60 protein-coding genes, 1 tRNA gene and 1 pseudogene (2 of these 62 cut by a window edge) are annotated in these 57,671 nt (G+C 28.4%); 29 read left to right on the plus strand and 33 right to left on the minus strand.

Annotated features, from left to right (window positions below; all coding sequences use genetic code 11):
* Positions 1–81, minus strand: partial view of a 2,3-diphosphoglycerate-dependent phosphoglycerate mutase gene (gpmA, locus tag ACZ5OA_RS07075; RefSeq protein ID WP_464907167.1) — the 5' portion only. 612 nt of this gene lie to the left of the window's left edge; only the first 81 of its 693 coding nucleotides appear in the window; its start codon is at positions 79–81; its stop codon lies off the left edge, out of view.
* 73 nt (positions 82–154) lie between these two features.
* On the opposite strand from gpmA, the gene ACZ5OA_RS07080 reads away from it, so the two are divergent.
* The 5 genes from ACZ5OA_RS07080 to ACZ5OA_RS07100 all read left to right on the plus strand — a co-directional run bounded on the left by ACZ5OA_RS07080 (position 155) and on the right by ACZ5OA_RS07100 (position 4,771).
* Positions 155–1,141, plus strand: coding sequence for a DUF475 domain-containing protein (locus ACZ5OA_RS07080; protein WP_464907168.1), 987 nt, complete (start codon positions 155–157; stop codon positions 1,139–1,141).
* A complete protein-coding gene (locus tag ACZ5OA_RS07085) occupies positions 1,125–1,559 on the plus strand; it encodes a phosphoribosyltransferase (protein ID WP_464907169.1) in 435 nt (144 codons plus the stop codon). The genes ACZ5OA_RS07080 and ACZ5OA_RS07085 overlap by 17 nt, the downstream gene beginning before the upstream one ends.
* Positions 1,560–1,577: 18 nt before the next feature.
* Entirely contained in the window at positions 1,578–2,867 is a 1,290-nt protein-coding gene (locus ACZ5OA_RS07090; RefSeq protein WP_464907170.1) for an NCS2 family permease, read from the plus strand.
* A 28-nt stretch (positions 2,868–2,895) separates the two neighbouring features.
* The gene (locus ACZ5OA_RS07095; protein WP_464907171.1) at positions 2,896–4,098 is read left to right on the plus strand and encodes a saccharopine dehydrogenase family protein; all 1,203 of its coding nucleotides are present in this window, start codon (positions 2,896–2,898) and stop codon (positions 4,096–4,098) included.
* Positions 4,099–4,168: 70 nt separating this feature from the next.
* The gene (locus tag ACZ5OA_RS07100; RefSeq protein WP_464907172.1) at positions 4,169–4,771 is read left to right on the plus strand and encodes a hypothetical protein; all 603 of its coding nucleotides are present in this window, start codon (positions 4,169–4,171) and stop codon (positions 4,769–4,771) included.
* 139 nt (positions 4,772–4,910) lie between these two features.
* Here ACZ5OA_RS07100 and ACZ5OA_RS07105 read toward each other — a convergent pair whose 3' ends face one another.
* Both ACZ5OA_RS07105 and ACZ5OA_RS07110 read right to left on the minus strand, forming a co-directional pair.
* Entirely contained in the window at positions 4,911–6,239 is a 1,329-nt protein-coding gene (locus tag ACZ5OA_RS07105) for an SLC13 family permease (RefSeq protein ID WP_464907173.1), read from the minus strand.
* Positions 6,240–6,314: 75 nt separating this feature from the next.
* Positions 6,315–7,799, minus strand: coding sequence for a SulP family inorganic anion transporter (locus tag ACZ5OA_RS07110; protein ID WP_464907174.1), 1,485 nt, complete (start codon positions 7,797–7,799; stop codon positions 6,315–6,317).
* Positions 7,800–7,851: 52 nt separating this feature from the next.
* On the opposite strand from ACZ5OA_RS07110, the gene ACZ5OA_RS07115 reads away from it, so the two are divergent.
* The 6 genes from ACZ5OA_RS07115 to ACZ5OA_RS07140 all read left to right on the plus strand — a co-directional run bounded on the left by ACZ5OA_RS07115 (position 7,852) and on the right by ACZ5OA_RS07140 (position 11,998).
* The gene (locus ACZ5OA_RS07115) at positions 7,852–8,055 is read left to right on the plus strand and encodes a hypothetical protein (RefSeq protein ID WP_464907175.1); all 204 of its coding nucleotides are present in this window, start codon (positions 7,852–7,854) and stop codon (positions 8,053–8,055) included.
* Between the two features lie 110 nt (positions 8,056–8,165).
* Positions 8,166–8,303: a hypothetical protein gene (locus ACZ5OA_RS07120; RefSeq protein WP_464907176.1), complete on the plus strand. Its 138-nt coding sequence runs from the start codon at positions 8,166–8,168 to the stop codon at positions 8,301–8,303.
* Positions 8,304–8,305: 2 nt separating this feature from the next.
* Positions 8,306–9,484: an acetylornithine transaminase gene (locus ACZ5OA_RS07125; RefSeq protein ID WP_464907177.1), complete on the plus strand. Its 1,179-nt coding sequence runs from the start codon at positions 8,306–8,308 to the stop codon at positions 9,482–9,484.
* Positions 9,485–9,497: 13 nt separating this feature from the next.
* Positions 9,498–10,727: a protoporphyrinogen oxidase gene (gene hemG, locus ACZ5OA_RS07130; RefSeq protein ID WP_464907178.1), complete on the plus strand. Its 1,230-nt coding sequence runs from the start codon at positions 9,498–9,500 to the stop codon at positions 10,725–10,727.
* Complete coding sequence (locus tag ACZ5OA_RS07135) at positions 10,714–11,274, plus strand: YigZ family protein (protein WP_464907179.1); 561 nt, start codon at positions 10,714–10,716, stop codon at positions 11,272–11,274. Before hemG ends, ACZ5OA_RS07135 begins: the two co-directional genes overlap by 14 nt.
* Positions 11,255–11,998 (plus strand): DUF445 domain-containing protein, encoded by a 744-nt coding sequence (locus ACZ5OA_RS07140; RefSeq protein WP_464907180.1) that lies wholly within the window; start codon positions 11,255–11,257, stop codon positions 11,996–11,998. Before ACZ5OA_RS07135 ends, ACZ5OA_RS07140 begins: the two co-directional genes overlap by 20 nt.
* On the opposite strand, the gene ACZ5OA_RS07145 is transcribed toward ACZ5OA_RS07140, so the two are convergent.
* Positions 11,964–12,383 carry a thiamine-phosphate pyrophosphorylase gene (locus ACZ5OA_RS07145; RefSeq protein WP_464907181.1) on the minus strand — a complete coding sequence of 140 codons (420 nt, stop codon included), beginning with the start codon at positions 12,381–12,383 and terminating at the stop codon, positions 11,964–11,966. The genes ACZ5OA_RS07140 and ACZ5OA_RS07145 overlap by 35 nt on opposite strands.
* Positions 12,370–13,059 carry a Bax inhibitor-1/YccA family protein gene (locus ACZ5OA_RS07150; RefSeq protein WP_464907182.1) on the minus strand — a complete coding sequence of 230 codons (690 nt, stop codon included), beginning with the start codon at positions 13,057–13,059 and terminating at the stop codon, positions 12,370–12,372. Before ACZ5OA_RS07150 ends, ACZ5OA_RS07145 begins: the two co-directional genes overlap by 14 nt.
* 169 nt (positions 13,060–13,228) lie before the next feature.
* Here ACZ5OA_RS07150 and ACZ5OA_RS07155 point away from each other — a divergent pair.
* The 5 genes from ACZ5OA_RS07155 (at position 13,229) to ACZ5OA_RS07175 (ending at position 16,588) form a co-directional block, all read left to right on the plus strand.
* A tRNA-Asn gene (locus ACZ5OA_RS07155) sits at positions 13,229–13,303 on the plus strand.
* A 176-nt stretch (positions 13,304–13,479) separates the two neighbouring features.
* Positions 13,480–14,814 carry an adenylosuccinate lyase gene (purB, locus tag ACZ5OA_RS07160; RefSeq protein WP_464907183.1) on the plus strand — a complete coding sequence of 445 codons (1,335 nt, stop codon included), beginning with the start codon at positions 13,480–13,482 and terminating at the stop codon, positions 14,812–14,814.
* 88 nt (positions 14,815–14,902) lie between these two features.
* The gene (locus tag ACZ5OA_RS07165; protein ID WP_464907184.1) at positions 14,903–15,559 is read left to right on the plus strand and encodes a carbon-nitrogen hydrolase family protein; all 657 of its coding nucleotides are present in this window, start codon (positions 14,903–14,905) and stop codon (positions 15,557–15,559) included.
* Positions 15,552–16,181, plus strand: a complete 630-nt coding sequence (locus ACZ5OA_RS07170) for a protein-L-isoaspartate(D-aspartate) O-methyltransferase (protein WP_464907185.1) — start codon at positions 15,552–15,554, stop codon at positions 16,179–16,181. Before ACZ5OA_RS07165 ends, ACZ5OA_RS07170 begins: the two co-directional genes overlap by 8 nt.
* Positions 16,178–16,588: a low molecular weight protein-tyrosine-phosphatase gene (locus ACZ5OA_RS07175; protein WP_464907186.1), complete on the plus strand. Its 411-nt coding sequence runs from the start codon at positions 16,178–16,180 to the stop codon at positions 16,586–16,588. The genes ACZ5OA_RS07170 and ACZ5OA_RS07175 overlap by 4 nt, the downstream gene beginning before the upstream one ends.
* Here the strand turns inward: ACZ5OA_RS07175 and ACZ5OA_RS07180 are convergent.
* Positions 16,566–18,029, minus strand: a complete 1,464-nt coding sequence (locus tag ACZ5OA_RS07180) for a methyl-accepting chemotaxis protein (RefSeq protein WP_464907187.1) — start codon at positions 18,027–18,029, stop codon at positions 16,566–16,568. The genes ACZ5OA_RS07175 and ACZ5OA_RS07180 overlap by 23 nt on opposite strands.
* A gap of 4 nt (positions 18,030–18,033) precedes the next feature.
* Positions 18,034–18,525: a PAS domain-containing protein gene (locus ACZ5OA_RS07185; protein WP_464908335.1), complete on the minus strand. Its 492-nt coding sequence runs from the start codon at positions 18,523–18,525 to the stop codon at positions 18,034–18,036.
* Between the two features lie 248 nt (positions 18,526–18,773).
* Here ACZ5OA_RS07185 and rho point away from each other — a divergent pair, with 248 nt between their 5' ends.
* The 3 genes from rho to ACZ5OA_RS07200 are packed head-to-tail and all read left to right on the plus strand — an operon-like array spanning position 18,774 to position 22,292.
* Positions 18,774–20,084, plus strand: coding sequence for a transcription termination factor Rho (rho, locus tag ACZ5OA_RS07190; protein WP_464907188.1), 1,311 nt, complete (start codon positions 18,774–18,776; stop codon positions 20,082–20,084).
* Complete coding sequence (murI, locus tag ACZ5OA_RS07195) at positions 20,074–20,814, plus strand: glutamate racemase (protein ID WP_464907189.1); 741 nt, start codon at positions 20,074–20,076, stop codon at positions 20,812–20,814. Before rho ends, murI begins: the two co-directional genes overlap by 11 nt.
* Complete coding sequence (locus tag ACZ5OA_RS07200; protein WP_464907190.1) at positions 20,805–22,292, plus strand: DNA polymerase III subunit gamma/tau; 1,488 nt, start codon at positions 20,805–20,807, stop codon at positions 22,290–22,292. The genes murI and ACZ5OA_RS07200 overlap by 10 nt, the downstream gene beginning before the upstream one ends.
* Before the next feature lie 164 nt (positions 22,293–22,456).
* On the opposite strand, the gene ACZ5OA_RS07205 is transcribed toward ACZ5OA_RS07200, so the two are convergent.
* The 4 genes from ACZ5OA_RS07205 to ACZ5OA_RS07220 all read right to left on the minus strand — a co-directional run bounded on the left by ACZ5OA_RS07205 (position 22,457) and on the right by ACZ5OA_RS07220 (position 26,155).
* Positions 22,457–22,861, minus strand: coding sequence for a flavin reductase family protein (locus ACZ5OA_RS07205; protein ID WP_464907191.1), 405 nt, complete (start codon positions 22,859–22,861; stop codon positions 22,457–22,459).
* A gap of 160 nt (positions 22,862–23,021) precedes the next feature.
* Positions 23,022–23,966, minus strand: coding sequence for a UDP-3-O-(3-hydroxymyristoyl)glucosamine N-acyltransferase (lpxD, locus tag ACZ5OA_RS07210; RefSeq protein WP_464907192.1), 945 nt, complete (start codon positions 23,964–23,966; stop codon positions 23,022–23,024).
* Positions 23,967–23,975: 9 nt separating this feature from the next.
* Positions 23,976–24,437 carry an acetolactate synthase small subunit gene (ilvN, locus tag ACZ5OA_RS07215; RefSeq protein ID WP_464907193.1) on the minus strand — a complete coding sequence of 154 codons (462 nt, stop codon included), beginning with the start codon at positions 24,435–24,437 and terminating at the stop codon, positions 23,976–23,978.
* Complete coding sequence (locus ACZ5OA_RS07220; protein ID WP_464907194.1) at positions 24,434–26,155, minus strand: acetolactate synthase large subunit; 1,722 nt, start codon at positions 26,153–26,155, stop codon at positions 24,434–24,436. Before ACZ5OA_RS07220 ends, ilvN begins: the two co-directional genes overlap by 4 nt.
* A gap of 320 nt (positions 26,156–26,475) precedes the next feature.
* On the opposite strand from ACZ5OA_RS07220, the gene ACZ5OA_RS07225 reads away from it, so the two are divergent.
* From ACZ5OA_RS07225 to ACZ5OA_RS07235, 3 genes are all read left to right on the plus strand, one after another.
* Positions 26,476–26,760 (plus strand): 4-hydroxy-3-methylbut-2-en-1-yl diphosphate synthase, encoded by a 285-nt coding sequence (locus tag ACZ5OA_RS07225; RefSeq protein ID WP_464907195.1) that lies wholly within the window; start codon positions 26,476–26,478, stop codon positions 26,758–26,760.
* Positions 26,761–26,836: 76 nt separating this feature from the next.
* Positions 26,837–28,009, plus strand: a complete 1,173-nt coding sequence (locus tag ACZ5OA_RS07230) for a cysteine desulfurase family protein (protein WP_464907196.1) — start codon at positions 26,837–26,839, stop codon at positions 28,007–28,009.
* A gap of 16 nt (positions 28,010–28,025) precedes the next feature.
* On the plus strand, positions 28,026–29,000 hold the full coding sequence (locus tag ACZ5OA_RS07235; RefSeq protein ID WP_464907197.1) for an iron-sulfur cluster assembly scaffold protein: 975 nt from the start codon (positions 28,026–28,028) through the stop codon (positions 28,998–29,000).
* Positions 29,001–29,114: 114 nt separating this feature from the next.
* Here the strand turns inward: ACZ5OA_RS07235 and ACZ5OA_RS07240 are convergent, their stop codons facing one another.
* From ACZ5OA_RS07240 to ACZ5OA_RS07285, 10 genes and pseudogenes are all read right to left on the minus strand, one after another.
* A complete protein-coding gene (locus ACZ5OA_RS07240; protein WP_464907198.1) occupies positions 29,115–29,486 on the minus strand; it encodes a hypothetical protein in 372 nt (123 codons plus the stop codon).
* A gap of 2 nt (positions 29,487–29,488) precedes the next feature.
* On the minus strand, positions 29,489–29,782 hold the full coding sequence (locus ACZ5OA_RS07245) for a hypothetical protein (protein WP_464907199.1): 294 nt from the start codon (positions 29,780–29,782) through the stop codon (positions 29,489–29,491).
* Between the two features lie 75 nt (positions 29,783–29,857).
* Positions 29,858–30,202, minus strand: a complete 345-nt coding sequence (locus ACZ5OA_RS07250) for a chaperone NapD (protein WP_464907200.1) — start codon at positions 30,200–30,202, stop codon at positions 29,858–29,860.
* A gap of 26 nt (positions 30,203–30,228) precedes the next feature.
* Complete coding sequence (locus ACZ5OA_RS07255; protein WP_464907201.1) at positions 30,229–31,140, minus strand: WD40 repeat domain-containing protein; 912 nt, start codon at positions 31,138–31,140, stop codon at positions 30,229–30,231.
* A gap of 1 nt (position 31,141) precedes the next feature.
* Positions 31,142–31,615 carry a 4Fe-4S binding protein gene (locus ACZ5OA_RS07260; protein WP_464907202.1) on the minus strand — a complete coding sequence of 158 codons (474 nt, stop codon included), beginning with the start codon at positions 31,613–31,615 and terminating at the stop codon, positions 31,142–31,144.
* Positions 31,605–32,096, minus strand: coding sequence for a nitrate reductase cytochrome c-type subunit (locus ACZ5OA_RS07265; RefSeq protein WP_464907203.1), 492 nt, complete (start codon positions 32,094–32,096; stop codon positions 31,605–31,607). The genes ACZ5OA_RS07260 and ACZ5OA_RS07265 overlap by 11 nt, the downstream gene beginning before the upstream one ends.
* Positions 32,077–32,904 (minus strand): quinol dehydrogenase ferredoxin subunit NapH, encoded by an 828-nt coding sequence (napH, locus tag ACZ5OA_RS07270; protein WP_464907204.1) that lies wholly within the window; start codon positions 32,902–32,904, stop codon positions 32,077–32,079. Before napH ends, ACZ5OA_RS07265 begins: the two co-directional genes overlap by 20 nt.
* Entirely contained in the window at positions 32,904–33,719 is an 816-nt protein-coding gene (gene napG / locus ACZ5OA_RS07275) for a ferredoxin-type protein NapG (protein ID WP_464907205.1), read from the minus strand. The genes napH and napG overlap by 1 nt, the downstream gene beginning before the upstream one ends.
* 9 nt (positions 33,720–33,728) lie before the next feature.
* Positions 33,729–36,567, minus strand: a pseudogene (gene napA, locus ACZ5OA_RS07280) (nitrate reductase catalytic subunit NapA).
* Positions 36,568–36,735: 168 nt separating this feature from the next.
* Positions 36,736–37,731, minus strand: coding sequence for an NAD(P)-binding domain-containing protein (locus ACZ5OA_RS07285; RefSeq protein WP_464907206.1), 996 nt, complete (start codon positions 37,729–37,731; stop codon positions 36,736–36,738).
* A gap of 180 nt (positions 37,732–37,911) precedes the next feature.
* Between ACZ5OA_RS07285 and ACZ5OA_RS07290 the strand changes: the two genes are divergently transcribed.
* The 4 genes from ACZ5OA_RS07290 to ACZ5OA_RS07305 are packed head-to-tail and all read left to right on the plus strand — an operon-like array spanning position 37,912 to position 42,920.
* Positions 37,912–39,144: a glutamate-5-semialdehyde dehydrogenase gene (locus ACZ5OA_RS07290; protein WP_464907207.1), complete on the plus strand. Its 1,233-nt coding sequence runs from the start codon at positions 37,912–37,914 to the stop codon at positions 39,142–39,144.
* Complete coding sequence (locus ACZ5OA_RS07295; RefSeq protein ID WP_464907208.1) at positions 39,144–40,754, plus strand: cation:proton antiporter; 1,611 nt, start codon at positions 39,144–39,146, stop codon at positions 40,752–40,754. Before ACZ5OA_RS07290 ends, ACZ5OA_RS07295 begins: the two co-directional genes overlap by 1 nt.
* Positions 40,741–41,640 (plus strand): Ppx/GppA phosphatase family protein, encoded by a 900-nt coding sequence (locus tag ACZ5OA_RS07300; RefSeq protein ID WP_464907209.1) that lies wholly within the window; start codon positions 40,741–40,743, stop codon positions 41,638–41,640. The genes ACZ5OA_RS07295 and ACZ5OA_RS07300 overlap by 14 nt, the downstream gene beginning before the upstream one ends.
* Positions 41,641–41,699: 59 nt before the next feature.
* Positions 41,700–42,920, plus strand: a complete 1,221-nt coding sequence (locus ACZ5OA_RS07305; protein ID WP_464907210.1) for a molybdopterin molybdotransferase MoeA — start codon at positions 41,700–41,702, stop codon at positions 42,918–42,920.
* A gap of 15 nt (positions 42,921–42,935) precedes the next feature.
* Here the strand turns inward: ACZ5OA_RS07305 and ACZ5OA_RS07310 are convergent, their stop codons facing one another.
* From ACZ5OA_RS07310 to ACZ5OA_RS07360, 11 genes are all read right to left on the minus strand, one after another.
* Positions 42,936–44,123, minus strand: a complete 1,188-nt coding sequence (locus ACZ5OA_RS07310) for a molybdopterin molybdotransferase MoeA (protein ID WP_464907211.1) — start codon at positions 44,121–44,123, stop codon at positions 42,936–42,938.
* Positions 44,124–44,132: 9 nt separating this feature from the next.
* Positions 44,133–44,888 (minus strand): ABC transporter permease, encoded by a 756-nt coding sequence (locus tag ACZ5OA_RS07315; RefSeq protein WP_464907212.1) that lies wholly within the window; start codon positions 44,886–44,888, stop codon positions 44,133–44,135.
* A gap of 8 nt (positions 44,889–44,896) precedes the next feature.
* The gene (locus ACZ5OA_RS07320) at positions 44,897–45,868 is read right to left on the minus strand and encodes an ATP-binding cassette domain-containing protein (RefSeq protein WP_464907213.1); all 972 of its coding nucleotides are present in this window, start codon (positions 45,866–45,868) and stop codon (positions 44,897–44,899) included.
* Positions 45,869–45,870: 2 nt separating this feature from the next.
* The gene (locus ACZ5OA_RS07325; RefSeq protein ID WP_464907214.1) at positions 45,871–46,056 is read right to left on the minus strand and encodes a sodium-dependent tyrosine transporter; all 186 of its coding nucleotides are present in this window, start codon (positions 46,054–46,056) and stop codon (positions 45,871–45,873) included.
* 11 nt (positions 46,057–46,067) lie between these two features.
* Complete coding sequence (wtpA, locus tag ACZ5OA_RS07330) at positions 46,068–47,015, minus strand: tungstate ABC transporter substrate-binding protein WtpA (protein ID WP_464907215.1); 948 nt, start codon at positions 47,013–47,015, stop codon at positions 46,068–46,070.
* Between the two features lie 149 nt (positions 47,016–47,164).
* The gene (locus ACZ5OA_RS07335) at positions 47,165–48,106 is read right to left on the minus strand and encodes a formate dehydrogenase subunit gamma (protein ID WP_464907216.1); all 942 of its coding nucleotides are present in this window, start codon (positions 48,104–48,106) and stop codon (positions 47,165–47,167) included.
* A 9-nt stretch (positions 48,107–48,115) separates the two neighbouring features.
* Positions 48,116–48,715 carry a formate dehydrogenase FDH3 subunit beta gene (fdh3B, locus tag ACZ5OA_RS07340; RefSeq protein ID WP_464907217.1) on the minus strand — a complete coding sequence of 200 codons (600 nt, stop codon included), beginning with the start codon at positions 48,713–48,715 and terminating at the stop codon, positions 48,116–48,118.
* Between the two features lie 10 nt (positions 48,716–48,725).
* Positions 48,726–51,380, minus strand: coding sequence for a formate dehydrogenase subunit alpha (locus ACZ5OA_RS07345; RefSeq protein ID WP_464907218.1), 2,655 nt, complete (start codon positions 51,378–51,380; stop codon positions 48,726–48,728).
* A gap of 9 nt (positions 51,381–51,389) precedes the next feature.
* Positions 51,390–51,581 (minus strand): Tat pathway signal protein, encoded by a 192-nt coding sequence (locus tag ACZ5OA_RS07350; RefSeq protein ID WP_464907219.1) that lies wholly within the window; start codon positions 51,579–51,581, stop codon positions 51,390–51,392.
* 73 nt (positions 51,582–51,654) lie between these two features.
* Positions 51,655–52,392 carry a TorD/DmsD family molecular chaperone gene (locus ACZ5OA_RS07355; protein WP_464907220.1) on the minus strand — a complete coding sequence of 246 codons (738 nt, stop codon included), beginning with the start codon at positions 52,390–52,392 and terminating at the stop codon, positions 51,655–51,657.
* Positions 52,382–54,043 (minus strand): 4Fe-4S dicluster domain-containing protein, encoded by a 1,662-nt coding sequence (locus ACZ5OA_RS07360; protein ID WP_464907221.1) that lies wholly within the window; start codon positions 54,041–54,043, stop codon positions 52,382–52,384. The genes ACZ5OA_RS07355 and ACZ5OA_RS07360 overlap by 11 nt, the downstream gene beginning before the upstream one ends.
* A 92-nt stretch (positions 54,044–54,135) precedes the next feature.
* Between ACZ5OA_RS07360 and ACZ5OA_RS07365 the strand changes: the two genes are divergently transcribed.
* The 3 genes from ACZ5OA_RS07365 to ACZ5OA_RS07375 are packed head-to-tail and all read left to right on the plus strand — an operon-like array spanning position 54,136 to position 57,369.
* Entirely contained in the window at positions 54,136–55,230 is a 1,095-nt protein-coding gene (locus tag ACZ5OA_RS07365; protein WP_464907222.1) for an ABC transporter substrate-binding protein, read from the plus strand.
* Positions 55,227–56,711, plus strand: coding sequence for a sensor histidine kinase (locus tag ACZ5OA_RS07370; protein ID WP_464907223.1), 1,485 nt, complete (start codon positions 55,227–55,229; stop codon positions 56,709–56,711). The genes ACZ5OA_RS07365 and ACZ5OA_RS07370 overlap by 4 nt, the downstream gene beginning before the upstream one ends.
* Positions 56,698–57,369: a response regulator gene (locus tag ACZ5OA_RS07375; RefSeq protein ID WP_464907224.1), complete on the plus strand. Its 672-nt coding sequence runs from the start codon at positions 56,698–56,700 to the stop codon at positions 57,367–57,369. The genes ACZ5OA_RS07370 and ACZ5OA_RS07375 overlap by 14 nt, the downstream gene beginning before the upstream one ends.
* On the opposite strand, the gene ACZ5OA_RS07380 is transcribed toward ACZ5OA_RS07375, so the two are convergent.
* Positions 57,341–57,671: the 3' end of a winged helix-turn-helix domain-containing protein gene (locus tag ACZ5OA_RS07380; protein WP_464907225.1), read on the minus strand. It continues 410 nt past the right edge of the window; the window shows 331 of its 741 coding nt (coding positions 411–741); its start codon lies beyond the right edge, outside the window — the gene reads right to left on this strand; its stop codon occupies positions 57,341–57,343. The genes ACZ5OA_RS07375 and ACZ5OA_RS07380 overlap by 29 nt on opposite strands.

Raw genomic sequence — 57,671 nt, forward strand, 5'->3', positions numbered from 1 at the left:
ATCTACATCTACCCACCCTGTAAATCTATTTTCAAGATTCCATACACTTTTACCATGTCTAACTAAAACAAGTTTTGCCATTTGAATCCTTTTTTTTATAATTATACAATCTAATTGCTTTTATTTTGCTAAAATTTCATAAAAAAGGTATTTAATGAGATATTTTATCCCATCTTTTATAATTTTAATTATAGGATTAATTATTGCATACTATTTAGAAGGCTTAGCGGGAGTCTATATTGCAGGACTTTTGGCACTTTTAGAAGTTAGTTTATCATTTGACAATGCAGTTGTAAATGCAAAAATACTTCAAACAATGGATAAAAAGTGGCAAGGTAGATTTATGACATGGGGTATGGTAATTGCAGTTTTTGGAATGAGATTTCTATTTCCTATTTTAATAGTCTCAATTGTAGGTGGAATTAGTATGAGTGATACACTAAATTTAGCACTAAATAATCCAGAAAAATATCATGAAATTTTAGCAAGTAACGAAAAATTAATTTATGCTTTTGGGGGTTCATTTCTTTTGATGGTATTTTTTGATTTCTTTTTTGAAGAAAGAGAGATTAAATGGCTTAAATTTATAGAAGATAATGTAATTACAAATAATTTAAGTAAAGTCTCAAATACAGGGCTTATCCTCACGACAATAACTGGAATTATTTTAACTTATTATACAAAAAGTTATGAAATTGCTATCGCTTTTTATACCGGTATGCTTATTCATTCACTTTTAGCAAGTGTAGATGACTTTTTCGATGAAAATATCGTAAGAAATGGGCTTATTGGTCTTATTTATTTAGAAGTTTTAGATGCAAGTTTTAGTTTTGATGGAGTTATTGGTGCATTCGCCCTGTCAACTAATATATTCTTAATTATGATTGGACTTGGAGTTGGAGCAATGTTTGTAAGAAGTTTAACACTTTTAATGGTAGAAAAAGGAACTCTTAGTAAATACAGATACCTCGAACACGGTGCTCATTATGCAATAGTAGTTTTAGCAGTTATTATGCTTCTTAAAATATTTTTTCATATTTCAGAAGAATTAACTGGAACAATTGGTATAATTTTAATAGGAATTGCTTTTATTCATAGTTATTTAGTAAATAAAAAGGAGAAAAATGAAAGAGTTTTATAGTTTTGAAGAATTTACAAAAGATGTAAATATCTTAAGTAAGGAAATAAAGGAGTACAATCCTGATTGTTTAGTCGCTATTGCAAGAGGTGGTCTAACTTTAGCTCACTTTTTGGGCGAAAGCTTAAATATGAGAAATGTTTATACAATTAATTCTATACATTATGAAGGTGAAAAAAAACTTGATACTTTTGAAATCAAGAATATCCCAGATTTAAATAATCATAAAAAAATAGTATTAGTTGATGATATTTCTGATTCCGGAGAAACTCTAAAAGAAATAGTAGATATTTTGAAAATAGAATATCCTGGTATTGAGATAAAAACAAGTTCAATTTATTATAAACCCACTTCTTTAGTTATACCTGATTTCAAAGTAAGAGAGGCAAATAAATGGATTGTCTTTTTCTGGGAAAATTAATATCAAAAAGGAGAAAAAATGTTTGAAAAACTATTTAAACTAACACAAAACAATACTACAGTTTCTACTGAAGTACGGGCAGGATTTACCACTTTTTTAGCAATGATGTATATCGTTCCTGTAAATGCATCTATTATGAGTCTTACGGGTATGCCTTTTGATGCGTTAATCACAGCGACTGCTATCGTTACGATTATTTCAACTATTTTAAATGGATTATGGGCAAACACACCAGTTGCTATGAGTGTGGGAATGGGATTAAATGCTTATTTCACATTTGGTCTGGTAAAAGGTATGCATATGCCTTGGCAAACAGCTTTAGGTATAGTTATGATATCAGGGTTGATATTTTTACTTCTTTCATTTACTAAACTCAGAATATGGGTTCTAAATAGTGTACCTGTAGATTTAAGAAGAGCTATTAGTGCTGGTATTGGACTGTTTATCGCTTTTATTGGTTTAAAAGGAATGGGAATAATAGTTGACAATCCAGCTACATTAGTTAGTTTAGGTGATATAAGCTCACCAAACATTTTACTTGGTATATTTGGATTTATTACAGCTGCAATATTTTATTCTTATAGAATAAAAGGTGCTTTTATTCTATCAATTCTTATAACTTCAATAGTAGCTTGGATATTTCATTTAGAAGCTTTACCAAAAGGCATAATATCTTTTAATATAGCGGGAATTAATGATATATTTTTACAATTTGATTTAAAAAGTGCTCTTACACTTAGTTTAATCCCCGTTATCATCACATTTTTAATTACAGATATGTTTGATAGTGTTGGAACATTAGCTGGAATAGGAATGAGAGCAGGACTTTTCAAAAACAATAGTAAAGAATTACAAAAAACACTTGAAGCGGATGCGGCTGCTACAGTTATAGGTGCAGCTATTGGTACTTCTACTACAACATCTTTTATTGAAAGTGCAGCAGGTGTAGAAGAAGGTGGAAGAACTGGACTTACAGCTGTTGTTACAGGTCTATTTTTTATAACAACTTTATTCTTTTTACCATTATACAAAGCTATTCCAGATAATGCAATTTACCCTATTTTAGTGATGGTTGGAGTACTTATGTTTAGTGAATTAAAAAATATTGATTTTAGTAATAATGTTATAGCTGTAAGTAGTTTTATGACAATAATTCTGATGCCTCTTACTTATTCAATTACAATAGGAATTAGTGCAGGATTTGTATTGTATTTAGTATTAGCACTATTTAGAAAAGAGTTTGATAAAATCAATATTGGTACTATTACACTAGCAGTAATAGGACTAATGGCTTTTATTTTTCATTAATTTGAATATAATTAAAAAAGGATAATTTATGGCAAATTTACTAATTATTGGGGCTGGTGGAGTTGGGAGAGTTGCGACTTTTAAATCTGCAATGAACAGTAAAAGTTTTGAAAAAATAAGTTTAGCAAGTAGAACTAAATCAAAATGTGATGCAATTGCAAATGATATAAAAGAAAAACTTAATGTTGTTGTGGATACATACAAAATAGATGCTGATAATGCAAGCGAAACTGCTGAACTTATCAAAAAAGTTGGGGCTGATATTGTCTTAAATGTAGCACTTCCATATCAAGATTTGACAATTATGGAAGCTTGTCTTAAAGCCGGTGCAAATTATGTAGATACTGCAAATTATGAACATCCTGACGTTGCAAAATTTGAATATAAACTTCAATGGGCAAAAGATGATGAATTTAAAAAAGCTAAAAAAATGGCACTTTTAGGAAGTGGATTTGACCCAGGTGTTACAAATGTTTTTGTGGCATATGCAAATCAATATCTATTTGATGAGATTCAATTCATAGATATTTTGGATTGTAATGCAGGAGATCACGGATATGCTTTTGCTACAAATTTCAATCCTGAAATAAACATAAGAGAAATAACTCAAAAAGGTAAATATTACGAAAATGGAGAATGGAAAATTATTGATCCTATGAGTGTTAAAATGGATTGGGAATATCCAAAAGTTGGGACTTATCCTAGTTATTTACTTTATCATGAAGAACTTGAAAGTTTAGTGAAAAACATTCCTTCAATCAAAAGAATTAGATTTTTTATGACATTTAGTGATAAATATTTAAAACATCTTGAAGTTTTACAAAATGTAGGAATGACAGATATTAAACCGATTAAAATTTGTGAAGGATGTGAGCTTTCACCGATGGAATTCCTAAAAAAAGTCTTACCAGACCCAGCAAGTTTAGGAGAAAGAACAAAAGGTAAAACAAATATCGGTTGTGTAGTTGAAGGTATCAAAGATGGTAAAAAAAGAAAAGTTTATCTTTATCAAATTTGTGACCATCAATGTGCATACAAAGAAACAGGTGCGCAATGTGTAAGCTACACAACAGGTGTTCCAGCTATGATAGGTGCAAAAATGATAGCTGATAAAAAATGGTTTGCCAAAGGTGTGCATAATATGGAAGAATTTGATGCAAAATTATTTTTGGATGAACTTAATGTTCAAGGGCTTCCGTGGGAAATGATAGAGTTAGAAATAAAAGGATAAATTATGTTTAAATATTATTTTCGTGAATTTATGAATAATTTCAGAGAAATTTTAAAAAGAGTTTTTTAATTTGATAAAAAAAGTAAAAATAAAATTGTCATTATCAAACACACTAAATAGAATTGATATAAGTGATATTGATGAAAAAAATTATCAATATGCTTTGCATTTAGCTACTATTGACAAAGTTATAGTTTATGATAAAATATTTAAACCTGCACCAATAATAAATCATAATAAATTTAAAAGTGTAGATTTTTGGCGGAATATTTCTCTATCTATTGAGATATTACTAAAAGCATGTATGTTAAAATATCATTTTAATTTTTTTCACAAAAGAGCAAATGCAGAATATGGCCCTAAAGTAATAGCAATTAACAATGAATGGTTGGCAAAAACTCTAAAAGAATTAGATATTTCCTATATTGCACAAATAAATACAGGGACTATTTCTACTACACTAAAACATGCCGAGAAAGAATTCCTACAGCAAATAGATCCACAAAAATCAAAATTAATTCAAGAAATGATTTATATTATTGTGAAAACTCGTAGAAATAGAAATACTCATTTTTTCTTTCCAAATCAGGCAAAAACTGATATAAGTGAAGTTGAAATGATTTATTTACCACTTTTAAATTTATTAGGAAAAATTTATGATAGCAAAAAATAACAAAATTAATTTATAGCTCCAAAAGGAGCTAAATAGTTAGTGAATAGAAATAGAAGCTGTTTTTAAATGTTGTTTACTTTATTCTGTCTCCTTTTGAATAACATTTGGACAATTATAACAATTATTTGATAAAAAACCTTTATAAAAATTTACTCCAAATAAAATAAGATACTAATGTAATAGAAATAACTCCTGCAATATTCAAAATAATTCCAAATTTAGCCATATCAGAAACTTTCACAGCTCCACTACTCATAGCAATAGCATTTGGTGGAGTAGCGATTGGTAGCATAAAAGCATAACTTGCAGCTATTGTAGCCACCATTAAAATCAAAGATTCATTTGCCCCAGACATATGAGCTAAAGAATAAATAATTGGAAGTGCTATAGATATTAAAGCTGTATTGCTTGTAAGTTCAGTAGTAAATGTTACGAAAGTAGCTACTATAAATAATAAAAACAATATAGGCATATCTGCAAAATTTTGTAAATATTTAGCAATTTCTACTGCTAATCCACTTTTTGAAAAAGCCATAGCGATAGAAAATCCAGCACCAAAAAGAAATATAATCTCAAATGGAATTTTTTTACTATCCCTCCAATTTAAAAAACCAATATTAGGTATAAACATTAAAATACCAAATCCAAGTAAAATAAGTTTTTCATTAAGCCCAAACCCTCCCCAATAAGGTTTGATAGGAGAATTTACAAGAAGTAAAACAACTAAGCCTATTAAAATATAAGCAAGTCTTTTTTGTTCTTTATTCATTTTAGTTTTTTCAAAAGATACTTCTAATTTATCCTTTATTCCATATGACAGGATAAAAGAAATAAAAACAAGCATAATAAGTGCAACTGGAAAGGTTAAAGCCATCCATTTTACAAATGAAACAGTTTGAAGAGAATTATCATCCATAAATCCTAAATAAATTAAATTTGGCGGAGTTCCTATGGGAGTTATAATCCCTCCAATACTCGCTCCATAAGCTACTGCTAAAACCAATCTTTTTTTGATTTCTACATTTTCAGTGATAAACATTGCAATAGGTATCAAAAGAAGAGCCGTTGTTGTATTGGAAATTACACTGCTTAAAAGTGCCGAAGTGATAGCAAGAGAAGATACAACTCCTCTTACAGAATTAGGAAAAATAGATAAAAGTGAATTTGCAATTATTTTATGAAGATCTATTTTTTCTGTAGCAATAGCAACCAAAAATCCCCCAAGAAAAAGGAATATAATGGAGTTAGAATAGTTACTTGTTACATCATTTGTGGATAATACCCCAAAAGCTGGGAACAAAATTATAGGTAGCAAAGATACTACTCCAAGAGGTAATCCTTCATTACTCCATAATGCAACTAATAAAGCAACTATTGATAAAATAATAGAATGTTCTGTGTTAAAAAAGAGAGAAGAGGCAAAAAAAACAATTGCTGAAATCACTACAGCTATTAAGATTTTTTTCATTATTTTGCCTTTTTTATAAGTTTATCATATTTTTAATAAAACAAACTCTTTAACTTTAGAAAATTATTTCCCTTCTCACACATCTGGTCTTACTATTTTATAAGTTGGATCGTCTTCTTCCCATTCACAATAAGGTCCAGCAACTGTTAATAAATCTCTACAGTCATTGCTTAAATGACGAATAGTTATTCTTTTTCCTATTTCTTTGTATTTTTTTGTAATTTTATCAATAGCTTCGACTCCACTGCTATCCATTACTCTTACATCCTTGAAATTCATAACAACCTCATCAGGATCATTTTTCACATCAAAACTTTCTACAAATGCTTTAGCACTTCCAAAAAATAGAGGCCCTTCAAAAAGATATATTTTTCTATTTCCTTCCATTTTTGTTTTGTAATAAACTTTGGCATGTTTCCAAGCAAATACAAGTGCTGACATAATAACCCCCACAATAACCGCTATTGCTAAATCAGCAAAGATTGTAACAATAGTTACAGTAAATAGCACCAAAGCATCCTCTTTTGGCATTCTTTTCAGTCTATCCAAACTTGCCCATTCAAATGTAGCAATACTTACCATAAACATAATTCCAACTAATACAGCCAAAGGAATTTTAGAAACATATTCTGAAAGACTAACAATAAAAAGAAGTAATAAGATTGCGGCCGTAGCACTTGAAAGTCTTCCACGACCCCCAGAAGTATAGTTAATTACACTTTGACCAATCATTGCACACCCAGCCATTCCACCAAAAAATCCACAAGTTGTATTCCCTGCTCCAAGAGCTATTGCTTCTTTGTTTCCATATCCTCTCTCACCACTCATTTCTTCTAAAACTTCAAGTGTTAAAAGACTCTCAATAAGCCCCACAAGTGCCATAATTACCGCATAAGGTAAAACAATTTTAAATGTTTTAAAGTTTAAAGGTGCAAGTGGAAAATGAAAATGTGGAAATCCTCCTGATATATCTGCTAAATCTCCCACTGTTTTTGTATCTATATGAAAAAATATAACTGTTAATGTAATTACAATAATTGCCACAAGTCCAGCCGGAACAGCTGTTGTAAATTTAGGTAAAAAATACATAATTGCCATAGTAGCTATTACTAATAAATACATCGGATAACCTTCTCCATAAAACATTGGGAGCTGAGCCAAAGCTATTACAATAGCAAGTCCATTTACAAACCCAAACATAACCGGCTGTGGAACTAAACGAATAAATTTAGCAAATTTAAAAACACCCACTAAAATCTGTATAATTCCCGCTAAAATTGTAGCCCAAAACAGATATTCTACTCCGTGCATAGCAACAAGTGCCACCATTACAACTGCTACACTTCCAGTCGCTCCACTAATCATTCCAGGTTTTCCACCAAAAAGAGCTGTTATAAGCCCCAAAATAAAAGCTGTATAAAGTCCTACGAGTGGATTTACATGGGCAATTATACTAAAAGCAATAGCCTCTGGAATTAAGGCAACTGCTACAACTGCCCCACTTAAAACATCATTTTTTATATTTGATGATGAATAATTTTTTAATATTTTACTAAACATCTATTTCCTTTGATATAATTTCGAATATGGAATTATACTAAAAGGTTTTAATATGTTTAAAGAAAAAGAAAAATATATTACAAACAAAGATGAAGAATTTTTAAAAAACAGTAATTTAGTAGTCGGCTGGAATAAAGATGCTGATATTAATTTACCTGCAAATCTAAAATTTATTCTACTTTTAAATAGAATGGCTTATGTTTTTGATTTAATTAATAATGAGATAAAAAAAAAGATGATTATGAAGATTTTTTAGATATAATAAAAGGTGTTAGAATCAAACAAACATTAATTGATAATAATTTAACATTACCTGATATTGCTGAAATTTTATCTAAAATTGATGATGCAAAAAAAGTTAGTTTTTTGATAAATGAAGATAATGAAGAAACTGTTAGATATTTAATATCTTTTGCTGGTTGTTTAGGATTTGATAAAGTTGGTCTATTTTTTGATAAATTAGACAGTAACTATTTTGATGAATTTAAATTAATTGAGGAGTAAAAATGCAAACTTTAGATAAACAATATGTATTACCAACATACAATAGAAATTATATTAACTTTGTAAAAGGTAAAAATGCTACTTTATGGAATGATAAAGGGGAACTTTATATTGATTTTACAAGTGGAATTGGCGTTGTAAGTGTAGGACACGGGAACGCGCGAGTTGCAAATGTTATTTGTGAACAAGCGAAAAAAATTACACATATTTCAAATATTTATTACATTGAACCACAAGCAAAATTAGCCAAAAAAATTGCAGATTTATCTGAAATGACTGGAAAAACATTTTTTGCAAATAGTGGAGCTGAAGCTAACGAAGGGGCTTTGAAAATTGCTAGAAAATATGGCGAAGTTGATGGAGAAATCAAAAGATACAAAGTCGTAACATTACAAAATTCATTTCACGGAAGAACCATTACAACTGTAAAAGCAACTGGTCAAGAAAAAATGCATCAAACTTATTTCGGACCATATCCAGATGGATTTGTGTATGCTGATAACATTCAAGATATTTATAATAAAATTGATGATAAAACAGTAGCCGTAATGATAGAACTTATTCAAGGTGAAGGTGGAGTTTATGCTTTTGATAAAGTTGAAGTTCAAAAATTAGCAAAATTTCTAAAAGAAAAAGATATTTTATTAATTATTGATGAGGTTCAAACAGGAATTTATAGAACAAGTGAATTTTTAGCAAGTATGCTATATGAAATAAAACCAGACATTATTACAATGGCAAAAGGATTAGGTGGAGGTGTGCCAATAGGTGCTATTTTCACAACTGTTGATGTTTTAAAAGCGGGGGATCACGGAAGCACATTTGGAGGTAATTATTTAGTAACAAGCGCAGCACTTGAAGTTCTAAATATTTTAGAAGAATATAAAGAAAGTGGAAAACTTGATGAAAATTTCATCTATTTTGAAGAAAAACTAAAAAAAATAGGAGAAAAATATCCAAAACTTTTTGAAGAAGTTACAGGACTTGGTTTAATGAGAGGACTTAGATGCAGGGGAGCTGAAATCCAAGACTTAGTTTATAAAGAAGCTCATGTAAACAAAGTTTTAGTTTTAAAAGCTGGAAGAAATGTAATCAGATTTTTACCACCACTTACAATTACAAAAGAAGAGATTGATGAAGGTTTTATTAGATTTGAAAACGCTTTAAAAAATATAATATAGGGAGAACAAAATTATGAAAATAGCAGTAATAGGGGGAGGAATAAGCGGTTTAACTACTGCTTTTTATCTAAAAGAATTTGCTGATGTTGATGTTTTTGAAAAAAACAAAGTTGGCGGAAAAGCTCATACAATTAAAAAAGATGAATTTTTATTTGAAGAGGGAGTTAATGGATTTTTGGATAATACTCCTGAAACATTGGAATTGTGTAAAAAACTAAATATTAAAACAATTAAAGCCAATGAAAATTCAAAAATTAGATATATTTTTGATGATAAACTCTATAAACTTCCCTCGTCTGCTAAGGATTTTATTTTTAGTGATATTTTACCTTGGAGTGCAAAATTTAGATTATTTGGTGAATTTTTTGTAAAACCTGAACCAAAAGATGATGAAAGTGTTTGTGGCTTTATAAATAGAAGACTTGGTAAAACTTTTTGCGAAAGATTTATGAGACCTATGACTGCTGGGATTTATGCATCTAGCCCTGAATCACTCTCAATTAATGCTGCATTTCCAAAAATTGCAAATCTAGAAAAAGAGTATGGTGGATTATTTAAAGGAATGCTTAAAAAGAAAAAAGGTGGTAATCCAAGTGGTGAACTTACAAGCTTTAACTCGGGAATGAGTGAATTTATTGATAAATTAGCAAGCGAGCTCAATATAATCCAAAAAGAAATAACTTCACTTGAAGAATTAAGTCAATATGATAAAATCATCTTAGCAACTCCAGCTTATGACAGTGCAAAAATAGTAGAGTCTAAATACCCTATTTTAGCAGAAAATTTAGAAAAAATAGAATATACTCCTGTGGCAATTGTAGGATTTAGTGGAGATATTGAACCTGTTAGTTTTGGAATACTTACAACTCATCTAAAGACACTTGGAATTTTAATGGATAAATATATTTTCCCTAATCGTAATGGAATTAGATGTATGGTAGGTGGTAAAAGATTTGAAAAAATTAAAGAATTAAGCCAAGAAGAAATTATAGAAATAGTTAAAAATGATATAGAAAAAATCATAGGTAAAAATTCACTTAAATTTGAATTTTTAAAATTATGGAAAAATGCAATTCCAAACTATAAAGTAGGACATTTAAATATAGTTAGAAATATTATGCTTGAAGCAAATAAAATAGATAATCTATATCTAAATTCAAACGCTTATAAAGGTGTGAGCTTCAATGACTGTATCAAAAATTCTAAGAATTTGGCTGGAAGTATAAGGTATGAAAACAACTAACTCTATTTCAGCCTATACCTTAGAAGTGAAAAAATCAAAATTTCATTCTTTTTTACTTCCTTTTAGCGAGTTCGAAACTAAACTAAATGAACTTAAAAACGCCCATCCAAAAGCAAGACATTTTGTAACTGCTTTTAGATATTTTAATGAATATAATCAAATAGTAGAAGGAAGCAAGGATGATGGAGAGCCTAAAGGAACGAGTGGTCGCCCTACTCTAAAAGTCCTTCAAGGTCATAATTTAATAAATGTAACAATTATTACTGTTCGATATTTTGGTGGAACCCTGCTTGGTGCTGGAGGATTAGCTAGAGCTTACAGTGATTCAGCTAATATGGCAGTGGCTAATGCAAAGCTTATAGAATTTGAAGAACTTATTGAAGAAACTATAAATGTAGATTATGAACTTGCAAGTAAATGTGAATATCTATTTAAAAAATATAATATAACAGTAATTGATAGAAACTTTTTAGATGGAATCACTTACAAAATCCAAGGAAATAAACAAAATTTAAAGGAGATAAGAGATGTTTTATTTAATCAGTAGTTTTGTAGGTGCAATTATTGGATACATTACAAACTATATCGCTATTAAAATGCTTTTCAGGCCATATAAAGCCAAAAAATTAGGTTCACTTACTATAATTCCACAAGGTGTAATCCCAAAAGAAAAAGCAAATTTAGCAAAAAATGTAGCAAATGTAGTCCAAAATCATCTGCTTGATAAAGAAGAACTTCATAAATTAATTACATCTGACAAATTTAAAACAGAAATTCAAAATATGATTTCTCAAAAAATTGATGAATTTGATATGCCAAATATTACAGAAATTATCAAAGCAAATCCACAAAAAATAGCTGATTCTATTAGTGATTTTGTAATGCAAATGATTTCTTCAAAATTTCCTTTTGCAACTTCTTTGATAAGTGAAAATATGATAAAAAATATGGTTTTAGAAAATATAGATTTATTAGCTAACAAAATTAATGCTATTTTTGATATTGAAAAAATAATCGATAAAGAAAAAATAAAACAAAATCTACAACACGAAGCTATTAAATTTCTAGAAAATGAATCTTATAAAGTTATAGAAAATTTCGAAATTGGAAAAGTAGTTGAAAAAAAAGTTAATAGTTTCGATGAGAGAAAACTTGAAGATATGCTATTTAGCTTAATGGATAAACATTTTAAATTTATAAATATTGCAGGAGCTTTCTTAGGAGCAATTATCGGTCTTATTCAGGCTTTTGTGTTGTTAAATTTAAAATAATCTCTTTTTCTACATTATAAAGTTTATATCTATTTGATTTAAATTTTTCAGAAGTTTGGATATCAATAAGTTTAAAAAGCTCTTCTAAAACTCTTGCAGATTCTTCTGCTCTTTTTAAGTTTGCAACAATAATACTTTCTAGATTCTTTCGATTTTGCTCGCTTTTTGTAGAAGTTTTAAGAACATCATTAATTGAATCTCTATTTTGAAGTAACTCTTTTTGAGAGAGTGGAAGCTTGATATGTCGTAAAGATTTTAGAGTTGAAGAGATATTTTTATCATTATAAATATAACGATAAATATCTTCAACTACTCTAATCCCTTCTTTGTATCTATTGATATTTGCATCAATAACCCTTAGAAGGTTATTATTATTCTTCTTCATTACCAAAAATTCCTAAAATTTGAAGAAGTGAAATAAATAAATTCAAGAAATCTAAATATAAAGCTATCGCTCCTTCAATTGGAGTGGAATAATTTCCTTGAATTACATTTTGTGTATCGTATAAAATAAAAAAACTAAATAGCACACTACTTACAACTGCAATTGCTAATTGAAGCATTGGCGAATGGAAAAACAAGTTTAAAAGTCCAGCTACAATTATAATAATTAAACTAATAAATAGCATTTTAGACATTGTTGTATAATCTTTTTTAGTATTCATAGCAAACAAACTAAGTCCACCAAAAGCAATAGATGTAAGTAAAAAGGCTTCACCAACAATGTTACCCATTCCTCTACCAACATAGACATTTAAAAGTGGAGAAATAGTCAGACCACTTACGAATGTAAAAGCAAAAAGCATTGCTAGATTAATTCCAGGTTTGTCTTTAACTGCATATACACCAAATAAAAGTGCAAATTCTAAAATAACAGCTCCCCAAAATCCAAATCCACCAGCAGGCATAAAACTCATACCTAGATATGCACCAACTGCCCCACCAATTAAACTACCAGCAAAAAGTTGATAAGTTTGTTTTACAAATTCATTTACTCTTACTTTTGATTCTTCTTGATATCCAGTTTTGTCATTTATATATTTTTTATCATATAAGCTCATTAAATCTCCTTAGATTTTTATTAATTACTCTTGTTACTCTTGAAATTATACTTAAATAAAATGAATAAATTATGAAAATAAAAATTTTTAGAAAAAATAATTGAATTTAAGTTTTTTTTAAGTTTTTTTCACTATAATTTCATTCCACAAACAAAATGTTTGTAAATAATCCCCGATGGCTCAGCGGTAGAGTAGGTGACTGTTAATCACTTGGTCACTGGTTCGAATCCAGTTCGGGGAGCCACTTAACTTTCAAAATCAATTTCCCAAATATTTAAAATTTGCTTTTTATAAAATTTTTTAATCTTAATTATCAAACAATAATTTAAAAATCATATTCTCAATTCTCAATTCTCAATTCTCAATTCTCAATTATTAATCTCTTTTGGTATAATTATAAAAATTTATAAAGGATTATTTATGGTTGAAAGATATTCAAGAGAAGAAATGAAAAAAAATTGGGATATGAATGCTAAATATTCAGCTTGGCTTAAAGTTGAAAAAGCGGTAGTTAAAGCTTGGAATGAAATAGGACTTATTCCTGACGATGATGCAAAAAAAATAGTAGAAAATGGAAAATTTAATATAAATAGAATTGATGAAATAGAAGCAGTTACAAGACATGATTTAATAGCTTTTACTACAAGTGTATCAGAAAGTCTGGGTGATGAAAGCAGATGGTTTCATTATGGAATGACTTCAAGTGATACAGTTGATACAGCAGTTGCCCTTCAAATGAGAGATTCTCTTAAAATAATAATAGAAGATGTTGAAATACTTATGGAATCAGTGAAAAAACGAGCTGAAGAACATAAATATACTTTAATGGTAGGAAGAAGCCACGGAATTCATGGTGAACCAATTACTTTTGGACTTGTTTTGGCAGTTTGGTATGATGAACTACAAAGACATTTAACTAACTTAAAACAAACTATGCCAGTTATTGCAGTAGGACAAATTAGTGGAGCTATGGGAAATTTCGCTCATGCACCAATCGAGCTTGAAGAAATAGCGTGTAAACACTTAGGATTAACTCCAGCAAATGCGTCAAATCAAGTAATCCAAAGAGACAGATATGCAAGACTTGCTTCAGGTTTAGCACTTTTAGCAAGTAGCATAGAAAAATTTGCCGTTCAAGTAAGACATTGGCAAAGAACAGAAGTTTATGAAGCAGAAGAAAAATTTGCAAAAGGTCAAAAAGGAAGCTCTGCTATGCCTCACAAAAGAAATCCTATCCTTAGTGAAAATGTAACAGGACTTGCGAGAATTATCAGGGGTTATGTAATTCCAGCGATGGAAAATGTAGCGTTATGGCACGAAAGAGACATCTCTCACTCTTCTACTGAAAGATTTTGGCTTCCAGATAGTTTCATAACAAGTGATTTTATGCTTCATAGATTTAACAATATTATCTCAAACCTCGTAGTTTATCCAAAAAATATGATGAAAAACTTAAATCAAACAGGAGGGCTTGTATTCTCTCAAAGAATATTACTTGAACTACCTAAAAAAGGTGTAAGTAGAGAAGATGCTTATAAATTAGTTCAAAGAAATGCCATGAAAGTTTGGGAAGAGATTCAACAAGGAAAACCAACTGTAAATGAAAAAGGTGAAAGTCTATATCTTCAATATTTACTTGCTGATGAGGATTTAAGAAAATATCTAAGTGAAGATGAAATTAAAAGCTTATTTGATTATAACTACTACACAAGAAATGTAGATAAAATTTTCAATAGAGTTTTTGGAGAGGTTTAATATTAATGGCATTTACTAAAACTCAGGGCAATAAAGCAATTTACAGTTGTTTCGTTTATTTAGTAAGTGCCTTATTTAAGTTAAAAATATGAAAACAGAAATTATAGATTTTACTCCTACAAACGATTACAATCATAATCTAAATTTATTAGTAAATAAAATTAAAAATAGCACTGCAAAACTAATTTTAGCAAGTGAAGTAATAGTTACAGATTTTGATTACAAAAATTTTGCTAAAGCAAATGAATTTGCTAAAGTAATAAAAGAAGCTATTATTCCACTTTCACAAAATAAAATAATATGTTTTACTTTGATAGAAGAAAATAAAAATGTTGCTTTCATCTTTTATCAAAATAAAATAGTTTATAAAAGAGAAAAAATTAAACTTTTTGTATATGAAAAAAAATATTTTAAAGTTGGAGAAATTGAACCTGAGATTTTTGAAATCGAAGGGATTAAATTTGCAATTTTAATATGTTTTGAACTTAGATTTATAGAATATTGGCAAAAAATAAAAGGAGTTGATATTGTATTAATTCCAGCTATGTGGGGAATCCAAAGAAAAGTTCATCTAAAAACTTTAGCAAATGCCCTAGCTTTAAGTTTGCAAGCTTTTGTAGTAGTTTCGGATGGCTTAGCTCACGCAAGTAATATCATAACTCCTTGGGGTGAAGAACTTGGTAAGTTTGCCAATATTGACCTGAATTACATAAAAAAAATAAGAAAAAGGCTTCCTCTTGAATAACTATGCAAATACTCAAATGGTAGAAAAATTAGATTCTATCTTTAAATTAAAACCAGAAATAAAAAAGGCATTTTTAAACATAAATAGAAAAAAATTCGTGCCTGAGAGTTTCATATTTCATGCTTATATGATTGATGCTCTTCCTTTGGCAAATGATTCCACTATTTCTTCCCCTCTAACAGTCGCTAAAATGACAACTTATTTGGAAATTGATAAACAAGTAGATTCTATCTTAGAAATCGGATGTGGAAGTGGCTATCAAGCGGCAATTCTATCACAATTAATTCGTCGTGTATTTGCAGTTGAGAGGATTAGAAATTTAGTCTTGGAAACTAAAAATAGATTTAAAAAATTAAATATTCATAATGTTAATTTAAAACATGATGATGGAAACAGTGGTTGGAAAAATTACGCTCCATTTGATAGAATTTTATTTTCTGCCTCTTCTTCAGAAATTCCAGAGGCTCTATTCGAACAACTAAATGATAATGGAATTTTACTAGCCCCTATTTTAAAAAATGACAATGAAATAATTACACAATTTAAAAAACAAAATGGAAAAATTTATAAAAAAGAACTTGATGAATGCAAATTTGTTCCAATTAAAGAAGGAAAAGAATGAAAATACTGTTTGTTTGTTTAGGAAACATTTGTAGAAGCCCTTTAGCCGAGGGAATAGCTAGAAGTCTAAATAGCAAACATTTGTTTGATAGTGCAGGAACTGGCCATTGGCATATAGGTGAGGCTCCTTGTAAAAAATCACAAAATATAGCAAAACAAAAAGATATTGATATAAGTAATTTAAAAGCAAGACAGTTATCAAAAAATGATTTGGATAAATGGGATAAAATAGTTGTAATGGATGAAAGAAATTTAGAAGACACAAAAAAAATGGGCTTTAAAAATGTTTCTAAATTAATAAATGAAGATGTCCCTGATCCATATTTTTATGACACAGAAGAAGGAATGAATGAGCTTTATGAAATGATAAAAAAAGGAGTAGAAATTATCCTAAAATCCCTTGACTAACTTCAAGTAACTCATTTATCTTATTTTCTTTTTCTATATATCCACTAATATCATTTAAATATTTAGATACTTCTTTTGCACGATTTTCTACCATTACCATTTCATTATAATACCAATCAGAATTATCTTTTGTAACACCCTCTTTTTCAATATTATCAGCTATTTTTGCACCAATTAGATGAATTTGTTTATGACTTTCTAATAGATTATGATAATCTTTAAAGTTAGATATTAAATTTTTAACATTTTCATTATAAAGCCATTTACCTAATACACAATCTGTGCAACTAGTTCTAATTTTCTCATCAACATGAGCCTTTGCAATTGATGCATACATACTTGCTTTATAAATAATATGACCAATTTTAAATACTATTAAAAAAATAGATAAGGTATTTTCTTCTGAAATAAAGCTTACATTTGTAAGTTCTTTTTGAAGATTTGAAAGAAGTAATTCAAAATTATTCATAGTTTCATGTGTTTGATTTCCAATCTTTACAACTTCATCTGTATTTTCACTAACTGAATTAAATTGTTGTCCAAGTGTCTGAATAGTTATACTTATTTCATTTGTAGCTTTTTGAGTTTTTTCTGCAAGGTCTCGAACATTTTCAGCAACTACAGCAAATCCTCTCCCAGCTTCTCCAGCTCTAGCTGCCTCAATAGCTGCATTTAAAGCTAATAAATTTGTTTGATCTGCTATATCTTTAATTAATCCCACTACATTTGAAACTGATTTTATATTTTCAGACATTTGATTAATTTGTTCTGATGTATCCATAACTTTTTGAGAAAGCATATTAAAATCTTCTTTTGATTCTTTCATCATTTCATAAGTTTCATCTGATTTGTTAACACTTTCTTTTACTTTTAGGGCTATTTCTTTAAAAGCATCATCAATATTCATTACATCATTCGAAATTTGCTCGAAATTTGAGCTAACTCCTCCATCAAGCTTAGTAAATCTTTTTGAAAGTAATGCTAAAACTTCTACTTGTTTAGAAATTTTTAATGATTCTACTGCTCCTTGCGATTCAATTGCTACATTTTTAAATTCGCCATGAAGACCATTTGGCATAATATATCTATAAGTTTCACCATTGATTACAGCATTTATAGTATTTTTATTTTCTCTTAATAAATCTTCCACCTGATCAAGCATTTCATTTATATTCCAAGCAATTTTTTCCTCTTTTTTCTCATCACTATCAATGATAATTCTATCACTTATTTCACCTTCATAAGCATTTGTTACAACTCTATCAATTTTGTCTAACACCTCTTCATTTGATTTATTATCTGATGAGGTTGGCACTAAAAAAGTAAATAATATCCCTATTAAAGAAATTCCTAAAATAATATAGTTTTCTTCATAAATTCCAATTCCTAAAATCAAAATAAATATAAAGATTATACTTCCTAAACATACATTTTTATTCATCTTCTTATCCTTCCTTTTGTAAATCAAAAACTAATTCATGATATTTTGATATTACATTTTCATCTGTTGCTTTTAAAGTGCTTTTTAAAAGTTCATAACTTGCAGTCATTCCTCCAGATTTTTCAGCATCTAAAAGAGCTTTATAAATAGGTGTAATTTCTTCAATACCCTTTCTTGAAGGCTTTTTTCTAAAAGATGAATAACCAATTATATTTCCATTTAAATCCAAATCTGCTGTAATATAAGCCAAAACCCAATAATACCCACCATCTTTTCTTAAATTTTTAACAAAGCCAAAAAATTCTTGCTTATTTGCTATTAAATCCCATAATACTTTAAAAGCAATTGCTGGCATATCAGGGTGACGAATAATATTGTGATTTGCTCCAATTAATTCTTGCCTACTCCACCCTACCATATCTACAAAAATTTTGTTACAATATGTAACAAAACCTTTTGTATCCGTTTTTGAAACAATAAAATCATTTTCATCCATTATTTTTTCTTCATCTCTCAGCTGATTAGAAGCATCTAGTTTAGATAATCTTTTTCCTTCTTTTAACTTTTTTTCCATACTCATCTTCGACCCTTTTTATTGAAAATTAAATTGATATAAAAATTATATCATATAAAAATACAAACTTGACAAAATTTTCTTTTTAGAATAAAATTACATAACTACTTTGGGTAAATTTACAATATAAACTCAATCTACAAAATATAAAACTACAAGGATTTATGTGAATGCAAAATAATAATAATCACAATAATAAAAAACAAAGAACTCATATACCTGTAAAAGGGCATACAATTGAAGATTTAAGAACCGAGCCTATCGAAAAACTTACCGAAATAGCAAAAAACTTAAAAATAGAAAACCCACAAGAACTTAAAAGACAAGATTTAATGTTTGAAATATTAAAAACACAAGTTAGTAATGGTGGTTATATTTTATTTACTGGTATTTTGGATATTATGAGTGACGGTTATGGATTTTTAAGAAGTTTAGGAAAAAATTTTAGTGATTCACAAAATGATACTTATGTTTCACAAACACAAATTAAAAGATTTGCTTTGAGGACTGGTGATATAGTTACAGGTCAAGTAAGACCACCAAAAGATGCAGAAAAATATTATGCACTTTTGAAAATCGAAGCTATCAATTATCTTCCACCAGAAGAAAGTAAAAAGAGACCGCTCTTTGATAACTTAACTCCACTTTATCCACAAGAACAACTAAAACTTGAATATATGCCAACTAAACTTACAGGTAGAGTTATTGATCTATTTGCACCTATTGGAAAAGGTCAAAGAGGACTAATCGTAGCACCTCCAAGAAGTGGTAAAACTGAATTCTTAAAAGATATAGCTCATGGACTTACAAAAAATCATCCAGAAGTAGAACTCATTGTATTACTTATCGATGAAAGACCAGAAGAAGTTACAGATATGGAAAGAAGTGTAAAAGGTGAAGTCTATTCTTCAACATTCGATGAACCTGCAAGTAATCATATAAAAGTATCTGAAATAGTTATAGCAAAAGCAAAAAGAATGGCTGAAATGGGTAAAGATGTTGTGATTTTACTTGATTCAATTACAAGACTAGCAAGAGCTTACAATACAGCAACTCCTTCAAGTGGAAAAGTGCTAAGTGGTGGGGTTGATGCAAATGCACTTCATAAACCAAAAAGATTTTTTGGTGCGGCTAGAAACCTAGAAGAGAGTGGAAGTCTTACAATTATCGCAACTGCACTTGTAGAAACTGGAAGTAGAATGGATGAAGTAATTTTCGAAGAGTTCAAAGGAACTGGAAATATGGAAATAGATTTAAGTAGAAAAATTGCAAATAGAAGAATTTATCCAGCAGTTGATATTATCAAATCTGGTACAAGAAAAGAAGAATTACTTCTTGACGCTGAAACACTTGCAAAAGTATGGGCTTTAAGAAATATTATAAATGATATGGAAGAAGTTGAAGCACTTAGATTACTTTATTCTAAAATGCTAAAAACAAAAAATAACAAAGAATTTTTGGCTGCAATGAATGATATCTAGAGCTGGAATTTTTGATAGTGGAGTTGGTGGACTTACTGTCGCTAAAAGTATCTATCAAGCTAAATTATTTGATGAAATTATCTATTTTGGAGATACTGCGAGAGTTCCTTATGGAAGTAAAAACGAATCTACAATTATTCGTTATTCTCTTGAAAGTTTAGAATTTTTAAAAAATTTCGATATTAACTTTTTAATAACTGCTTGCAATACCGTTAGCAGTTGTGCCTTGCCAGAAATTAGAAAAGAAGCAAATTTTAATGTTGTTGGAGTTATTGACGCTGGAATTCAAGCAGTAACTAAACAAGCAAAAAAAGATGATACTATTTTAATAATTGGTACAAAAGCTACAATTAATTCCAATCTCTATAAAAATGGATTAGAAGCAAAAGGATATAAAAATATTATATCTATCCCCACTCCTCTATTCGTCCCAATCGTAGAAGAAGAAGCTTATTCTAAATCTCTTATAAAAGAAACTTTTAAATTATACTTTAATAAATTAAATCCAGAAAAAATTGATATTGTAGTTTTAGGTTGTACTCATTTTCCACTTTTAAGCGCCTATCTTCAAGAGTATTTCAAAAATGCAAAACTAATCCACTCAGGTGAAGCTATAGTAGAACTTTTAAAAAAAGAGTATAATTTAAAAGAAAAACAAAACTCAAAAATTCACTTCTTAGCAAGTGAAAATCCAGCTCATTTAAAAAAGGTAGCAAAAAAATGGTTTTAGCCCTAAAATACAGACCAAAGAAATTTAGCGAAGTTGTAGGACAAGAGGCAGTAATTCAAACACTAAAAAATGCACTTGATGGTAAAAAATTGGCTAATGCTTACCTTTTTAGTGGACTTAGAGGTAGTGGTAAAACATCAACTGCAAGAATTTTTGCAAAAGCTTTGCAATGTGAAAAAGGCGAAAGTAGTAAACCTTGCGAAGAATGTGAAAACTGTATAATGGCAAATGAAAACAGACATATTGACATCATTGAAATGGATGCGGCAAGTAACCGTAAAATCGAAGATATAAAAGATATAATAGAGCAAACAAGATATAAACCAACAATTGGCAGATACAAAATATTCATAATCGATGAAGCACATATGCTTACTCGTGAAGCTGAAAATGCCCTTCTTAAAACACTTGAAGAGCCACCTCCTTATGTAAAGTTTATCTTAGCAACCACTGACCCTCTTAAACTACCAGCTACTATTTTAAGTAGAACTCAACATTATAGATTTACAAAAATTGATAATAACTTAATCAAAAATCATCTTGAATTTGTTTTAGCTAAAGAAAATGTTAAATATGAACCAAAAGCCGTAGAACTTATAGCTAAAAGTGGAAATGGAAGCCTCAGAGACACTCTTACAATCCTTAATCAAGCCATAGCTTATACAAAAGGTGAAATTAATTTAGCAAATATAGTTGAAATGCTTGGAGTTATCAATCCTGAAATAATTGATAATATTTTTAAAATGATTTTCAACAACGAAAAAGATAAAATAAAAGATATAGTGAGAGTTATTTCAACTTATGATATTGATTCTATTTTAGATGAAATTATGAGTTATCTAAAAGATGCACTTTACAATAATAAATTTGCCCTTGCTTCAATAGAGAGATTTTTCAAAATTGTTGCTGATATGAAGGAGCTCATCAAAATAAATGTAGATAATGAATTTGCCCTAAATTTAATGTTTTTTAAAATGATAGAAGCTACAAAACCACATAAACTTGATGAATTAATTAAAAAATATGAAAAAGAAGTTTTCTCTACTAAAAAAGAAATAAAACCGATAAACACACCTCAAGCAACCACTCCTAAAATAACAAAAAAAACTAATCCAAATGATCTGTTTAATCAATTTTTAGCAAAAATAAAAGAAAGAGACAAAGAAATTTATGAATGTTTCAATGATGTTAAATTTATATCATTTGAAAATAAGACATTAGTTTGGGAAAGTTGTATCAATGAAAAATGCAGAAATTTAATGAAAAAATATTGGGGAAATGTATTAAAATTACTTCTTGATGAAACTTTCGGAATTGGAACGAAAGTAACTCCTCAAAAATGCACTAAACTTCAAGAAACTCCTAAAAAAATAGAAGAATCTAAAAAAGTTGTAGAAATTCCTATGCAAGATAAAATTATCAAAAAAGCACAAGAAATTTTCGCTGATGAGATTACAGAAGTAAATGTTTATAAATAGACACTGACTAAATAAACGAAACAACTACAAATTTTAACGAAAAAAAGCGTTAAAAAAAGTGTGCTTCAAACCCGAAGGGCGCTTGCGTTGACACTTTTTAGCTTTTTGTAGTGTTAAGAAATTTGTTTTATTGTTGAGTATTTTAGGTCAATGTCTATAAAAAACTAAATTTTAGTTAATTTAGCGTAACTCGCCCCTACTCTGCCTATTACATCCAAGTCAATTGTAAGTCTCTCTTTATCTGTAATAAACTCATCTTTGATAAATACTTCTTTTACATTTAAAATTACTGGAATTGTAGTACCACCAATATTTACTTCTTGATTTAATTCACAAAAATATGCACAATTAATATCTTCTATCATAGGTGGAAACTCTTCATAAACTTTTTTAGTTTTTATATCAAATTTTTCGGCTTCGCTAACTTCTTTTGGTAATTCTTCAGATGAATTATTCATTTTTTCCAAATATTTTTCATCTACAAAACAAACTACACACTTTTTTGTTTCTCTTATATTTTTTAATGTATCTTTTGGAGTGCCATCTTTTTTGTGTCCTATAGAAATCATAATCGTAGCAGGTGTTCAGAGGAAAGCCCTGTAAAATAACTAAATGGTGCAATATTTATAGTCTCATTTTCAGTCACAACCCATGCAATTGGTCTAGGAATAATTGTTTGAGACATTATTTTATATTTATCTGTTTTATTTAACTCAGAAAATTTATAAATCATTTTTTTAAAAGTCCATTTATTTTTGCTTGAAGTCTAAGCCAAGTTTTTTGAGGAAGTAGTGGAAATCCACCATAAATTCCTGATTCTTTAATACTTTTAGTTATTCCACCTCTTGCTGCAATTTGCGTAAATGGTGCTATTTTAAGATGCCCTGCTGCTGCACTTTGTCCACCCATTACTACATTTCTACCAAGTTTTGTACTTCCTGCAAGTCCTGATTGAGATACCATTATAGAATATTCTCCTACTTCACAATTATGCCCAATTTGCACTAAATTATCTATTTTTACCCCTTTTTTAATAGTAGTTGAGCCAAAAACACCTCTATCAATTGTAGTGTTTGCTCCTATCTCTACATCGTCTTCAATAACTACATTTCCTAAATGATAAATTTTAACATGTTCTCCTGTTTTAGTATGTGCATAACCAAAACCATCACTTCCTATCACACTTCCTGCGTGAATTGTTACATTATTTGCTATTTTAGTATCATTATAAATAGTTACATTTGGATAAATTGTTACATTTTCTCCAATTACTACATCTGCACCAATTGAAACTCCACTCATAATAGTAGTGTTTGCTCCTATTTCACTTCCACCACCAATTGTTACATTCTCGGCAATATCTGCACTTTCAGAAATAGTTTTTTCACCATCTCTTTTTAGAGGTTTAACAAAATATTTAGTTAAACGAGCCATTTTGAGATATGGTTCATCACTAATCAAAGCAGTTGTATGTACAGGAAGATGTTTTACAAATTCTTTATCTAAAATTACAGCTCCAGCTTTTGTAAGTGGTAATTCTTTTAAATATTTACCGTTATGAAAAAAAGAAATTTCATTGCTATCTGCACTCATTAAAGTATTCATACCATCAATTTCTTTATCATCTCCTACCATCTCAACTTCTAAAATTTTTACTATTTCACTTAATTTCATTTATCATCCTTATCTATCTATTACAGATACACCACTTCTAACTATTTCTATTGGATTAAATTTTTTAATCCCTTTTAAAAAATTATCAATTCTAACCGCTCTATCAATCACAGTTACAACTATATAATCTTCACTAACATTTGAAATATTTCCATTATAACATCTAGCAAGCGCATCAATATCACTCAAAGAATTATCAATAGGGAATTTAACCATTGCCATCTCTTTTTCTATAAAATTATCACTTTCCATTACTTTATAAACAGGAATTAATTTATTAAGCTGTTTAGCAATTTGTTCAAATATTTCAGGATCACCCTCTGTCGCTATTGTCATTCTTGAATAGTTATTCTCTGGAATTGGTGCAACTGTAAGACTCTCAATATTATAACCTCTTCCAGCAAATAGATTCACAATTCTTGCTAAAACTCCATGTTCATTTTCAACTATTACAGATATTACTTTTCTCATTTCTCATCCTTGTTTTCAAGTTGTTTAGGATCTTTATATTCAACAATTGTATTAGCTAAGCCTTCCCCTGCTGGAACCATCGGTAACACTATTTCTCTTCTATCAATAACAACATCAATAAACACAGGAACATTTTGAGTGATAGCATCCCTTAAAGCCTCTTCATATTCATCTTTTGTTTTTGTTCTATAACCTTTTCCACCACAAGCTTCTACAAGTGCCACAAAATCTGGTTGCACACTCAAATCAGTTGAAGCCAATCTATCATCATAAAACATTGTTTGCCACTGGCGAACCATTCCTAAATAGTTGTTATTTAAAACTATATTAATTACAGGTAATTTATATTCATAAGCAGTTACAAACTCTTGAATATTCATAAGAATACTTCCATCTCCACTAAAATTAATTGAGATTTTATCAGGTACTCCTCTTTTTACACCCATAGCCGCTGGAAAACCAAATCCCATAGTTCCAAGCCCTCCACTTGTTACAAACTGACGAGAGAAACTAAATGGATAATATTGAGCTGTCCACATTTGATGTTGCCCAACATCAGTAGAAACAATAGCCTTGTCCCCTAAAATTTCTCCAGTTTTTTGAATAACCCATTCAGGTTTTAAAACTTTATCACTATCATGATAAGACAATGGATGAAGGTCATTATATCTTCGGACAATACTTCTAAAATATTCATAATTTTCTGGATTTATCTCAGCTTTAACAAGAGGCATCATAGTTTCAAGGACATTTTTTAAATCCCCAACAATTGGATAATCAGCATGTACTATTTTTGAAATTGAAGTTGGATCGATATCTATGTGAATAACTTCTGCGTGTTTAGCAAACTCTTCAAGTTTTCCCGTAACTCTATCATCAAATCTTGCTCCAAAACTTATCATCAAATCAGCTTCGGCCATAGCCATATTAGCCGCGTAAGTTCCATGCATTCCAACCATTCCAAGGTTTAATGGATTGTCATACCTTAAAACACCTTTTGCCATAAGAGTTTCAACTGCTGGAATTTGAGTAGTATTTACAAATTCTCTTACTAACTCACCTGCATTTGATAAAACTGCACCACCACCAATATAAACAATAGGTTTTTTAGCTTTTTTTATAACATCAACTACTTTTTTAATTTGTCTTTTATTACCTTTTATATTTGGTTTATAAGTTTTAAGTTCTATCTCTTTTGGATAAACAAAATCAGTCATATTTGCAGTTACATCTTTTGGAATATCAATATGAACAGGCCCTGGTCTTCCACTTTTTGCAATATAAAAAGCTTCTTTTATAATATTCGCTAAATCTTTAACATCTTTTACCAAAAAGTTATGTTTTGTACAAGGTCTTGAGATACCAACCGCGTCTATTTCTTGAAAAGCATCAGTTCCAATAAGTGCAGTTGCAACTTGCCCACTAATCACAACTAGTGGAATAGAATCAGTATAAGCAGTAGCAAGTCCAGTTACACCATTTGTAAATCCAGGTCCACTTGTTAAAAAAGCAACTCCAACTTTCCCCGTTGCTCTTGCATAACCATCTGCAGCGTGAACTGCTGCTTGTTCATGCCTTGTAAGAATATGTTGAAATGAATTTTGTTTATAAATTTCATCATAAACATTCATTATAGCCCCACCTGGATAACCAAATACAACTTCAACATTCTCTTTTATCATACTCTCAATTACTATTTTTGCACCTGTCATTTTCATAAAAATTACCTTTTAAAAAGTTTTTATCTGATTATACCAAAAAATATAGAAATTTTTAAATTGAAGATTTAGAAAATAAGTTTTGTAAAAACATAGTTAAAAAAGAGGAAAATCTCTTTTTTAGTCTAAAGGTGATTGTTTAACAGCACCTCTTACGATAACTAACATCATTCCTGTTGCAATAGCACATATAGCTATAGCAAATACACCAGCTGTAAATGTCATATAAACTCCTTATTAAAGTTTTTGCGACTAAATTATAACAAATAATCAATTAAAAATGCTATAATTATCTAAAAATAGATATAAAAAGGATAAAAATGGGTAATTATGGATTAATTGTAATTGTAATGATTGTTATTCCTTCAATGTCTTTTATATTTTTATTTACAATCTTAAAAACTCAAAAAGTAACTAAAGAAAAAATTGAAAAAATATTTGGTAAAGAAAATATATTAAAAATTATAGAAGCAAAAACAGAAGAAGAGATAAAAGAAATTATTAGAGGCTTACATAAATCAAAAAAGAAAAAATTAAAAACTTTACTTGAATCACAAGATATTAAAGACGTCATAAATGCCTTGGAAAAACATATAAAAAAATAAAAAATAAAAGAATCTTGACATAAACAATGAAAATAGATAATATATTGTTAAAATAATTCTTTAAAAAAGGAAAGAAATGGAAGTATATTTAGATAATAATTCTACTACAAAAATGGATAAAAAAGTAAAAGAAGTTTACTGTAATGCTATTGATGTATATGGGAATGTAAATGTTATTTATAAAAAAGGAAGTGAAGCTAGAGATTATTTAAATTTAGCTTATGATATGCTTTATCCAGCAATTAATGCAAAAGACGAAGATGATATTCTTATAACCTCATCGACGACAGAAGGGAATAACATCGTTATTAAAACATTTTTGGATGCTTTCTTACAAGGAAGTGAGAAAAAACATATTATCACTTGTGTAGCTGAACATTCAAGTATAAAAGCAACAATTGCCTATTGTAAAAAGTTTGGAATAGAAGCGACTTATTTGCCAACTGATGAGAATGGAAGAGTTAGTATGTTTGATGTAGAAGATGCTATCAGAGAAGATACTGCTTTAATATCAATTTTAACAGCTTCTAATGAATCTGGAGCAATTCAACCTATAAAAGGAATTTCTACAATTGCAAAAAAATATAACATACCTTTTCATTCAGATGGTGCTCAAGCTATTGGAAAAATAAAAGTAGATGTAGAGGAACTTGGAGTTGATTATTTTACATTCTCATCTCATAAATTCCACGGCCCAAAAGGTGTAGGTGGATTATATGTGAGAAACAAAGCTCCTTATCAAAACTTAATCCATGGTGGAAACCAAATGGGTGGTAAAAGAGGTGGAACAGTTTATCTAAATGGAATGTTTGCTATGGCTTACGCAGCAAAACTAGCAAATGAAAATTTAGATTATATAAATACAAAAATAAAAAAACTTAGAGATAAATTAGCTACTGCTATTTTAGAGATTGAAGATACAAAGATTTATATTGATGATAAATTTAGACTTCCAAATACGATTACAGCTTCATTTAGAGGAATTGAAGGTGAATCAATGCTTTGGGATTTAAATCAATTAGGAATTTACGCGGCAACTGGAAGTAGTTGTAGCTCTGAAAGACTTGAAGGTAGTGAAGTTTTAGAAGCACTTGGAGAAGATCCAGAAATCGCTCATACAGCTATTATTTTTAGTCTTAGCAAATTCACAACAGAAGAAGAGATTGATTATGTGATAGAGCATTTACCAAAAGTAGTAAAAAGACTTAGAAATATATCTATGACTTACGCATGTGTAAAACCACAATAAATAAGAAAGGAAAATTATGGCTAGAAATGATTTAATAACAGGAAATGTTTGGGAAGATTACTCAAACAAAGTTCAAGAAAGAATGAATAATCCAAAATATTTAGGAGAATTTAGTGAAGAAGATGCAAAAGCAAAAGGATTAAAACTTGTAGTTGCAGATTTTGGTGCTGAGGCATGTGGTGATGCGGTTAGACTTTATTGGTTAGTTGAACCTGAAACAAACACTATAAAAGATGCAAAATTCAAAAGTTTTGGTTGTGGAACTGCTATTGCAAGTAGTGATATGATGACTGAGTTAACAATTGGTAAAACAATAGATGAAGCTACAAAAATTACAAATTTAGATGTAGAAAAAGCTTTAAGAGATACCCAAGACAAACCTGCATTTCCACCTCAAAAAATGCACTGTTCTGTAATGGCTTATGATGTAATTATCGAAGCTGCTGCTAAATATAAAGGTGTTGATAGTAAATCACTTAGAGATAAAGAAATTGTATGTGAATGTGCAAGAGTCTCAAGGGGTGAGATTGAAGAAATTATAAAAACTCATCATTGTAAAACAGTCGAAGAGTTACAACAATATACAAAAGCTGGAACTTATTGCAAAAGCTGTGTAGCTCCAGGTGGACACGAAGAAAAAGCTGTTTATTTAGTAGATATTTTAGCCGAAATGAATGAAAATTCTACTGAAAATGAAAATGAAATAAAAACAGAAAAAACAGAAGAAAAATTTGAAAATTTAACACTTCTTCAAAAAATTAAAAAAATTGAAGAAATTATAAATGAAAAAATAAGACCAGCCCTTGCAATGGATGGTGGAAGTTTAGAATTAATTGATATACGAGAAGATGAAGAGGGGCTTAAATTGATGATTAAATATCTTGGTGCTTGTAGCGGATGTGCAAGTAGTTCTTCTACTTTATGGGCAATTGAGCAAGAACTTATAAATCATACAGCTTATGATAAAATAAAAGTTATAGAAGTTCATTAAAAATTTTTAGCACTAGATAATTAAAAGCACTGACTTAAAACACTCAACATTTATAATTGTTTCGTTTATTTAGTCAGTGCATAATTAAAAGTTACTTAGTCAGTTGTTTATTATTTAGAACGGTTTTAACATAGTAAGTAAAATCATAATAATAAAAGAAATAAATGTGAAAACATACATTATATTTCCACATTTTCTACTTACAAATTTACCTTTTTTTAGAAAATATAGTAAAAATAGAGTTTCACCCATTAACAAAGTATCAATTATTAATTTAACTCTTAGCCAATGACCTGTTTGCATAATACCTTTATTGCTAAGCATAATCATAACACCAACTACTAAAACAGCTATCATCATTAAAAATGATAAAATTCCAAAAATAGTTGATTCTACTTTATCTTTATGTTGCATACTTTTAATAAAAGTAAGAAGTAAACAAGCCCAACCAAAACCAAAACTTAAATGTGCTGCATAAATATACATTTTTATACCAATTTTATAATAGTTCCAGTAGCTAAATAATCAACTACTTCAGAACCTTCTTCATTATGAGAAGTTATAACTTTTACATCTATATTTTTAACTCCATCTGCTTCCATATCCTTAGCTTGTTCTTGAAGATAAACAACCACTTGTTGTATAGCAGTTGTTGGGAAAAGCTCATCTTTGTATAAATTACCACTTGGAAGTCTTACTCCTGCATATGCTATTGTTACTACTTCGTGCGCATTTGGAATCTCTCCAAAACTTAAAATCTGTTCTTTTATATCTCTTGCCATTATAGTTCCTTTTTTTATATTTATTAAAATTTATTATAACATAATTATCAATTTTCAATTGTCCATTTTCAATTATTAATATTTCCCTTTTAAACTACCAAAATAGTTGATTTCTTCAATAGACTTATTTGAATTTATTTCACTGGCTATACCATCTGAATCAATTATTTCTTTTTTCATTTCATCAAGTTCATCTTCGCAATAGCTCATATGCATATCAGCACTAATTACATTTGGCAGAGCTTCTAACATTCTAACTTTATTGATCTCTTCTTCTACATTTTTACCTTCAATCGTAACTATTATTATTCCCTTTGGATCATCAAAATGAATTTCACAAATCCCTGTTTTTGCTAACTCTTTTTTAACATCTTCAAGATGCTCTGGTCTTGTTTTTACTATTATACTTGAAACATTCATATTTTTATTCCTTTTAATTATGATATTCAATGATTTACTTTCCATATTATAATCTCATTTGGTGAAAAACTTAATAATTTATTCTTACTTACAAATTTCATACCATTTAAAGGCATCGTATGACCTTTTAATAATTTTATAAGATTTTTATTCATATCAAATACAGCAATATCATTTTTTTCATCATATTGCACTGCAAATTTATTTTTACTTAAACTCGCTGCATATGGCAAAAATTTCACTTTCATTGCCAATTTTTGTGTGCCATTTATATTATAAATTCCAACTTGCATATCACTACTTGCATTCAAAATCAAATTATTTTTCAAATCTAAACTAATTGTTTTATCTTTATTACTTCCACTTATATTTTTTAATGTTTTTGTTTTTAAATTATATAAATGAACTACTCCACTTTCATCACCAATTGCTACTAAATCTTTATTTAATACAAATTTAGAAAAAACGTACTGACCTACTTGTTTTGAAAAAACAAATTTTTTAGTTTTTAAGTCATAAATCAACAATTCATCACTTAAACTAGCAAATAAAATTTTATTTTTATCCAAAAATTTAAGCTGCATTAAACTCTTACTTGTAGAAAAAACTTTAGTTAACTTTTTAGTTTTTAAATCAAAAATAAATAATTTTCTACTTCCCTCTTCTGCTCCTGCTAAAATTAATAATTTAGAATTTTTAATATCCATTGAATATATTGGCATTGCTATTTCTTCATCCATCAAATTATGAATTTTTGGTAAATGAATAGTATAAACATCTTTAAATGTTTTGAAATTTTTTATAACAACATTTCCATTTTCAAGCCCTGCTATTAAATAGTTGTTATTAAAAGTAACTTTTGAAATATAACTACTATATTCTATTTTATTAAATGCAAACAAAAACACTGCTAATAATAAAAATATTATTTTTTTCATTTTAAACCTTTTTTGGAATTATTTCTATGCTATGAGCTGGGCAAACACTTAGACAAAATCCACAACTTGTGCATTTTTCATCATCAATTACCGGATTAAACATTCCTTTGAAAATTATACATCTCTCGGAACAAATATCTTGACAAGCAAAACAAATGGTTTCATTCCACGCTATACAAGTTTTTATATTTATAATAAATTCAGCATTCAATTTCTCTTTTTTAAAAGAGATATCTAAAACATTTAATTCACAAACATTTGCACACTCATCACAAAAAGTACAACCATTTATACCAAATTTAATAACTGGATAAGAACTTTCAATTTCTATGATATTTTCCGCGCAAGCTTCTAAACAATACTTCCCCTCACACTCAATACATTTAGAAAAATTTTGTATATCTTCAAAATATGGAGGATAAACAAAGTTTTTCTTGGGAGAAAATCTCCCAAAAAGTCTTTTTTTATAATCCACGTTTAGCTTTTACTTCATTAAAATGATTTTGAACTGCTAATTTAACTTTTGCTTGTGGTGCATGACACTGAGTACAATTAAATCTACTTCCTGAAATTCTGTAATGGTGTGTTCCACCTTGGAAATTATCTTTAAAATGGTCAGCTGGAATACTTGGAATTCCGAGTCTCTTTGCATATTGAGGCATATGACATGATAAACACTCATTATTATGCAATGTAATTGGTAACATTTGTTTCACTTTATGAGGAATCATTGGCGGTGCCGTTACAAAAGATTTTTTGAAACTTTTTACATGACCAGGAATTGGATAAGCTGAGCTATATTCAACTGGTGGTAAATTTTGACTATCTGCATGTAATGATGCATTTCTCAGACCATTTGCATTTACTGTTCCATCATGATTATAAACACTACTTGCTATTGCACTTGTTGCAAACATCATAGATACAATTGCTGTGCTAATTAATAATTTTTTCATTATTTTCTCCTTTTATAAAACTTCTTAAACTAAATTTCAAAGCATTAGCTTCACAAACTTCGATACATCTTCCACAATTTGTACAAGCAATTCCTTCAACAAATCCATTTTTTTTATGAATTAAAGGATTTAATACATCCTTTTCAGGACATATATTTTTACACTCTCCACAATTTGTACAAGCATCTTTATTATGTTCCACTCTTATTAAACTTTTACTACCTATAATAGAATAAGTAGCACCTAATGGACACATATGTCCACACCATCCATTTTTTGCAATAAACAAATCAAATAAAAATATAGCTAAAATAAAAGTCCATCCAAACCCAACTCCAAAAATTACCATTCTTGTAAGGATTCCAATAGGACTTATTACCTCAAAACTTGCTACTCCCGTTATGGCTGAAACAACTAACGCTGTTGCTAAAAACCAATATCTAAAATTTCTTGAAATTATATATCGTTTTCCATCTTTATCAATTCCAAGTTTTCTTCTAAGATAAGCAGCTAAATCAGTAACTAAATTTACAGGACAAACCCAACTACAAAAAGCTCTACCACCAATTAATCCATAAAACAGAGTTATAATTAAAGCACCTATTATCATATCTGTGCTAATTACAGCCCCTGCAAAAAGCATTTGCAAAGAGGCAAACGGGTCAGTTAATGGAATTTTATTAAACAATTTTGAAAAACTTAAATCTCCCCAAAGAATTTTCCAACCCCATACATTTGCTCCTAAATATAAAAACAAAATAGAAAATTGTGAAATTCTTCTAAGTATTAAATATCTATATTTTTTCATTAAAGTTCTCCACTATTTAAATTATCTAATGCACTTTTTTTACTAACAGGCGTTACTGTTTTGGTATTAGTAGTAGCATCTTTTACTCTTTGTTGATCTTGTTTATCCCAACCTTTTACATATCTATTTCCAGCTTTTCCAAGAGCAACTTCTCTTGGGAAAACTTTGATAGCTGCTTTTTCAGTCACACAAGCATGCTCACAAAGTCCACAACCAGTACAAAATTCTTCATGCACAATTGGAATTCTATAAGCATGTTTTCCAGTTCTTTTATTCTTTCTCCATTCAATGGTAATAGCTTTATCCATTTCAGGACATGCTCTATAGCAAGCAGTACATTGTAATCCCCAATAAGCTATACAACTACTTGGGTCAATTGCAGCAACTCCCATTTTAGCATAATCTATTGCTACTTCTTTTTTATCATTTTCGCAATTTTCTGGCGTCAAAGCACCTGTTGGGCAAGCATACATACATGGAATATCATCACACATAAAACAAGGGTTTGTCCTTGCTTTAAAAAATGGTGTTCCAAGAGGAGCATTATCTCCAGCTTTTGCAAGCTCTAGGGTAATTGCCTTCTCCCCATCTCTATTCACCGGAATATTTTCTCTTGTTTTACATGCATCTACACAAAGTCCACACCTAATGCAAGTTTTCAAAAATTCCTTTTCTTCCAAAGCTCCAGGTGGACGAAGAGATAAAGGTTTGTTTGAATTTTCTTTTACAAATCCACCTAGAAGTGTACCTCCTGCCGAAGAAATAGCAGCTGCTTGTGCTAACCCAACAAGGAAACTTCTTCTTTTTTTATCCACTATCTATCCTTATGCTTTATAAATTTTTACTGCTGATTTTTTATAGTCAGTTTCTTTACTCATAGGACAAGTTGCATCAAGACAAACTTTATTAACTAAAACTTTTTCATCAAACCATGGAACAAATACCAAACCTTTTGGTGGTCTATTTCTTCCTCTTGTTGTAACTCTTGATTGAACTTTACCACGTCTACTTTCAACTACCGCTAAATCCCCATCTTTAAGACCTCTTTTTTTAGCATCATCTGGATGCATATAACAAAGTGCTTCTGGCATTGCTCTGTAAAGTTCTGGAACTCTCATAGTCATTGTTCCACTATGCCAATGTTCTAAAACCCTACCAGTACATAGCCACATATCATATCCATCTTTATCATATTTTGGATCTTCTGGATGCACCATAAACGGTCTAAAGAAGATTTTCGCTTTATTTGCTAGATGAACTTTACCTTTACTTGCAATTGGATGAGATAAATTACCAACTTTAATTGTTTTCAAAAGTGGCCCATAAAATGCAAATTTTTCACCTTTTTTAGCATGTTTTCTTGCATATGGATCATAATCTACATTAAATCTCCATTTAGTTTCTTTCCCATTTACAACTGGCCATCTAAGTCCTCTAACTTTATGATAAGTATCAAAATGTGCATAATCATGTCCACGACCTACACCAAATTTTCTATATTCTTCCCACATAGCTTTTTGGATAAAGAATCCATAACCTTTAAATGGTTTTCCATCACTTCCAACTACATCTCTATTATCACCTTCAGCTTCACTATTTCCATGTCTATGCCCATGTGCATCAATTGCAATTTTATCTGGCCATGGATATTCTCTATGATATTCTTTTCTATTAAATAAAACATCAAATAGTGTATCATTTTCAGAATATCCCATTTTTTTAGCTTGACCTAATACATCTGGAAGTATTGTTCCATCAGGAAGTTTCCATTTATGCCATACTTCTTTTAATTTAAATCTTTTTGCAAATTCAGTCATAGTCCAAATATCAGTCATTGAATTTCCTGGAGATACTACTTGTTGTCTCCAATGTTGAGTTCTTCTTTCAGCATTACCATAAGCTCCCCATTTTTCATAAATCATAGCGATTGGTAAAATTAAATCTGCTACTCTTGCAGATACACCTGGATAACATTCACTAACTACAATGAAATTGTCCATTCCTCTTGCCATTTTAAACCAATGACTTGCATCTGCAGTATTTTGCCAAGGATTATTTACTTGAGCCCATGCAAATTTAATTGTTCCCTCTTCCATATCTCTCATAATTTTTACAAAATGACTTCCAACTTTTGGATTGATTGTTCCGTGAGGAAGTTTCCATAATTTTTCTGCCATTTTTCTATGTTTTGGATTAGCTACAAGTAAATCTGATGGTAATCTATGAGCAAATGTTCCAACTTCTCTAGCTGTTCCACACGCACTTGGTTGTCCTGTAAGTGAGAATGCTCCACTTCCTGGAAGTGATTGTTTTCCAAGTAACATATGAACCATATAAACAATTTCATTTATCCAACCGCCTCTTACATGTTGATTGAATCCCATTGTCCAAAAAGATACTACTTTTCTATTTTTTTCAATATATAAATCAGCTAATACTCTTAGTTTTCTTTTGAATTCATCATCACTTTCATCTTCGTCACCTTTTGCTACACTAACAACATAATCTAAATCATAAGGTTCTAATGCAGTTTTTAAATCATCAAATGTAATTTGCCAATGAAAAAATGGTGCATGACCTTTTCTATGAATTCATATTCATCTCTTTACCAGCTTTCCAATTTGGATTAGCAATACCACTAAGAGCAATTTCTTCTTCTTTTGTTATAGTGTTTGATGCTTGTTTTTTGATAGTTTGCATTTCTTTATCTGAATATCCAAGAGCTTTAGCTTTACTTGGCTCTCTCATACCATAACCTGTATCAACAGTTCCTGTTGTAAATATTGTATGTTTATTTACAAAATCCCAATCAATAACATTTCTTTTAATAATTTCTCTACCTAAATAGTTCATTATTGCGAGATCTGTATTTGGTCTAAAGATAATCTCTTCGTCTGCAATATTTGAAGTTCTATTACTAAAAGTAGTAAGATTTATAATTTTTACTCTATTTGGATGATTAAGTTTAGCATCAGATACTCTTGCCCATAAAATTGGATGCATCTCTGCCATATTCGCACCCCAAGAAATAATTGTATCTGTGATTTCAATATCATCATAACAACCAGCTGGCTCATCAATCCCAAATGTTTGATAAAATCCAACAACTGCACTTGCCATACAATGTCTTGCATTTGGATCAATATTATTACTTCTCCATCCGGCTTTCACAAGTTTACTAGCTATATAACCTTCTTGAACAGTATATTGTCCTGAACCAAAAATAGCTACTCCAGTTGGTCCTAATTCATTATAATATTTTTTAAATTGTTTTTCCATTTCATCAAAGGCTCTTTTCCAAGAAACTGGTCTAAATTTACCATGTTTATCAAATTCACCTTTATCATTTGTTCTAAGAAGTGGATCAGTTAATCTATCAGCCCCATACATAATTTTTGCATTAAAATAACCTTTAATACAGTTAATACCTCTGTTTACTGGTGCTTTTGGATCACCTTTTACTGCTACAATTTTATCACCTTTTGTAGCTACCATAATACCACATCCTGTTCCACAGAATCTACATACCGCTTTATCCCAATGCCAACCTTGTTGACCTTGATTAGCTTTAGCTTCGACTTCACTTGGTACACTAATACCAACAGCACCTGCTGCTGCTACAGCCGCAGAAGTTTTCAGAAAGTCTCTTCTATCCATAGACATAATATCTCCTTTACAATAAATTTACATAATAATACTATTTTTATTGAAGAATTATCATTGACTTCAATCAAAAAGGTACTTTTCGGCACTTTAAAGACACTTAGACGAGATGAAATGTTACGAAAAGTAAAGCAGGAGAAAAATACTCTCAAAAAGAGAGTTTAAAATTTATAATTTTTTGACTAAATCACTAGCAGCATAGAATCCATGATTGATTGCAACAGAAATTGACTGAGCACCTTTTACAACATCACCAACTATATATAAATTTTCTACATTTGTTTCTAGAGTTTCAGGATTACAAATTGGTTTTGATGTTTTTTCATCAAATTTAATACCACAATTTTGTAATAAATCTTTCGGAGCTGTTCCACCTAACGCATATACTACTCTATCAAATACTCCAGTTGTTCCATCTTTAAAATTAACTTTAACTCTTGGAGGTGTTACATCATCATCTTTAACAGGCTCAACATTTTCTATATCAATCCCAAGTCTTGAATTGATTTTACCATATTCAATATATTTTTCTACCATTGCTTTATTAGTTGGATTCATTTTAGTAATTTTTTGTTTTCTATATGATAATGTAACATCACAATTAGGACACATATCTTTAAGCCCATAAGCATATTCACCAGCTGTATCACCTCCACCAACTATCATAATTTTTTCACCTGGAACTACTTTATCAAGATTAAAATTTAATCTTGGTCTAATATTTATTGGAAATTTATAGTTTGGTTTATTTGGTTTTCCCATAACTCCAATAGCTATTACAACTTTTTTAGCCTGAATAACACCAAGTTCCTTATCTGCTGCAATTTCAAAAATATCATTTGTTTTCTCAATTGCATAAACATGATGATCATAAACAATTCTAATTTCATGTTTTTCAATAATATCATCAAATTGTTTAATATATTCTTCTTTACTTCCTTTTTCAAAACTCAAATGACCATGAAATTCAGCCTTAATTCCAGCCCAATCAATATCAACTCTTTTTCCATGTTTATAAAATTTTCTAACAGTTTCGTTATGAGCATCTGACTTTTCTAAAACTAAAACTTTTGCTGGATTTACACCAGCAATAATAGCTTCTGCTGCTGCACTAATTCCTCCTGGACCTGCTCCTACAACTACTACATCAAATATTTTAGACATAAATCATCCTTGTTTTTTATTTTTTTTACATAAAAAGAAACACTTTTGGTATAATTGTATACAAATTTTGTCTTTTTTATATATCTTAAAAAGATAAAATGAAAAAAGTGTTACAAAAAGTAAAAAATAACTACTTTTATTGTAAATATAATATAATTTTTAATATTTTAAGGGGATAAAATGAAAAAAGTGTTACAAAAAGTAAAAGAAGCAAATAAAAAAATAGCTACTTTAAAAGGTGGAATTAAAGATAAAATATTATTACAAATGGCTGGTAAACTAGAAAACAAGGCTTCTAAAATAATTGAAGGAAATCAAAAAGATTTAATTTACGCTGAAAAATCAAATTTAAGTACTGCTTTAATGGATAGATTATTATTAAATGAAAAAAGAATAAAAGATATGGCAAATGCTCTAAGAGAAATAGCAACACTTAAAAATCCGGTTGGAAGAATTTTAGAAGGTTGGGAACTTCCGAATGGATTAAGAATTGAAAAAACTGCAATCCCTATTGGTGTAATTGGTATTATTTATGAAAGTCGTCCAAATGTAACAAGTGACGCAGCTGCTTTATGCTTCAAAAGTGGAAATGTTTGTATATTAAAAGGTGGAAAAGAAGCAGAAAATTCAAATAGAGCTATTGCTCAAGTGTTGGGAGAAGTTTTAGAAGAAAACAATTTACCAAAAGAAGCTATTTCACTTCTACCAGACTATTCTCACGAAGGAGTTGCTAAGCTTATCAAAATGGATAAATATGTAGATTTAATTATTCCAAGAGGTGGAGAAGGATTAGTAAGGTATGTAAGTGAAAATGCAACGGTTCCTGTAATAAAACACGATAAAGGATTATGCCATACTTATATACACAAAGATGCAGATTTTGATAAAGCTATAAAAATAGCAATTAATGCAAAATGTCAAAGACCTGGGGTTTGCAATGCAATGGAAACTTTAATTGTAGATAAAGAAATAGCTCCTAAAATTTTACCTTTATTAGCAAATGAATTTATGAAAAATGAAACTATTCTAAAAGGTGATGAGTTTGCTTGTGAATTAATTGATATCGACAAAGCAAACGCAGAAGATTGGAACACGGAATATTTAGCAAATATTTTATCAATTAAAACAACTGAAAATATTGATGAAGCTATTGCTCATATTCAAAAATACAGCTCAGGTCATTCTGAAGCTATTATTACAGAAAACTATACAGCAAGTGAAAAGTTTTTAAATGAAATTGACGCTGCTTGTGTATATGTAAATGCATCTACAAGATTTACTGATGGTAGCGAATTTGGATTTGGCGCGGAAGTTGGAATCAGCACAAATAAACTTCACGCAAGAGGTCCCATGGGAATTAATGATTTAACAACTTATAAATTTAAAATTTATGGGGAAGGTCAGATTAGATAATGGATACAACACTCATTATAATAGTGATATTTTTTGTTTCACTTCTGTTTAATATACCGTTATCAAAATTTAAAATACCGCCTATTATCGGATATATACTTACGGGTATAATAATAACAGCTGTATTTCACATAGAAAAAGAAACAGTTGACCATATAGCTGAATTTGGTATTATATTTTTAATGTTTTTAATAGGTATTGAATTTAGTCCTGAAAAACTTAAAAATATGAAAAAAGAGGTGTTTATTTATGGAACACTTGAAACGTTAATAGTAGGATTTGGATTTGGTATCATTACTCACTCTATTTTTGCAATTGACTGGAATATTAGTTTAATAATTGGTGGTGCTTTAGCGCTTAGTTCTACTGCTATTGTATTAAAATTATTAAACGAAAGCCACGAAATTTCAAAACCTTATGGTAGAAATTCACTAGGAATTTTACTTTTCCAAGATATTGCAGTAATTCCTATTTTAATAGCTATTTCAATTATTACAAATAAAACATTAACTCTAGCAAATATGCTATCTGAAACGATTATAGGATTTTTAGGATTAATTGGAGTGATTTATCTATTTGGAAAATATATTATCCCTTTTATATTAAAACAAGCTGCCAAAACAAAGTCAAATGAAATATTTTTAGCTACTCTATTTCTAATAGTTTTAGGCGCTTCTGAAGCTGCTAATTTTTTTGGACTTAGTTATTCACTTGGAGCATTCTTAGCTGGTATGATTATATCAGAAACTCCTTTTAAATATCAAATAGAAGCAGATTTAGCCCCTTTTAGAGATTTACTTTTAGCTCTATTTTTCGTTTCAGTTGGACTTAGTGTTAATTTACATTTTGCTATTTCTAATATAGTTCCAATTTTAGGAATTACTATTAGCGTAATGATATTAAAAGCTATTATCATTTTTACTATTTTAAGACCTTTTGAAAAAAAGAGAGTCAGTATAAAAACAGCTCTTACTTTATCACAAGTAGGTGAATTTGCTTTTGTAATTTTTGCTTTACTTGCTAAATATTCACTCGCAGATAATTTAATTTTACAAAAATTAATTGTAGCAGTTGTTATTTCAATGATTTTAACTCCTTTTATTCTTAAATATTTATATCAAATATTACCTTTTTTTAATAAAAACAAAAATGAAGAGTTACCAACCCTGCAACCTGCCAAAGTAAAAAAACACACAATTATTATAGGATACAATAATGTTGGTAAAAAAGTAGCTCATAAACTTACAAACTTAGCCAAAACTTATATATTGATTGATAATCAAATAGAAAATGTAAAAGAAGGTCTCAAAAATGGAGATAATGTAATTTTTGGAAATGCAGCTAATAAAACTATTTTAGAATCAATTAATATAAAAGAAGCAAAAACTGCTATAATTACAACATTAAATGAAGAAAATACGCATCTAATTACAGAAAATATTTTATCATTAAATCCAAATATTAAAATTATTGTATTAAGTAATACAAACAGTGTAGAAAAAGAATTTTACAAAGAAAATAAAATAATTATAGTAGATAAAGACAGAGAAATGGCTAAAAAGATTATAAGTTTATTATTCAAATTAAAGGAAGAAAATGGTAGCAATTGATTTAGGAAGTAATACAATTAGAGTTTTAGAATATGACTGTACATCTAAAACAGTATTAAATAGTTATGAAAAAATAGTAAAAACTGCTGACAAATTAGTCAATACTGGAGAAATTAGCGAAGAAAGTATTACTAGAATAATAAATGCCATTAAAGAAGCAAAAGAAAAAATCAATTTTAATAATGTCCAAGCTGTAACTACCCAAGCTTTAAGACAAGCTAAAAATAAAAAAGATGTTTTAGAACAAATTAAAAATGAAACTGAAGTAGAGTTTAAAATAATTGAACCTAACGAAGAAGCATATTATACTACTTTTGCAGCAACACTTTGCTTAAATAAACACAATATTCAATATAAAAATATGTTTTTAGTTGATATTGGTGGAGGAAGCACTGAGCTCATTATATCAAACAAAAAAGAATTAATTAGTGAAAGTTTTCCTATTGGGATTGTTACAACTTCACAAAGATATAAATCAATTGAAGCTTTAGAATATGGGATTAGACAAGATACTAAACCTTTTAAAGATTTTATAAACTTCATCAAACAAACTTATATGCCTGATGTTTTTGTAGCATCAAGTGGAACTCCTACTACAATTGCAGCCCTTAAAATTGGTCTTGATTATAAAAGTTATGATGGGAATAAAGTAAATGGGGTAGAAGTTACAGTTGCAGATTTGGATGAATGGATGGATAAACTTCTAAAGATGGATATGAGACATAGAGAAAAACTCGTAGGAATTGGACGAGGAGATTTAATAGTAAGTGGAATTATGATATTCAAAGAAATCTTCAGACTTACTGGATTTGAAAAATGTATAGTTTGCGATATGGGTGTGAGAGAGGGAATTGCATTTGATTATTGTAAAAATAAAAAATTATAAAATGTAATATTTATCAAAAATAATGTTATAATTTATAAATTTATACAAGGAAAAATATTATGTTAGATAATATCTCTTATAAAGACGCATTAGAAAAAACTTTATTAAAAGTTTTTCCTTTAACCTCAAAAAATATATTTATAAATGAAGCATTAGGACATTTTTTAGCAGAAGATATTATTGCTATAAAAAATAATCCTTCTTTTAATAATTCAGCTATGGATGGATTTGGATTTAAACATTCAAATATTAAAAAATTAAAAATAAAAGCTACAATTTACGCAGGTGATATATGTGAAATTCTTTTAAAAGACGATGAATGCGTCAAAATTATGACAGGAGCAAAAACTCCAGAAAATATTGATACAATTATTCCTATTGAAAATTGTTTGAAAGTTACTGATAATTATATAGAAATTCCAGAAATTAAAAAAGGTGCCAATTTAAGAAAAAAAGGTGAAGATATTGAAGAAAATGAAATTTTAATAAAAAAAGGTGAAGAAATCACACCCAATATAATTGCTCTTTTATCAAGCCAAGGAATAACAAATATCAAAGTTTTTAAAAAACCAACAATTGCAATAATTTCAAGTGGTGATGAACTTAAAGAACCTTATGAAAAAGCTACTGAAAATGAAATTTATAATATTAATTCTTATTCTCTTTCTTCACTTTTAAAACATTTTCATTTCAATGCAGATTTAATAGGTATTATTTCAGATGACTATGAATCAACTCTCCAACAAATAAACACTATTTTAACAAATTATGATGTAATTATTACAAGTGGAGGAATAAGTTTCGGAGAAAAAGATTTTATGTTTAAAGCTTTTAAAGAATTAGGTTTAAAAGAATTTTTTCATGGAATATTGGTAAAACCAGGTCGTCCTACAATGATAGGAAAAATTAAAAACAAATTTATTTTGGCACTTCCTGGAAATCCTCTTGCTAGTTTTTTAAATATGTTTTGTATAGGAATTCCACTATTTAGGAAAATAAGTGGTGCAAAAAAATATTATCATCAAATATATTATGCAAAAAGTAAAACAACATTCAATCTAAATCCAAAAAAAGATCATACAATTTTAGGATTTTACGAAAATGGAGAATTTGAAGTATATAATAATTACAAATATGGCTCTGGTATGTTAAAACCACTTCTACATTCAAATGCAATAAGCATTATTCAAAAAAATAAAAAAACAATAGATAAAAATGAAATTTTAAAAATAATTCCAATTACTTCTTTTTTTACTAATCAAAATAATATGTTTAATTGAATAATCAAGTAAAAGTTAAAATACTATTATTTTAACTTCACTACCTGCTTTTAATGTATAAAGACCAACATCAAGCCACATTAAAGTGTTTGTATTTATCAAATTAGTTAAAATTGCACTACTTCCTTGTTTTTTACCTTTGGTATCTACAAAATATTTTCCATTTTCAAAAACTAAATTTACAGCTACAAATTGAGTTTTCTTGAATACTTTTTGAAAATCATCTTTTAAAGTAGCAGTTAAAAATTTAATTGATTTTCTTCCTTCAAAACTATCAATAATAGGCACTACATAAAGTAAAAATGTCACAAAACTACTATATGGAAATCCTGGAAGTGAAACTATATATTTTTCTCCTGCTTTTGCTATCATTATCCATTGACCAGGTTTTATATTTACTCCATATAACAATACATCAAACTCTCCTGTAATTTCTTTTACAAAATCAAAATCTCCTACACTAACACCTCCTGTTGTTACTACAACATCACTTGTTTCAAGTCCATCAAGAATCTTCGATTTAATCTCTTCTTTTTGGTCTCTTACAATTCCAAGATTAATTGCATTAAATCCGAAACTTTTAGCAAGTGCAGTTAAAGTATAATTATTTGAGCTTCTAATTTGCCCCATTTTAAATTCACTATCTAGATCAACAACTTCTTCCCCTGTAGCTAATATTGAAACCACACTTTTTTTAACAACATCAATCACAGGCACACCTAAAGAAGCTAAAACCCCTATTTCTCCTGCTTTAATCAAAGTTCCCTTTTTTAGTAAAATTTCTCCTTTTTTGAAATCCTCTCCAATAAGTCTAACTGAAAAGCCTTTTTCAACTTTTTCTTTGATAATTAATCTATTTTCTTTTACTTCAACATTTTCAATTGGTACAAGTGCATCAGCACCTTTTGGCATAAAACTTCCTGTAAAAGTTTTGATTGCTTCATATTCTTTTATTTCATCGAATTCAAAACTACCGGCAGGATTTTTCCCTATTATTTTAATTTTTTTATCTTGATTACTATGTTTAATTGCATATCCATCCATTGAAGCTGTAAGCATATAAGGATTATTATATTTTGCTACAACATCTGTTGCCAAAACTCTATTTAACGCATCACTTAAAAATACTTTTTCACTTCCTTTCATTTTAGGAAGATTTTTATGTAAAATTTCCATTGATTTTTCAAAACTTATATGTGCCATTTGATTCCTTTATTTAATTTTATTATTTAAATATCTTACAATTGAAAAAATTATTACAGAAAAAATAATCATTAGAGCCGCAACTGGAGCTGAATATTTTAGCCCAAAATTTATAAATCTATTATATATCAAGACTGGTGCTACCATAGGATGATATGCAATAATAACAATTGCCCCAAATTCACCAAGCCCCCTAGCCCACATTAAAAGCATACCATTTACTAAATCTTTTTTCGCAAGAGGTAATATAATTCTTGTAAAAGTATAAAAAAACGATGCGCCCAAAGAACGAGATATATTTTCTATTTTAGGGTCAACATTTTTAAATCCCTCTTTTGCTGAATTAATCAAATAAGGAGAAGATAAAAACATCATAGCAGCCATTATACCAGTTGTACTATCAACAAAACTTAAACCTATTTTCCCTAAAAAATCCCCTATTTGCTCATTTCCAAAAGTCATAAGTAATGCAATACCAGCAGCTGTGTGAGGAACCATTGTAGGTATATCAATAATACTTTCAAGAATACTTTTTCCATAAAAATTATTTCTAGCTATCAAATAAGCAAGAGGCACTCCTGTTAAAAATACAAAAGATGTTGATAAAAAAGATACCTTCATGGTTAAAAAAATTGAATTTATCACTTCTCTATCGTTAATAGTATTAATGTATTGTGGTAAAGAAACACTAAAAATAAGCTTAAACAATGGCAATGTTAGAAATAATAGAATTATTACACTTAAAAACACAAAAAATTTTTTCATCTTTACTCCTAAATAAAAACTATATCTTTTTTATTAAAACAAATAAAAACATTATCATCTTTTTTTAAATTAAGAATTTTAAAATAATTTTTTGACACTTTTACGAAAAATATATTGTCTTTTAATTTAATATAAACTTTAAAATGATCTGTTATTCCCATTACTTCATCAACCTTGCTTTCAAAACAATAATCATATTCACTTTTTTCCTTTGAAAGATAAATTAGATTTGGATCAATTGAAAAAAATTTATGAGAATTTTCAAATCCCAATATTGATAACTCAAAAATATTTTTAAATCCTAAAAATTTTGCTACTTCCAAAGAAGCAGGAGCATTTAATACTTTATCAGTTTCATCAAACTGTAAGAGTTTACCATTTAAAATTATTCCTATTTTATCTGCTAAATAAGATGCTTCTCTAAAATTATGTGTTACATGAATAATAGAAAGATTATATCTGCTTGGAAGCTGTTTTAAATTTTTCATTATTTCATTTCTTAAAGTTGGATCAATTGCGCTTAAAGGTTCATCTAAAAGTAAAACTTTAGGCCTTGAATAAATAGCACGTGCAAGTGCAATTCGTTGTTTTTCTCCACCACTTAAACTTAAAACATCTCTTTTTAAAACATCTTTTAAGCTTAAAAAATTTATTAAATCATTAAATAATTTAATATTTTTACCTTTAAATCTTTCAGAAAAACGAATATTTTTTTCAACATTTAAATTTTTAAAAAGCTGAAAATCTTGATATAAAAAACCAAATTCTCTTTTTTCTGGAGCTAAATTGGTAATATTTTTATCTCCAAAAATTATTTTCCCTTCAATTTTATGAAAACCAGCAATGGATTCAAGAAGTAGGGTTTTCCCACTTCCTGTTTTTCCGAGCATAACAATGTATTTATTTTTTTTTATTTCAAAAGATATGTTATTTAAAAAGAAATTACCTTTTTTTAGAAAAATATTTTCTATTTTTAACATATCTATTTTAAAAAACTATTGTTTAACCATTGTCTTGCATCTTTTTCACTTTTAAATCTTTTAGATTTTGCAACTTGTATATTTCCTTCATAAAAACGAATTCTCATTCCATCTTGAACTTCATCAATCTTAATTCTTGTAAGTTTTTCTTTGTTTAAAAAAACTCTATCATTTAATTCTACAAACATTTTCTTTCCTTTTATTTTTTTAAGATACTTGAATCACCCTCAATTATTGGAGGATTGATAACACCTTGCCCATTTTTCTTCATTATTGCCTGACCTTCAGGTGAGAGAACAAATTTAACAAACAAAACAGCTCCTTTTTTGTCAACAGGAAGTCCTAATTTTTTATTTTGAACAATAGTGATTCCGTAAACCATTGGAGCACCTTTTTTTACAATATAAGTCCCAGGTTTTTTACCTGTAACTTTAAAACTCGCTTTTTTATAAAAAGAAGCATATTTTTTATTACCTAAATTAACCTGAGAAGGAAGTGTTACAAAGTTAAGATGATGTTGCATTGCAACTGATTTATAAATAAATAGATAATCTATAGCCCCAACTTCAAGTAAACCTAATAAATCAGTTTCTTTTGGTCTAACCGCTACTTTATTTCTATTTTCTTCTCCATCTTCATAACTGTTTCCATATCCGAATAATTTATCAAAAAACTTTGGTCTTTTATAATAAATTCCAGCTAATTTCGATACAAGTATTGTTCTATAACCACAAGGATCCAAATTTGGATTAGAATGCCCTACTTTTACCCCTGGTTTCAGTAAAATATTCATCCAATTTTTTGAATTTATTTTATTTGCAAATTTTGAATGTGGTGTATAGGCTATAATCATTTCATTTGTTGTAAATAAAGCATTGAATTTAGCGTAATTTGGTCTTAATAAATTATCAATCACTTTATAATCAGCACTTGCCATTACATCAGCCTTGCGGTGTAAATCAGTAATTTTTCTGGCACATGCTCTACTTCCTGCAGCTTCTCTTACAACATCATATTGTGGATATTTTTTCTCAAACTTTTTCTCAATTTGAGAAAATGGAATACTTAAACTTCCTGCATGAAAAACAACAACTTGGTTTTGTGCAAACAATAAACTTGCAACTAATGCAATTAATGTTTTTTTCATTATCAACCCTCCTTTTTTTATAATTATATCAAAATAAATAAAATTTTTATCATATATATGACAAAAAAGCATATTTTTTTATGCAAATTTTGCATATTTATATATAAAATAAATCCAAAATGACAAACAGACTAAGAAATTAGTCTGTTTTAGTCTTCTTTACATTTTTCAGCAAGGTCTTTGTCTTTGCCTTCTCTAACTATCTTTTTATAATAAATTGAGTGTAAATGCTTTAATTCATCTTCACTTTTACATCCATCTATCATACTATCAATTGACCCTTTTATGGCAAAAAGAGACATATACATATGTGTAATAAAGAATGCAGTAATTAAAAGCGCTAATGATAAATGAATAATAACAGCTAATCTTAATAAATCTATCTGATTCAAATTCATATTTTTAAGAAGAGATATGTTAAAATCTTGAACATACATCATAGCACCTGTAATAAGCATAACTATACCACCAAACATAGCAACCCAATACCACATTTTTTGACCTGCATTAAATTTTGAAGCAGGGACTTCTTGTTTTCTTTTAACTAAATAACCACCCAGTATCATCATCCATTTTATATCCCATGATCTTGGAAGCATTTCTTTAAACCAAACCAAAGTCATTGGTATTACAACTAAAGCGAAAAGAAGAGCACCAATATCGTGCAAATATCTCATAACTCTTATAACTGTACCTCCACCAAAGAATGCACCATAAATTACAAAATATCCTGTAGGAACTAATAAAATAAATCCTAAAGCAGCTATCCAATGCACTATTCTTTGCCAAGTTGGAAAAATTAAAAATTTTCTACCTTCATGAGAAAAAACTTTAGGCCCCACAATTAAATAATGAATTAAAAAAATTGCAGGAACTCCTAATAAAACAACTAAAAATGCTAATTTAACCCAATGAGTTTGTAAATATACAAATAATTCTCCATATTTATGCCAATTGGGAATGGCTCCTATTAATTCTGGAGAGATTAATCTACTTCCAGGATGTTGGGGAGCCTGATTTGGCTCCACCAAAGGAACAATTCCAGCAAATAAACTCATTACGCTAACGAGTAAAAGTGAAATTTTTTTCATAACGATCCCTTATTTATACGCTTGTTTCCATCCATATGGAGTCATAGGCCCTTTGCCTTTTGCTGCATCTCTTTCTCTTTTAATTTTAGAAACACTTTCAGCATCTCCTACAATTAAAGCATTTGTAGAACAAACAGCAGCACACATAGGAACTTTACCTTCTGCAATTCTATTTTGACCATATAATTCATATTCTTTTTCAGAAAAAGTAGGTTCTGGACCTCCTGCACACATGGTACATTTATCCATAACCCCTCTAATTCCAAATGCTCCATCTTTTGGAAACTGAGGTGCTCCAAAAGGACAAGCATATAAACAATATCCACATCCAATACATTTATCTTTATCATGATGAACTATTCCATCAGCTCTGATATAAAAACAATCAACCGGACAAACTTGTGCACAAGGAGCGTCAGTACAATGCATACAAGCTACAGATACAGAAAATTCTTTACCTTCTATTCCTTCGTTTAAAGTGACTACTTTTCTTCTATGCACACCTACAGGCAATTCATGTGCTTCAGAACATGCAATTGTACAAGCATTACATTCAATACATCTATCTTCATCACAATAAAATTTCATTCTATTATTATTATTATACATAATTTACCCCTTACGCTTTTTCAATGCGGACTAATCCCGCTTTTGTTTCAGGAATTTGAGTAACAATATCATATCCATAGTTAACTACTGTATTTGCACTTTCACCAATTGCATATGGTTTTGTACCTTCTGGATAATTTGCACTCATATCTTTTCCTTGCATAATTCCTGCAAAATGATATGGCAAGAATATTCTATCAGGTGCAACCGCATAAGTAAATCTAGCTTTAACTTTGATTTTTGTTCCTTCAGGCGCATGAACCCAAATCATATCTCCATCACTAATTCCATGTTTATAAGCAAGTTCTGGATTTACACTTGCAAACATTTCTGGTTGAAGATTAGCTATATACTTACTACTTCTTTCTATAAGTCCAGCACCACTATACATAACAAGCCGTCCTGTTATAAGAAGAAGAGGAAATTCTTTTGACCAATCTGTTTTTTGAATAGAAGCAAATTTAGTATCAACTCTATATTGATCTTTTTTATCTGGATAAGTTGAATATTTTTTAGTCAAATCATATCTTGGTGTATGAAGTGGCTCTCTATGCATTGGAATTTTATCTGGGAATGTCCACACATAAGCTCTTGCTCTTGCATTTCCATAAGGAGCAACTCCTGCTTTTAGGGCATATTTTGCAATAAGTCCACTTAAATCCACTTTCCAGTTTTTACCCATAATTTCTTTTTCTTTTGGTGTTAACTTAATTCCTAGAACTTTTTCAATATTATTTTTAGTAAGTTCAGGATATCCACCTCGTACTTTTGCATCTTTAATAGTAGCTTGAGATAATAGATCTTCACCTTCATATTCAGTTCCAAATCTTGCTCTAAATCCCATACCACCTTCTGCTACAGGAATATCAACATTATAAAGTACTGGACTTCCTGAATGTTTTTCTGTCCAACAAGGCCATGGCAATCCATAATATTCACCTTTCATTGGACCTATACCTTTTAGAGTTACTTCATCAAACATATTCCAATTTTCTTGGTGTTTTTTAAGTCTTTCAGGTGTCCAACCAGTTAATCCAATAGTTTTAATTGTTCTTGCAATTTCTCTTGTAGCATCTTCTGGCCATTTAAATGAATTTCTAACTTTTACAGCTTTTCCATCTTTAGCATCAAGTTTCATACCACTAACAAATTCATCATAAAAACCAAATTTTTTAGCAAATGTAAACATAATTTCTTCATCAGTTTTAGATTCATATAACGGATCAACTACTTTACTTCTCCATTGAGCTGTTCTATTTGTCGCAGTAACACTTCCTGAACATTCAAATTGACTTGCTGTTGGTAAAATATAAACATTATCTTTTTTATTTGTTATTACTGCTGCTTCATTTGCAAATGGTTCAGCAACAACTAATAAATCTAATTTATCAAGAGCTTGTTGAACTTTCGCTTGTTGTGCAATAGAAGTAATACCATTACCTTGAACCCATAGTGCTCTAATTGGTGTTCTTTGATAAATTTTTTCTTCTTGTAATACACCTTCCCACCATCTAGCAAGTGTAAATCCTTTTGTATGCATCATTTTTGGAGCATCAAATCTACTTTGTAACCATTTAAAGTCAACTCCCCAATTTTGTGCAAAATATTTCCAACTTCCTTCGCTAAGTCCATAATATCCTGGTAATGAATGTGATAAACAACACATATCAGTAGCACCTTGAACATTATCATGTCCTCTTAAGATGTTACATCCACCACCAAATTTACCCATATTACCTAATGATAATTGTAAAATCGGTGCCATTCTTGTATTAGATGAACCAATTGAATGTTGAGTTAGACCCATTGCCCAAATTAATGTTCCAGGTTTACTTGCAGCATAAGCTTTTGTAATTTGAATTAATGTATCAACATCAACACCTGTTACATCAGCAGTTTTTTCTGGTGTCCATTTTTCTGCTTCTTTCATAATATGATCCATTCCAAAAACTCTTTCTTTTACAAAAGATTCGTCTTCCCAACCATTTTTGAAAATCAAATGAAGCATTCCATACATAAATGGAATATCAGTTCCAGGTCTTATTCTTGCATATAAATCAGATTTTGCAGCTGTTTTTGTATATCTTGGATCAATAACAATTAAAGTTGCATTATTTCTTTCTTTTGCTTTTAAAATATGTTTAAAACCTACAGGATGATTTACTGCTGGATTTGCACCAAATATAATAATAGCTTTAGAGTTTTGAATATCTCCTAAATGATTTGTCATAGCTCCATAACCCCATGTATTCGCGACCCCCGCGACTGTTGCACTATGTCAAATACGAGCTTGGTGATCTATATTATTAGTTCCCCACATTGCAGCAAATTTTCTAAAATAATAGGCTTGTTCTGTGCTCATTTTAGCACTACCTAAAAACATTGCTGCATCAACACCGCTCTCTTTTTTGATACCAAGCATTTTTTCTGAAATTTCATTTACAGCTTGATCCCAACTAATTCTTTGCCATTTTCCATTAACTTTTTTCAATGGATGTTTTACTCTTTTACTTCCTGGATAGGGGCTTTTTAATTCTTCATCACTTGCATCTCTCACTACCGGCGCAGCACTAAGCATTGTAGCACCAGCAACTCCAGAGAGAGCAGTCATTTTTAAAAATGCTCTTCTACCCACTTTAACATCTAATTTGTTTTGTGAGCTCATTTTTTCTCCTTATATTGCGTTTTTATAATAAACTTCCCAATTTTGTGTTTTTTTATAGAGGATTTCTTTTTTTGGAGAATACCCCCTTACAACACCATTTCCAACATCTTCTTCATTTGACTTAGCAAAAGCCAATGTCGAAGAAGCTACACCTAATGCACCAAGACCAAGTGCACCTTTTAAAAAGCTTCTCCTTTTCATATCTACTCCTTCACTTTTGGATTTATCTCACATAGAGATATCTACAAAGCCACATAAAGCTTTGTAGATATCTCTACACCTCATCTTCAACATCACCACCTTCTTCTAAAGAACATACTAAATTTTCTTTATTTCTTTGTTTTTTTTGTTTTCTAAGTTTAGCTTCTTTATCTGCAACTGTTGTAATATCGTTTCTTTTAGAAACTTTTTCAATAGTTGGTTTTGGTTTTTCAAGATACATTCTTTCTGTTTGAATAAACGCTTTTAAAACTACCGCCATATCTTTATAGAGATTAGCCGCTGTATGCATATAAACATTTTCTATAAAATCATCTATAAAAGTATTTAAAATATCAAATGTTTTTTCTTCAAGTAAAGCTGTCTTTTCATCTCCTTCTATTTTTTTTAAAATTAAATAATGCATAAAAGGGAAAATAAATCCAACATCATCTTCTGTATCTTTAAATTCTTCATTTTTTCTAAATTTTGAAGCCAAAACAATACCAATCATTTTGACTTTCATTTTTCCATTTTCAATCTCTTCATTATAAAAAGATGCTGTTGTAGGAACTGGATCATTTGCTAAATCATAAAAAATATCATCAAATTCTTGAACTAATTTTTTTTCATCAAAATTTTCTATGAAATGAGCTAATGCTTCTTTTGAATTAGCTTCAAGTGCGTTTTGATGTAACATTTTTGCAGCTTCTTCCACTCCATTAAATCTATCTTCAGTAGAAATAAAAGTAAATAATTTTGAGAAAAATCCATAATAAAATGCTCTAGCTTCTTCTAATTGTTTATTTTCCATCTGTTTTCCTTTCTATATATTCATTAAATGATAATTTTGATTTACATTCTGGACAGCAATAAATTGATTTTTTCTTAAGTTCATCTGTAAATATCGGTAAAAGTTTAGCGGCTATTTTTTCAATAGCTTTTGTTGGAGCAAAAGGTTTTCCACACATAATACAATAAAAAGGTTCATCTTTAGCCATTGTTTTTTGAGCAAAAAATTCTTTATTTAATTCTAATTCATCAGGAATTACTTTCAAACAATTTTCTGCACAAGCTATCTCACAATACCCACAAGCAGTACAAACTGATGCGTTAAAAAGTAAAGAATTATCTTCGTTATTGGCAGTAAAAGCACCAACATTACAAACACTAGCACATCCCATACATAAAGTACATTTACTTTCATCTATTTCTACTTTTCCATAGTGGATATAATTATTATCTTTTAAATCAACGATTCCTAAATTATCATTTCCTACTAAATATGATAATCTTGAAGAAAAAATATCTCTTTTTTTCAAATTATATTCACTTATTGTATATTCAGCTTCTGGAAGCTTTTGAGCAATATTTAAAAATTCTTGTACTTCTTGTAAATCATCTGTAAATAACACAGCATCTTTATTGTATTTTCTGTTTGAAATTTCATTAATTAATCTAATGGCTTCTTTTTCACCTTTTGAAAAATTATTATTCAAAAATACAATTTGTGCACCACTATCTTGAAAAAGAGTCAATAAATGAACCTCATCTAAAAATTTTCTACCCTCTATACTTAAAGGAATTACACCTTCAGGTAAAGTAACTTTTAAATTTTCTATCATATCTTCAGGTACAATAAAAGGGATATACCCTTTAAATAATTTTGAAATTTCATAAAATGAATCTCTTGGAATTGCACTGAAATCAAGCGCACCACTAGGACATACACTAACACATCCTCCACATCCATCACAATCTATAGGAGAAAATATTAACTCTTTAGTCTTATCATCTTTTATAATAGCATTAGTTGGACAAACATTAGCACAATTTCCACAAGTTTCTTCTAATACTCTATGATGATATTGACATATATCTTTATTATATGTTACATAATTTTTATATTGATAAATACCTACTCTTTTTCTAATAATTTCTTTTGTTTTATCTATACCAACATCAGATGGATCGACTATACCTTTTTGTTTAAAAGCAATCTCTTTAGCATTAATCCATATAGCTTGATCCACTTCCAAATCAATTAATTTATCATCCTTTTGAATTTTAAATTGTAAATTACCTATAGTTCCATTTACATCTATAATCCACTCAGGAAGAGCATAATATTTATCAAATTCCTCTAAATCATCAAAATTTTCAGCTTCTTCTTTATTTCCTATAATCAATAATCTATTTTTTACATCTTTTTTATATTCATTAAATTTTGCATAATCAAGTTTTATTCCCCTACTTTTATAAAGTTTATCAATTACATTTATCTTTTCTAAAATAGAAGCATTTGAACTTTCTATATAAAAATTAATTTCTGGAGCATAAATAACAGGATTAGTTTCTTTAGAATTTGATATAATTGTAGATGCACTATTATCATTAATGATAATAATATCATCACTTAGTGGAAAATCAAGAGGTTGTTTACTATAAAAAGCATATTCAATCATTTGTACCCTTTTCATTTTTAATTAATGATATTATGACACTAAAAGCTTAAATTTAGCTTAAAAAGTAAAAAAAAGAGTAAAAAGGTTTCGTTTTGAAAAAAGTTTTTTTTATTTCATTTTCTATTCTTATAATAATATTTACTTATATACATTTTTTATCTCCTAAAAAATATATAATTTCTTCATCTTTGCCTCTTAATGATATTATGGGTAAAATGGGGAAAAGCATTAAATATGGTACTTTAGCATATTTAAAAAAATTAAATACACCTATTAAAAGAAAAATTAAATTTATATTTAAAGATGATAAATATGAACCAAACTTAATGAAAAAAAATATAATAAATTTTTATAAAAATAATTCATTTTTATTATATGGCCTTACTGGGACTCCTACAGTAAAAGAAATTTTACCTTTTGTAAATGAACATTCAATCTTTGTTTTTGCTCCTTTCACTGGTGCAGAATTTCTAAGAAAAAATAAAAATATAATAAATTTTAGGGCATCTTATAAAGATGAAATAAAAAACATTATTAATTATTTATTAAAAAAAAACTTTACAAAAATTTCTCTTTTATATCAAAATGATGATTATGGAAATGAAATATATCTTCATACATATAAAATATTAAAAGAAAATAATTTATCTTTATCAAGTATTGGAACATATAAAAGAAATACTTTTTTAATTAATTCTGCTATTAATTCAATTTCTAGTACAAAACCTAAAATTATTATTCTTGGATCAACTGCAGAAATTTCAGCTCTTTTTATTAAAAATTATAGAAAAATAGATAAAAATGTTTTATTTATAACTATGTCCTTTGTTAATCCAGATAAATTAATATCTTTAATAAAAACTAATAATATAATTTTTTCTGAGGTTGTACCTTATTATAAAAGTAATATATTAGAAGCTAAAAATTATGTAAATAATTTAAAAAAACTAAATCCTACATTAAAACCATCTTTTTATGGTTTTGAATCCTATTTAGCTACAAAAATTTTAATAAATGCATTTAATCATTTAACATTTCCATATACACCAGACCATTTAAAAAAAATAATTAAAAAAACACCTAAAAATTTATTTAAAAATATACCTATTAAATACAATAATAATCAACTTCTAAATAAAACTTATTTATATAAATATGAAAAAAATCAATTCAAAGAAATAAAATGATTAAAAAATTTATAAAAATTAATTTTTTAAATAAAACAAAATTAATTGTTTCAATCATTGCTTTTTTATTATTAAGTATTATTATTATGTCTCAATATACAATATTTTCTTTTAAAAATAATATTAATACTCTTTTTCAAAAAAGTTTAGTTTCATCTGTAAAACTTTCACATATAAAAGATTTATATAAAATAAATATTTACGAAACAATTGTACAATATAAAAAAAATGAGATTAATTTCGAACAAACTAAAGAAGTTATAAATTTAGCAAATATATTATTGAAAAAAGAATGGAACGATTATTTACATACTAAATCAATAGAAAATAACACATTTGAATATTTAAATTTCAATAATATAAAAAAACTTAAAAAAAATATAGACCAAGAATTATATAAATTTTTAACAAAAAAAAATATTGATACAAAAAAATTATCAAATAACATAAATCTTATTAACATTTATATGTCAAATCTTATTAACATAAATTTAAAAAAAGCAATTATTAAAAAAAATAAAACTGATAAAAAATTTAGCTTTGCTATAAAAGCTTCTATAGTTAGTGTTATTATCGTTTTTATTGTTACTATAACCATAATTATTTTAATAATAGAAAAATTTAAAAATATTAATATTATATTAGAAAAGAAAGTTCAAAACAAAACAAAAGAATTACAAAAAATAAACAAAACATTAGAAAAAAAAATAGAAAAGAAATTAAAAGAAATTAGAAAAAAAGATAAAATTATGTTTCAACAAAGTAAACTTGCAAGTATGGGAGAAATGCTCCAAAACATAGCCCATCAATGGAGACAACCTCTTGCAAATTTATCAATGATAATTGAATCTTTCGAAATAAAAAATGACTTAGGAAAACTTAACACTTATTATATAAAAGATAAAACAAAAGAAGCCTTAATAATAGCTGAAAATATGTCAAAAACAATAGAAGATTTTAGAAACTTTTTTCTTCCAGACAAAATAAAAAAAAGATTTTTTATTAAAGATTGTTTAGATAAAACTATAAAATTAATCTCCTTTTTAATAGAAAAAAATCATATAGAATTAAAAATTAATATAAAAAATGATATAAATATATTAGGATATCCTAATGAAACATCTCATGTATGCATTAATTTTATAACAAATTCTATTGAAGCATTAATAGATTCAAATGTTAAAGCAAAAAAAATTTTAATAACTATTAAAGAAACAAAAAATGATATAATTATTAGTATAATAGATAATGCAGGGGGAATAGATGAAAAAATAATAGACAAAATTTTTGAGCCTTATTTTACAACTAAAATAAAACAACAAGGAACTGGTATAGGACTTTACATGTCAAATCAAATAATATCTAATATGAATGGTGAAATTAAAGCAAAAAACATTATTCATAAAATGGGTACAAATAAATTTTACAAATGTGCCATGTTTGAAATAATTTTACCAAAGGATACTAATGAAAAATTATGATATTTTGAAAAATTTCAATATTTTATATATAGAAGATGATAAAAATTTACTAAAAAATTTAGGAGAAATACTTCAAGATTTTTTTAAAAAAATATACTTAACAAATAATACACAAGAAGCTTATAAAATATTAAAGATAAATCATGTAGATTTAATAATCAGTGATATTTTAATAGAAGATAAAAATGGAATAGAATTTATGTCTTTTTTAAAAAATAACAATTTTAATATTCCATTTATTTTAACAACAGCTTATACACAGACAGATTATCTTCTCGAAGCAATAAAACAAAAAGCTGCAAATTATTTAGTAAAACCTATAAAAATAAAAGAACTGTTAGATAGTATTTATGAAACTTTACTTCCAAAATATCAAAAAAAAGAACTAGAAAATTCTACTATTTTATTTAAACTAGCTTCTCTAATATGTGAAAGTAAACAATTAGAAGTTATAAAACTCATAATGAATTCTATAGATAACGAATATAATTTCTCTCTTTCATATCCTGAAATTATGGAAAAAATAAATATTAGCAAACCAACACTTATAAAATTATTTAGAGATTTACAAGATAAAAATTTATTAACAAAACTCCCAAAAAGAAAATATAAAATAAATATTAATAATATTAATTATCTTTTTGAAAATCCTTCCTAGGACCTTTTAACTTTTTTAAATACAATTCTTTAAATCTTTTATTTGCAAATTCTTGAATTTCTTTTTCTAATTGTTTAAAAATTTCTATATATTCTTTAGCTTTAGGAGTTAAATAAGTTCCACCTTTTACACCTTTTTCCACAGTTACCAATTCATCATCAAGATTTTGTTGTAATATTTTAATATGTGACCATGCTTTTTTGTAATTAAGTCCCATTTTTTCAGCTGCTTTTGATATTGAACCTTCTTTTTCTATTATTTCTAATATTTCTGTTTTTCCTTTTCCAAATAACAACTCTTTT

It is taken from the genome of Thioreductor micantisoli, from assembly GCF_055392745.1.

What these genes read in the sequence shown, in the direction of transcription:
- ACZ5OA_RS07105 (WP_464907173.1), bottom strand. Translation starts at nt 6,239, where the DNA reads ATGAAAAAAATCTTAATAGCTGTAGTGATTTCAGCAATTGTTTTTTTT.
- ACZ5OA_RS07360 (WP_464907221.1), bottom strand. Translation starts at nt 54,043, where the DNA reads ATGATTGAATATGCTTTTTATAGTAAACAACCTCTTGATTTTCCACTA.
- ACZ5OA_RS07370 (WP_464907223.1), top strand. Translation starts at nt 55,227, where the DNA reads ATGATTAAAAAATTTATAAAAATTAATTTTTTAAATAAAACAAAATTA.
- ACZ5OA_RS07355 (WP_464907220.1), bottom strand. Translation starts at nt 52,392, where the DNA reads ATGGAAAATAAACAATTAGAAGAAGCTAGAGCATTTTATTATGGATTT.
- murI (WP_464907189.1), top strand. Translation starts at nt 20,074, where the DNA reads ATGATATCTAGAGCTGGAATTTTTGATAGTGGAGTTGGTGGACTTACT.
- ACZ5OA_RS07235 (WP_464907197.1), top strand. Translation starts at nt 28,026, where the DNA reads ATGGCTAGAAATGATTTAATAACAGGAAATGTTTGGGAAGATTACTCA.
- ACZ5OA_RS07185 (WP_464908335.1), bottom strand. Translation starts at nt 18,525, where the DNA reads ATGGATGAAAATGATTTTATTGTTTCAAAAACGGATACAAAAGGTTTT.
- fdh3B (WP_464907217.1), bottom strand. Translation starts at nt 48,715, where the DNA reads ATGTATAATAATAATAATAGAATGAAATTTTATTGTGATGAAGATAGA.
- rho (WP_464907188.1), top strand. Translation starts at nt 18,774, where the DNA reads ATGCAAAATAATAATAATCACAATAATAAAAAACAAAGAACTCATATA.
- lpxD (WP_464907192.1), bottom strand. Translation starts at nt 23,966, where the DNA reads ATGAAATTAAGTGAAATAGTAAAAATTTTAGAAGTTGAGATGGTAGGA.
- ACZ5OA_RS07320 (WP_464907213.1), bottom strand. Translation starts at nt 45,868, where the DNA reads ATGTTAAAAATAGAAAATATTTTTCTAAAAAAAGGTAATTTCTTTTTA.
- ACZ5OA_RS07175 (WP_464907186.1), top strand. Translation starts at nt 16,178, where the DNA reads ATGAAAATACTGTTTGTTTGTTTAGGAAACATTTGTAGAAGCCCTTTA.
- ACZ5OA_RS07290 (WP_464907207.1), top strand. Translation starts at nt 37,912, where the DNA reads ATGAAAAAAGTGTTACAAAAAGTAAAAGAAGCAAATAAAAAAATAGCT.
- ACZ5OA_RS07315 (WP_464907212.1), bottom strand. Translation starts at nt 44,888, where the DNA reads ATGAAAAAATTTTTTGTGTTTTTAAGTGTAATAATTCTATTATTTCTA.
- ACZ5OA_RS07135 (WP_464907179.1), top strand. Translation starts at nt 10,714, where the DNA reads ATGAAAACAACTAACTCTATTTCAGCCTATACCTTAGAAGTGAAAAAA.
- ACZ5OA_RS07110 (WP_464907174.1), bottom strand. Translation starts at nt 7,799, where the DNA reads ATGTTTAGTAAAATATTAAAAAATTATTCATCATCAAATATAAAAAAT.
- ACZ5OA_RS07180 (WP_464907187.1), bottom strand. Translation starts at nt 18,029, where the DNA reads ATGAATAAAAATGTATGTTTAGGAAGTATAATCTTTATATTTATTTTG.
- ACZ5OA_RS07140 (WP_464907180.1), top strand. Translation starts at nt 11,255, where the DNA reads ATGTTTTATTTAATCAGTAGTTTTGTAGGTGCAATTATTGGATACATT.
- ACZ5OA_RS07080 (WP_464907168.1), top strand. Translation starts at nt 155, where the DNA reads ATGAGATATTTTATCCCATCTTTTATAATTTTAATTATAGGATTAATT.
- ACZ5OA_RS07305 (WP_464907210.1), top strand. Translation starts at nt 41,700, where the DNA reads ATGTTAGATAATATCTCTTATAAAGACGCATTAGAAAAAACTTTATTA.
- ACZ5OA_RS07265 (WP_464907203.1), bottom strand. Translation starts at nt 32,096, where the DNA reads ATGAAAAAATTATTAATTAGCACAGCAATTGTATCTATGATGTTTGCA.
- ACZ5OA_RS07150 (WP_464907182.1), bottom strand. Translation starts at nt 13,059, where the DNA reads ATGAGCTTATATGATAAAAAATATATAAATGACAAAACTGGATATCAA.
- ACZ5OA_RS07200 (WP_464907190.1), top strand. Translation starts at nt 20,805, where the DNA reads ATGGTTTTAGCCCTAAAATACAGACCAAAGAAATTTAGCGAAGTTGTA.
- ACZ5OA_RS07375 (WP_464907224.1), top strand. Translation starts at nt 56,698, where the DNA reads ATGAAAAATTATGATATTTTGAAAAATTTCAATATTTTATATATAGAA.
- ACZ5OA_RS07230 (WP_464907196.1), top strand. Translation starts at nt 26,837, where the DNA reads ATGGAAGTATATTTAGATAATAATTCTACTACAAAAATGGATAAAAAA.
- purB (WP_464907183.1), top strand. Translation starts at nt 13,480, where the DNA reads ATGGTTGAAAGATATTCAAGAGAAGAAATGAAAAAAAATTGGGATATG.
- wtpA (WP_464907215.1), bottom strand. Translation starts at nt 47,015, where the DNA reads ATGAAAAAAACATTAATTGCATTAGTTGCAAGTTTATTGTTTGCACAA.
- ACZ5OA_RS07220 (WP_464907194.1), bottom strand. Translation starts at nt 26,155, where the DNA reads ATGAAAATGACAGGTGCAAAAATAGTAATTGAGAGTATGATAAAAGAG.
- ACZ5OA_RS07090 (WP_464907170.1), top strand. Translation starts at nt 1,578, where the DNA reads ATGTTTGAAAAACTATTTAAACTAACACAAAACAATACTACAGTTTCT.
- ACZ5OA_RS07085 (WP_464907169.1), top strand. Translation starts at nt 1,125, where the DNA reads ATGAAAGAGTTTTATAGTTTTGAAGAATTTACAAAAGATGTAAATATC.
- ACZ5OA_RS07350 (WP_464907219.1), bottom strand. Translation starts at nt 51,581, where the DNA reads ATGAAAAGGAGAAGCTTTTTAAAAGGTGCACTTGGTCTTGGTGCATTA.
- ACZ5OA_RS07205 (WP_464907191.1), bottom strand. Translation starts at nt 22,861, where the DNA reads ATGATTTCTATAGGACACAAAAAAGATGGCACTCCAAAAGATACATTA.
- ACZ5OA_RS07145 (WP_464907181.1), bottom strand. Translation starts at nt 12,383, where the DNA reads ATGAAGAAGAATAATAATAACCTTCTAAGGGTTATTGATGCAAATATC.
- ACZ5OA_RS07095 (WP_464907171.1), top strand. Translation starts at nt 2,896, where the DNA reads ATGGCAAATTTACTAATTATTGGGGCTGGTGGAGTTGGGAGAGTTGCG.
- ACZ5OA_RS07255 (WP_464907201.1), bottom strand. Translation starts at nt 31,140, where the DNA reads ATGAAAAAAATAATATTTTTATTATTAGCAGTGTTTTTGTTTGCATTT.
- napH (WP_464907204.1), bottom strand. Translation starts at nt 32,904, where the DNA reads ATGAAAAAATATAGATATTTAATACTTAGAAGAATTTCACAATTTTCT.
- ACZ5OA_RS07125 (WP_464907177.1), top strand. Translation starts at nt 8,306, where the DNA reads ATGCAAACTTTAGATAAACAATATGTATTACCAACATACAATAGAAAT.
- ACZ5OA_RS07325 (WP_464907214.1), bottom strand. Translation starts at nt 46,056, where the DNA reads ATGTTTGTAGAATTAAATGATAGAGTTTTTTTAAACAAAGAAAAACTT.
- ACZ5OA_RS07335 (WP_464907216.1), bottom strand. Translation starts at nt 48,106, where the DNA reads ATGAAAAAAATTTCACTTTTACTCGTTAGCGTAATGAGTTTATTTGCT.
- ACZ5OA_RS07225 (WP_464907195.1), top strand. Translation starts at nt 26,476, where the DNA reads ATGGGTAATTATGGATTAATTGTAATTGTAATGATTGTTATTCCTTCA.
- ACZ5OA_RS07250 (WP_464907200.1), bottom strand. Translation starts at nt 30,202, where the DNA reads ATGAATGTTTCAAGTATAATAGTAAAAACAAGACCAGAGCATCTTGAA.
- hemG (WP_464907178.1), top strand. Translation starts at nt 9,498, where the DNA reads ATGAAAATAGCAGTAATAGGGGGAGGAATAAGCGGTTTAACTACTGCT.
- ACZ5OA_RS07115 (WP_464907175.1), top strand. Translation starts at nt 7,852, where the DNA reads ATGTTTAAAGAAAAAGAAAAATATATTACAAACAAAGATGAAGAATTT.
- ACZ5OA_RS07300 (WP_464907209.1), top strand. Translation starts at nt 40,741, where the DNA reads ATGGTAGCAATTGATTTAGGAAGTAATACAATTAGAGTTTTAGAATAT.
- ACZ5OA_RS07310 (WP_464907211.1), bottom strand. Translation starts at nt 44,123, where the DNA reads ATGGCACATATAAGTTTTGAAAAATCAATGGAAATTTTACATAAAAAT.
- ACZ5OA_RS07295 (WP_464907208.1), top strand. Translation starts at nt 39,144, where the DNA reads ATGGATACAACACTCATTATAATAGTGATATTTTTTGTTTCACTTCTG.
- ACZ5OA_RS07165 (WP_464907184.1), top strand. Translation starts at nt 14,903, where the DNA reads ATGAAAACAGAAATTATAGATTTTACTCCTACAAACGATTACAATCAT.
- ACZ5OA_RS07285 (WP_464907206.1), bottom strand. Translation starts at nt 37,731, where the DNA reads ATGTCTAAAATATTTGATGTAGTAGTTGTAGGAGCAGGTCCAGGAGGA.
- ACZ5OA_RS07240 (WP_464907198.1), bottom strand. Translation starts at nt 29,486, where the DNA reads ATGTATATTTATGCAGCACATTTAAGTTTTGGTTTTGGTTGGGCTTGT.
- ilvN (WP_464907193.1), bottom strand. Translation starts at nt 24,437, where the DNA reads ATGAGAAAAGTAATATCTGTAATAGTTGAAAATGAACATGGAGTTTTA.
- ACZ5OA_RS07245 (WP_464907199.1), bottom strand. Translation starts at nt 29,782, where the DNA reads ATGGCAAGAGATATAAAAGAACAGATTTTAAGTTTTGGAGAGATTCCA.